This is a genomic window from Halomonas sp. G15 (assembly GCF_021282295.1).
Lineage (GTDB): Bacteria > Pseudomonadota > Gammaproteobacteria > Pseudomonadales > Halomonadaceae > Halomonas > Halomonas alimentaria.
Window position 1 is genome coordinate 1 of sequence record NZ_JAJSPA010000026.1, and the last position, 49,000, is coordinate 49,000.

The 49,000-nt window shown below is 60.3% G+C and carries 43 protein-coding genes; 15 read left to right on the top strand and 28 right to left on the bottom strand.

All coding sequences use genetic code 11. The annotated features are described in order from the left end of the window. Positions 1-243: 243 nt before the first annotated feature. The 5 genes from LWH48_RS12370 (at position 244) to LWH48_RS12390 (ending at position 6,881) form a co-directional block, all read left to right on the top strand. Positions 244-834, top strand: a complete 591-nt coding sequence (locus LWH48_RS12370) for a TetR/AcrR family transcriptional regulator (RefSeq protein WP_110069145.1) — start codon at positions 244-246, stop codon at positions 832-834. A 34-nt stretch (positions 835-868) separates the two neighbouring features. After that, the gene (locus LWH48_RS12375; RefSeq protein ID WP_165565851.1) at positions 869-1,999 is read left to right on the top strand and encodes an efflux RND transporter periplasmic adaptor subunit; all 1,131 of its coding nucleotides are present in this window, start codon (positions 869-871) and stop codon (positions 1,997-1,999) included. Continuing rightward, the gene (locus LWH48_RS12380; RefSeq protein WP_232912816.1) at positions 1,999-5,040 is read left to right on the top strand and encodes an efflux RND transporter permease subunit; all 3,042 of its coding nucleotides are present in this window, start codon (positions 1,999-2,001) and stop codon (positions 5,038-5,040) included. The genes LWH48_RS12375 and LWH48_RS12380 overlap by 1 nt, the downstream gene beginning before the upstream one ends. Next, a complete protein-coding gene (locus LWH48_RS12385) occupies positions 5,041-5,517 on the top strand; it encodes a small multi-drug export protein (protein WP_165565849.1) in 477 nt (158 codons plus the stop codon). Positions 5,518-5,747: 230 nt separating this feature from the next. Then, positions 5,748-6,881, top strand: a complete 1,134-nt coding sequence (locus LWH48_RS12390; RefSeq protein ID WP_232912817.1) for a GGDEF domain-containing protein — start codon at positions 5,748-5,750, stop codon at positions 6,879-6,881. Positions 6,882-7,040: 159 nt separating this feature from the next. On the opposite strand, the gene LWH48_RS12395 is transcribed toward LWH48_RS12390, so the two are convergent. The 28 genes from LWH48_RS12395 to argC form a co-directional block, all read right to left on the bottom strand. Next, complete coding sequence (locus LWH48_RS12395) at positions 7,041-8,636, bottom strand: Tn7-like element transposition protein TnsE (protein WP_232912818.1); 1,596 nt, start codon at positions 8,634-8,636, stop codon at positions 7,041-7,043. Beyond that, positions 8,611-10,158: a TnsD family Tn7-like transposition protein gene (locus LWH48_RS12400; RefSeq protein WP_136374463.1), complete on the bottom strand. Its 1,548-nt coding sequence runs from the start codon at positions 10,156-10,158 to the stop codon at positions 8,611-8,613. The genes LWH48_RS12395 and LWH48_RS12400 overlap by 26 nt, the downstream gene beginning before the upstream one ends. After that, positions 10,158-11,813 carry an AAA family ATPase gene (locus tag LWH48_RS12405; RefSeq protein ID WP_165565848.1) on the bottom strand — a complete coding sequence of 552 codons (1,656 nt, stop codon included), beginning with the start codon at positions 11,811-11,813 and terminating at the stop codon, positions 10,158-10,160. Before LWH48_RS12405 ends, LWH48_RS12400 begins: the two co-directional genes overlap by 1 nt. Then, the gene (locus LWH48_RS12410) at positions 11,810-13,885 is read right to left on the bottom strand and encodes a DDE-type integrase/transposase/recombinase (RefSeq protein WP_165565847.1); all 2,076 of its coding nucleotides are present in this window, start codon (positions 13,883-13,885) and stop codon (positions 11,810-11,812) included. The genes LWH48_RS12405 and LWH48_RS12410 overlap by 4 nt, the downstream gene beginning before the upstream one ends. Continuing rightward, positions 13,869-14,687 carry a TnsA endonuclease N-terminal domain-containing protein gene (locus tag LWH48_RS12415; protein ID WP_219983232.1) on the bottom strand — a complete coding sequence of 273 codons (819 nt, stop codon included), beginning with the start codon at positions 14,685-14,687 and terminating at the stop codon, positions 13,869-13,871. Before LWH48_RS12415 ends, LWH48_RS12410 begins: the two co-directional genes overlap by 17 nt. Before the next feature lie 132 nt (positions 14,688-14,819). After that, the gene (gene glmS, locus LWH48_RS12420) at positions 14,820-16,655 is read right to left on the bottom strand and encodes a glutamine--fructose-6-phosphate transaminase (isomerizing) (protein ID WP_232912820.1); all 1,836 of its coding nucleotides are present in this window, start codon (positions 16,653-16,655) and stop codon (positions 14,820-14,822) included. Positions 16,656-16,667: 12 nt separating this feature from the next. Continuing rightward, positions 16,668-18,032, bottom strand: coding sequence for a bifunctional UDP-N-acetylglucosamine diphosphorylase/glucosamine-1-phosphate N-acetyltransferase GlmU (gene glmU / locus LWH48_RS12425; RefSeq protein WP_232912821.1), 1,365 nt, complete (start codon positions 18,030-18,032; stop codon positions 16,668-16,670). Between the two features lie 3 nt (positions 18,033-18,035). After that, positions 18,036-19,097, bottom strand: coding sequence for an FAD:protein FMN transferase (locus tag LWH48_RS12430; RefSeq protein WP_232912837.1), 1,062 nt, complete (start codon positions 19,095-19,097; stop codon positions 18,036-18,038). Between the two features lie 87 nt (positions 19,098-19,184). Continuing rightward, the gene (locus LWH48_RS12435) at positions 19,185-19,982 is read right to left on the bottom strand and encodes an undecaprenyl-diphosphate phosphatase (protein ID WP_232912822.1); all 798 of its coding nucleotides are present in this window, start codon (positions 19,980-19,982) and stop codon (positions 19,185-19,187) included. A 92-nt stretch (positions 19,983-20,074) separates the two neighbouring features. Further along, a complete protein-coding gene (gene mgtE, locus LWH48_RS12440; RefSeq protein WP_232912823.1) occupies positions 20,075-21,448 on the bottom strand; it encodes a magnesium transporter in 1,374 nt (457 codons plus the stop codon). Between the two features lie 113 nt (positions 21,449-21,561). Continuing rightward, positions 21,562-21,987, bottom strand: a complete 426-nt coding sequence (locus LWH48_RS12445) for a F0F1 ATP synthase subunit epsilon (protein ID WP_161431907.1) — start codon at positions 21,985-21,987, stop codon at positions 21,562-21,564. A gap of 25 nt (positions 21,988-22,012) precedes the next feature. After that, a complete protein-coding gene (gene atpD / locus LWH48_RS12450) occupies positions 22,013-23,389 on the bottom strand; it encodes a F0F1 ATP synthase subunit beta (RefSeq protein WP_161431908.1) in 1,377 nt (458 codons plus the stop codon). A 66-nt stretch (positions 23,390-23,455) separates the two neighbouring features. Then, positions 23,456-24,337 carry a F0F1 ATP synthase subunit gamma gene (atpG, locus tag LWH48_RS12455; protein ID WP_232912824.1) on the bottom strand — a complete coding sequence of 294 codons (882 nt, stop codon included), beginning with the start codon at positions 24,335-24,337 and terminating at the stop codon, positions 23,456-23,458. A gap of 71 nt (positions 24,338-24,408) precedes the next feature. Then, positions 24,409-25,953, bottom strand: coding sequence for a F0F1 ATP synthase subunit alpha (atpA, locus tag LWH48_RS12460; protein WP_161431910.1), 1,545 nt, complete (start codon positions 25,951-25,953; stop codon positions 24,409-24,411). 16 nt (positions 25,954-25,969) lie between these two features. After that, positions 25,970-26,506 carry a F0F1 ATP synthase subunit delta gene (locus LWH48_RS12465; RefSeq protein WP_161431911.1) on the bottom strand — a complete coding sequence of 179 codons (537 nt, stop codon included), beginning with the start codon at positions 26,504-26,506 and terminating at the stop codon, positions 25,970-25,972. Between the two features lie 11 nt (positions 26,507-26,517). Continuing rightward, positions 26,518-26,988, bottom strand: coding sequence for a F0F1 ATP synthase subunit B (locus LWH48_RS12470; protein WP_161431912.1), 471 nt, complete (start codon positions 26,986-26,988; stop codon positions 26,518-26,520). A gap of 76 nt (positions 26,989-27,064) precedes the next feature. Next, positions 27,065-27,292 carry a F0F1 ATP synthase subunit C gene (atpE, locus tag LWH48_RS12475; protein WP_023006402.1) on the bottom strand — a complete coding sequence of 76 codons (228 nt, stop codon included), beginning with the start codon at positions 27,290-27,292 and terminating at the stop codon, positions 27,065-27,067. Between the two features lie 77 nt (positions 27,293-27,369). Then, positions 27,370-28,197 (bottom strand): F0F1 ATP synthase subunit A, encoded by an 828-nt coding sequence (atpB, locus tag LWH48_RS12480; RefSeq protein ID WP_161431913.1) that lies wholly within the window; start codon positions 28,195-28,197, stop codon positions 27,370-27,372. A gap of 7 nt (positions 28,198-28,204) precedes the next feature. Further along, on the bottom strand, positions 28,205-28,606 hold the full coding sequence (locus LWH48_RS12485) for an ATP synthase subunit I (protein ID WP_232912825.1): 402 nt from the start codon (positions 28,604-28,606) through the stop codon (positions 28,205-28,207). Between the two features lie 176 nt (positions 28,607-28,782). Further along, positions 28,783-29,703, bottom strand: coding sequence for a ParB/RepB/Spo0J family partition protein (locus LWH48_RS12490; RefSeq protein ID WP_232912826.1), 921 nt, complete (start codon positions 29,701-29,703; stop codon positions 28,783-28,785). A gap of 36 nt (positions 29,704-29,739) precedes the next feature. Then, positions 29,740-30,510 (bottom strand): ParA family protein, encoded by a 771-nt coding sequence (locus LWH48_RS12495; RefSeq protein WP_161431915.1) that lies wholly within the window; start codon positions 30,508-30,510, stop codon positions 29,740-29,742. A gap of 31 nt (positions 30,511-30,541) precedes the next feature. Next, a complete protein-coding gene (gene rsmG, locus LWH48_RS12500; RefSeq protein ID WP_232912827.1) occupies positions 30,542-31,192 on the bottom strand; it encodes a 16S rRNA (guanine(527)-N(7))-methyltransferase RsmG in 651 nt (216 codons plus the stop codon). Further along, complete coding sequence (mnmG, locus tag LWH48_RS12505) at positions 31,189-33,093, bottom strand: tRNA uridine-5-carboxymethylaminomethyl(34) synthesis enzyme MnmG (protein ID WP_232912828.1); 1,905 nt, start codon at positions 33,091-33,093, stop codon at positions 31,189-31,191. Before mnmG ends, rsmG begins: the two co-directional genes overlap by 4 nt. Positions 33,094-33,636: 543 nt before the next feature. Further along, complete coding sequence (locus LWH48_RS12510; protein WP_269816198.1) at positions 33,637-34,404, bottom strand: amino acid ABC transporter ATP-binding protein; 768 nt, start codon at positions 34,402-34,404, stop codon at positions 33,637-33,639. 34 nt (positions 34,405-34,438) lie between these two features. Then, positions 34,439-35,110, bottom strand: a complete 672-nt coding sequence (locus LWH48_RS12515; protein WP_161431919.1) for an amino acid ABC transporter permease — start codon at positions 35,108-35,110, stop codon at positions 34,439-34,441. A 109-nt stretch (positions 35,111-35,219) separates the two neighbouring features. After that, positions 35,220-36,008 carry a transporter substrate-binding domain-containing protein gene (locus LWH48_RS12520; RefSeq protein ID WP_161431920.1) on the bottom strand — a complete coding sequence of 263 codons (789 nt, stop codon included), beginning with the start codon at positions 36,006-36,008 and terminating at the stop codon, positions 35,220-35,222. A 116-nt stretch (positions 36,009-36,124) separates the two neighbouring features. Further along, the gene (erpA, locus tag LWH48_RS12525; protein WP_161431921.1) at positions 36,125-36,478 is read right to left on the bottom strand and encodes an iron-sulfur cluster insertion protein ErpA; all 354 of its coding nucleotides are present in this window, start codon (positions 36,476-36,478) and stop codon (positions 36,125-36,127) included. A gap of 213 nt (positions 36,479-36,691) precedes the next feature. Next, positions 36,692-37,726 carry an N-acetyl-gamma-glutamyl-phosphate reductase gene (gene argC / locus LWH48_RS12530; RefSeq protein ID WP_232912829.1) on the bottom strand — a complete coding sequence of 345 codons (1,035 nt, stop codon included), beginning with the start codon at positions 37,724-37,726 and terminating at the stop codon, positions 36,692-36,694. Between the two features lie 129 nt (positions 37,727-37,855). On the opposite strand from argC, the gene LWH48_RS12535 reads away from it, so the two are divergent. The 10 genes from LWH48_RS12535 to istA all read left to right on the top strand — a co-directional run bounded on the left by LWH48_RS12535 (position 37,856) and on the right by istA (position 48,939). After that, the gene (locus tag LWH48_RS12535; protein ID WP_232912830.1) at positions 37,856-39,754 is read left to right on the top strand and encodes a chloride channel protein; all 1,899 of its coding nucleotides are present in this window, start codon (positions 37,856-37,858) and stop codon (positions 39,752-39,754) included. A gap of 38 nt (positions 39,755-39,792) precedes the next feature. Beyond that, positions 39,793-40,224 (top strand): protoporphyrinogen oxidase HemJ, encoded by a 432-nt coding sequence (gene hemJ, locus LWH48_RS12540; RefSeq protein ID WP_161431923.1) that lies wholly within the window; start codon positions 39,793-39,795, stop codon positions 40,222-40,224. Then, complete coding sequence (gene thiD / locus LWH48_RS12545) at positions 40,224-41,060, top strand: bifunctional hydroxymethylpyrimidine kinase/phosphomethylpyrimidine kinase (protein WP_232912831.1); 837 nt, start codon at positions 40,224-40,226, stop codon at positions 41,058-41,060. Before hemJ ends, thiD begins: the two co-directional genes overlap by 1 nt. A 155-nt stretch (positions 41,061-41,215) precedes the next feature. Further along, complete coding sequence (gene hemL, locus LWH48_RS12550) at positions 41,216-42,508, top strand: glutamate-1-semialdehyde 2,1-aminomutase (protein WP_161431925.1); 1,293 nt, start codon at positions 41,216-41,218, stop codon at positions 42,506-42,508. A gap of 48 nt (positions 42,509-42,556) precedes the next feature. Then, positions 42,557-43,816 carry an AAA family ATPase gene (locus tag LWH48_RS12555; protein WP_232912832.1) on the top strand — a complete coding sequence of 420 codons (1,260 nt, stop codon included), beginning with the start codon at positions 42,557-42,559 and terminating at the stop codon, positions 43,814-43,816. Positions 43,817-43,826: 10 nt separating this feature from the next. Next, a complete protein-coding gene (gene rdgB / locus LWH48_RS12560) occupies positions 43,827-44,441 on the top strand; it encodes an RdgB/HAM1 family non-canonical purine NTP pyrophosphatase (RefSeq protein WP_232912833.1) in 615 nt (204 codons plus the stop codon). Beyond that, a complete protein-coding gene (gene hemW, locus LWH48_RS12565) occupies positions 44,441-45,622 on the top strand; it encodes a radical SAM family heme chaperone HemW (RefSeq protein WP_232912834.1) in 1,182 nt (393 codons plus the stop codon). Before rdgB ends, hemW begins: the two co-directional genes overlap by 1 nt. A gap of 100 nt (positions 45,623-45,722) precedes the next feature. Beyond that, a complete protein-coding gene (locus LWH48_RS12570) occupies positions 45,723-46,400 on the top strand; it encodes an OmpA family protein (protein WP_161431929.1) in 678 nt (225 codons plus the stop codon). 104 nt (positions 46,401-46,504) lie between these two features. Next, positions 46,505-47,236, top strand: a complete 732-nt coding sequence (rlmJ, locus tag LWH48_RS12575) for a 23S rRNA (adenine(2030)-N(6))-methyltransferase RlmJ (RefSeq protein ID WP_232912835.1) — start codon at positions 46,505-46,507, stop codon at positions 47,234-47,236. A gap of 164 nt (positions 47,237-47,400) precedes the next feature. Continuing rightward, the gene (gene istA, locus LWH48_RS12580; RefSeq protein WP_232912836.1) at positions 47,401-48,939 is read left to right on the top strand and encodes an IS21 family transposase; all 1,539 of its coding nucleotides are present in this window, start codon (positions 47,401-47,403) and stop codon (positions 48,937-48,939) included. The last annotated feature ends 61 nt before the right edge of the window (positions 48,940-49,000 follow it).

Below are 49,000 nucleotides of genomic sequence, written 5' to 3' on the forward strand. Positions count from 1 at the left end.
GGGCCTCGTCGACGTTGATATCGCTGATGGTCATATCACCGCATAGGTGTGCCGAATGATGCTGTGCACTATGCCAGAAAAATCAGCTGGTTGGCGATACCCCATCCGCAGCCACCTGAATAGTTACAAAATAATAAAGATAGTAACATTCAGAAAAATCCACTTCTACGTCACCCGATATCAGTTGACAAGAATCACCGCCATTTATATGATTGACCACTCACTAAAGTAAGTGGTGCTTTTATGTCTAATTTAGGTCGTCCAGTTAATTATGCAGCTCGAGAGGCTAAAATCGAGGCCATTCTTGATGGTGCCGTGCAATGCTTTGTTAAAAAAGGCTTTCATGGCGCTGGCATGGCGGAGATTTCTCGTGTTGCAAAAGTCAGCCAGGCAAGCCTCTATCAATACTTTTCCTCAAAAAATGAACTCATTCTGGAAATCGCCAAACGCTATTCTTCAAGAGATCTCGATGCCTTGAGAAGAATTGAAAGCGCTAGTGATTTTATGGATGCTTTGGAGCAAGAGGCCTATCTCACAGGCGATAAAACAGGAACTATTATGTATCTGGAGATCCTCGCAGAGTCATCCAGAAACCCAGAAATTAAGAAAGCGGTACAGGATTCAGGTCAAGAGCTCTTTGACACCTGTTGTGCCATGATCAAGAAATTACAGGATAAAGATGAGGCAAGTTATTTGCTCACACCCGAGCAGATAACCCACTATATCTTTGCCTACATTGATGGTTTGTCCTGCCAGATAGCGACTGCGGATATCGAGTATTCGCGGGAGCTTTTACGTCAGCTTGTTCAGACCCTTCTTACACCAAAAAAGTAATTAATATTTAAGCCATACCTCAAGAGGGTTTGATATGAATTCGCCACTTTATATACTCGAACGATCAGTTATATTATTAAAGAAATTCAGCAAGTATGCATTGGTTAGCCTGCTTGTCCTATTCCAGGGTTGCAGCAGTGAAAGTATACCTGAGCCCACTGAGCAGAACATTCGAGTGGTTACGCTCAATGAAGTAGGTGCAAACGCGCATTACCAAGAATCTCGCTTTTCTGGAATAACACAAACAGAGAGCAGAGCGCAGCTCTCATTTGGCGTTCCTGGCAAAGTGCAAAAGGTGCTGGTAGATATTGGTAGCCGGTTAAAAGCGGGCGATATCATGGCGACACTGGATCTTGAGCCTTATCAACTCGCGGTCGATAACGCCCGTTCTGAAGCCTCAAAAGCGCAGATCGCGCTTGAAGAGCACCAAGCAAACTTTGAACGGCTTAATCGCCTCAAATCAAATAATGCAGTTTCACAGCAAGATCTAGACGCTGCTAGAACGCTTTTTTTAACCGCTCAAGCCTCTGTGCGTGAAGCACAAAGTAGAGTCAGACTCACAGAAAGAGAACTCTCTCAAGCAGTAATAAAAGCCCCTTATGATGGTGTTGTCTCTACCAGGCAAGTTGAACCCTTTGAAGAGGTCGCTCAGAATCAGGTCATTTTTACTTTCGACAGTTCAGCCCAACTTATTGTTGAATCATCAATCCCTGTATCTTTGGCAAATGCTCTACGTTCTACAAATGAACAGGTCATCAGTATTAGTCATCAAGGGAAGTCTTTTGAGGCTGAGGTGTCCCACATCGCAGAGCGAGCAAGTAATGGTTTAAGCTTGCCGGTTAAACTGCGTATACAAGTGCCAGAGGGCAATTTTTTACCGCCAGGTATCGTGGTCGCAGTGAACTATCGACTGAAGAATAGCGAAAACGTTCTCTTGGTTCCTCACGGCGCAGTTTATGTTGAAGCAACAAGTAACAGTGCTTTCTTATACTCTTTTAACGGTGAGTCCAATACCGTTAGTAAAAAACCTGTACAAATTATCGATATTCAACCTACAGGCTACATTATTAATGCTGAGTTGAAACTCGGAGAGAGATACGTAGCAGCCGGAGCGGCCTTTATCAGTGACGGGCAACAGGTTCGTGTTTTAGGGGAGACGCGTTAATGTCCATTACAGGCTTCTCACTTGCTAACAGCCGTTTAGTGCTCTTTCTGTTTTTTATGCTTACGAGCATAGGGTTGGCGTTATACCCGAGTTACCCATCTCAGGAAGAGCCCACACTACCGATAAATGTCACTGTGATTACCGCCTATCACCCTGGCTTAGATATTTATCAAACGGAATCGCTATTGGCGCGCCCGGTTGAACGTGCTTTGCGTGAACTGGAAGAAACTAAAAATATCACGACGTCTATTCGTGCCGGAGAGATCCATATCTCTTTGGAGATTAAGGACGGAACACCAGATTACGCGCAATCATGGCTCAGAGCCAGAGCGAAAATGCAGGATGTGCAAAACTCACTTCCCGATGGTGTGTCTGGGCCTTTTGTTAACGATAGTTATGACGCCGTTGCCGTGATGACTGTTGCAATTAGTGCCCCCAATCACACGTTTGAGCAACTTAGAAATAAAGCCAGTGAGCTGCGGGATTTTCTTTACGATATTCCTGGTATGGATAAAGTCACCTTGCATGGTGTCACCGAGGAGCAAGTGACTATCAATCTAAAGCCTTTTGCTGCGTCCAAATTTTCGATCAAGCCAAATGATATCTACCTGCAATTGCATAAAAACAATTCGCTTGATGATATTGCCAGAGTGAATTTTAGCGACCAGGAGAGTCGTATTTATGTCAGAGGCGGCTATAACTCTATCGAGGATATTAAAGCGATCCCTATTGTGCTGCAAGACGGCAGCCAGTTACCACTTGACACGCTAGCTGATGTAATAAGGTCAACGGCACAACCGCTTAATACCGCCGCCTATCTAAATGGGGGGCAGGCTATTGTTGTTGCAGGTTATATGACACCAGGCGTTAACATGGTCGATTTCAATGATCGCCTTCGCACACAAATAGCGCAGTGGGAATACGATTTACCCGCTGGCTTTCAATTGAAAATCATTACCGACCAGGGTGAAGTCGTAAGCCGAGTGATATCATCAATGATATCAACGCTGTTACAAACCATTTTGGTGGTTACAGCCGTAACAGCCATTGCGCTAGGAATACGTGCGGGTTCACTGGTGGGACTTGCTGTCCCCATTACAGGCATTATGACGTTAGTCGTTTTACGTGTGCTTGGTGTTGAGCTTAATGAGGTTAGTATCGCCTCGTTTATCATTGCACTTGGGATCTTGGTTGATAACCCGATGGTGATTGTTGAGGATATCTCAAAACGTATTAATCAAGGTGAGTCTGGGAAATCAGCAGCCTTACACGCCGGAAAGACACTGGGTACGCCAATGCTGATTGCTAGCCTAACGGTTATCCTGGCATTCGCCCCACCTATGTTCACCGATAATATCACTGCGATTTATATGCAGACGCTAACCATCGTCATTGGCGTAATGCTGATCATTTCCTGGTTTGTTGCCATTATGCTGGTGCCGATTTTGGCGCAGTGGTCTATCAGGAAAGGGAAAAACACATCTGAGCAAAGTAAGCTCTCGCGCTTAATGTTGATCATGTCTCGCTTTTGGGACAAAGTCATCAGCTGGCCAAAAGCATTTTTAGCAGGTGCGACAGCAAGCCTTATCCTATCGTTATTTTTATCTGCGACTATTCCTGAGGCATTCTTTCCACCGTCTGAGCGCTCACAAATGCAAATATCCCTTGAGCTCCCAGCGGGCACGCCTGCAAACCGCACAGCTGAAGTTGCACAAGAAATGACGCGATGGCTTGCAGAGGAACAACGTTTTCCGCAGATTACAGGCGCTACTGCGTATGTTAGTGAAGGAGGACCACGCTTTATCCTGGGCCTGAATCCGCCAGATCCGGCTCCGCATACCGCTTACTTTGTTGTCAATCTTAGTAAAGAAACCAATGTTGCGGCCTTTGTAAGCCAACTTAGGGCTGAGATGCCCCCCGTTTTCCCCTATGCCAAGCTCGGGATCAACCCGTTTTTCATGGGCTCCACGCCTCCAGGCGAAGCAGCCGTTAGAATCATCGGCAACAACCATAGTGATTTATTACAGGCTGCTGCAACGATTCAAGAGGCGCTTAGCAACGTACATGGGACGATTAACATCAAACAGGACTGGGAACAACCTATCCCCAGCTTAGTGGTAAATGTAGACCAAGCCGCAGCAAGCTATGCCGGAGTCACACGAGAAGACATTTTTTCCGCTCTTAGGAAAAATACTCTCGGAGAGAGTACATCTGAGCTTCGGGAAGGAGAATTCTTTCTGCCTATTATGCTGGCAATGCCAACAGATAACGCGACACTGTCGCAATTAAATAATATTCAGATTTTTTCCCAATCATCTGACAAAACAGTGTATTTATCAGAAATAGCTCGCGTTGATACTGAGTTTCATCCGTCGATTGTGAAGAAAAGAAACTTACGGCCAACCCTGACAGTGACAGCGCTTAATCCGGCGATGACCTCTAAAGAGTTGGTTTCCAACATCGCAGAAACGTTGGAGCAAGTTCGCAATACTGGCAAAGTGCAAATCGAGTTTGGCGGAGAGATTGAAGAGAGTGAGGTAACCGCAGAAGCTATTTTTGCTTTCCTGCCACTTTGTGTGCTTATGATGATCATTTTGTTCATCCACAAGTACAACTCGTTTCGTAAAGTGGCAATTATCGTGCTAAGCATCCCATTCTGTGCCATTGGATTACTTCTAGCACTGATCATTTTCAGGCTGCCTTTCGATTTTATGGCAAATTTAGCGATATTCGCCCTAATAGGCATTATTGTGTCGAATGCTATGCTAATTATCGAACAAATTGATATCGAGAAAGACGCAGGAAAATCTGAGCTTGAATCACTCAAATCGGCTTTAATGCAACGGTTTCGCCCTATTATGTTGACACAAATAACCACTATATTAGGGCTGCTTCCTTTGCTTATCGCCAATGATCCGCTATGGCGCTCGTTTAACGTTGTGATAATGGGCGGCCTTATTTCAGGCACCATTGCATCCTTTATCGTTGTGCCAAGCTTATATGTTTTGTTCTTCACAAAAAAAGCAGCAAGGGCGATCTAAATGAATGATTTATTACTCTATATCAGTGTCTTTGTGGGGGCGGCGATTCCGGTGCTCGAAGTTTGGATTGCCGTCCCATTGGGTGTTATTGCTGGGTTACCATGGTTTCCGGCTGCACTTGCAGGCTTTTTCGGAAATTTGCTTTCGCTGTTACCCATAATTTATGCCAGTGAAAAAGTTAAGTTATTTATGAAGCGCTGGCGAAATAAGCCCGAAACTGAGCAAGTTGCCCACGACATAACGGATCGTAAACATGTAATTATGGAAAAATTTGGTGTTCCAGGCTTGGCTTTTCTGGGACCATTTTTGATTGGTATCCATGCCGCTGGTGCATTTTCAATTGCCATGGGGGCTAACAGAAAGGTTGTTATGTTTTGGTTTACCTTGTCACTGCTGGTCTGTTCGTTACTATTTGGATTTTTGGCGTCATTGGGGATCACTCAAATAGGAGAAGAAAAACAGCTTCCCTTTATGTAATGGCACAAAACAAAAGCTTTTCTGGTAGCCAGCTCCAAGGCTGGCTACCGTTACTTAAAAGTTACCAAAGCTCATAATGGGTAACTTCACTCCTCGCCAAATTAAGGCACATCCCCATACCTATCTCAACTATATCGGCTACACTGTTAGCACAGGCTAGTAAAAGCTGTTAAATCAAAATGAACACACATATCACGAACGCCCCCCTCACTGAAGTATGGATATAAATGATGTTCCATAAAAATGAGAGTGCTTTGACCGCCATAATACAGTTGAGCAAGCTTGAACTTAGTAGTGATTATTTAAACAAAAAATTTAACGATCATCGGTTATATACAGCTGCGATTTTACTGATACTCATTCCTTTGGGGCTTGCCGAAGGTATTTTTGACTACAAATCACATCCTGAAATAAAAAGTGAGTTATTTCAGCTGAGACTTTACTTTCTTCTATTAGTTATACCTGCCTGGATTATTTTAAAATCGAGCTGTTTGAAATTAGCTACGGCAACAATTTTAATAACGCTGGTTTTTTCTGCGTATCTCGGTATAAGAATAATAGAGCATACTGGCGAAGACTTAGTGACAACAGTGAGTAATTTTGCACTCTATCCATTTTTTATCTTTTTTGTTCTCATCGGCTTCTCAATCTACATTCAGATTTTTTTTCTTACTGTTGCTTTTTCCTTTGTTGTTCTATCCGAAAACCATGGCGTGCTAGATGAGCTGATACAAAACGTTTATTTCCAGATCTCAGTGCAATCGAGCGTTTCAGCTTTATTCATTATGCTCGTCTTTTCATGGAGTTATTATCATCGTTACAACCTTCTACTCGCCTTAGAGAAATCCTCTCAAACAGATCCGTTAACGGGTGTCGCAAACCGGCGTTACTTTGATAGTAAACTAAAATCAGAAGCAAGCCGAAGTGCTCGCTCAAGCAGTGATTGCGCCCTTATCTTACTTGATATAGACCATTTTAAACGCATCAATGATACTTTCGGCCATCCTACAGGAGATCGCGTTATTTGTGCGCTCGCGGACTTATGCGTAAACCAATCAAGAGAAATTGACCTAGTTGCCAGGCTTGGTGGAGAAGAATTCGCCGTTATTTTACCGGACACCAACATAACTGATGCGAAAAATCTTGCAGAGCGGATTCGAAAGCACGTCGAGGATATATCTGTGACTGGTGATGCCGGAGAAATTGTAAAGTGGACTATCAGCTTGGGTGTATCATCCTTGCCAGAAAGTAGAAGCAGTAGGTATACAACTGAAATTGTTATGGAGATGTTTATCAAGAAAGCAGATAACGCACTTTATGAGGCAAAGAAAAAAGGGCGGAATCAAACTGTATTGTCGCAATAAAATGTGTTTTAAAAATTTCCTTTTTATTCAATTAAATGCCAAGCCAAACAGAACAACGGATGGGATTTCGCTCAGCTCAAGTAAAGAGCTTTGCCTTGAGTAGCTATCATAGTCCAGGATAATAAGCTTCTCGATTGCTATATTGTTAAAACAGTTATGTTACGATAATCTAATCTCCTTATAAACTCGCTCAGCCCAATGTTTAATTGACTCATTTTCAAGGAATACTTTATTTTCAGATGATGATTTTGGATGAGGCACACGCTTATATCTATCACTAAAGAGCTTTTTGATTAGTGTTGTAGGCCATGCCAGTGATTTTTTTAATAACCTGATTTCCAACTCTCGAAGAGTGCGTTCCCAATCAAATTGGACATGCGGCTTCAACAGGAGTGTCGATAGTCTGTTCTTATTATCGGAAGTATCCACTTCTATCAATGCGTACTCTTGACCATCCTTTTCAATTCGATGAAAAGCCAGACAACGTGGGTTACCATCTGCAAGCAAGTGTTTGGAGTAACCATCAATAGTGGGAAGCTTTCGGATTTCCCTGTGGATGTGGCGGTAACCCGACATGCCAACCAATTGCAGCACCATAGCGTTAAAAGCTTCAAATTTATCCGCATAGAGATGTGCGTCGTCGCTCTTGTCTTCCATGCCATCATAATCTGCTGAAGGTAATGTACCGTGAGTACTGGCCTCATCCGTACTTACTTCAAAGCCAGTATTTTCTGGAGAGTCTGACGAGTCGCCCTCCTGGCCCAAACAGACAGTCTGTCCTTTTCTCTTACCTATGCGAGTTGTCCGAATAGGATTAGCAAACTCAAATGCGACGGCTGGCGTTTCAATCCGGATTTCTGTTTGATCAGTATCTGGCTCTTGTTCGTCATCAATTTCCAATTCTGGGCCGGATTGCGGGCCCGGTCGAACAGCATACCCCTGGCCTGCTCGCCTCTCAGCGAATCGGGGATCGACAAAATCGACATAGGCGGGACAATCACAGGTTAGATTAGAAACACCATAAATCTCATACACAAAAAACGCTTTTCGTTCCTGATCGTAATGACCACGAAGTGTCAGCTCAACACCTGCGAGCGGTGGTGGTTCAAATTGAAAACGCCACAGACGGTACTTGTCTGTGTCATAACCGTTTTGAAGTTGGTAGCGGGCAACACTTTCAAAAGACAGCTTAGCTTCCTCATCCAGCAATATCCAGGCTAACAACCGTCTTAATGCATAGTCACCTCTGACGTACAGCGGCAGAGTGCAGGTTGGCAGAATATTGACGAGCGCCTTGCTCAACTTATCTAAGCGCTGGACATCAAACTCCTGAGAGAGTCCGTTGGGGATCAAAGCTAAACGCGTTATATAGGCGTGGTGGAAGAACAGCACTCGCGCTAATTCGAGCTGAGGAAGATAATACTGCGTTCCACCAAATTCAAAATTAAAGCACCATTGCTGTCCATCATCCTGCCGATTTACCACCGGAATTGGACAGGCTTCGATAGGTTCAGTACGCCAATGACGAGTATTTTCTATCACAATACGGGACTGGAATCCGGCAGGGCGTGGTTGTTCGCTTGCATTGACCACCCTGCGTCTTGCTAAGACCGGAATTTGAGAGACACCAAAATATTGTTTCTTTTGGCCTGGTGCCAGTTTGACATTAATGTGCCAATCAGGGCCATCATGGCGGCGAAATAAAGAGCCAATCTCCCGGATAACACTGTTATTTTCTACACCTTTGAACTTCATGTTCCGTATCCACTAAATTTTCCAAATACTGCCTGGCAGGCTCCATCATTCGTTCTTCACTCAATCCGGCGTTTCGCAACAATCGCCACCTTGGCGGCGAGTCAAAGAGAACCCGTAAATCGTCATAGGCATTTTGCAAGCGTCGGATCTGGTACTGGGGAACGCTTTCCGAATTAGCCACCAAAAATGCCGATGTACATGGCATTTGATGGAGGTTTTTCTCAAGGGTTGAGAGATTGCCAAGCAACTTAAGGTAGTAGGTTCTTGAGCGCCTGGGCCCTTGTTTATTTGCATTCAAAAACGTAACCAGTTGTCGAAGTGCTTGCAGATATTCCCGATCCCGTTTGTCCCAATCAATACGTGGTACGTTATGGTTTGCCTTGTCTTGTGCATAACGATGGTTAACGTCCAACAGCCAGTCGCGATGATTCCGATAGAGCCTAGCATACAAGTCTGGTGATTTTTTTCTGGCTTGAAGGGGTTGACAAGATGACAACAATTCGAGCCAAGCTTCCTGATCTGGCGTTTGACTGCTCGACTGTTGCATCACAACCTTAACTTGTTGTGGCGTTTTACGTGTTGGTTTCCGGCTAACTTCATCAAGCACATCGTCTATCTGCCATTGGTTATCCAGCAATGCCTGATGAACAACAATATGCTGAAGATAATTGAAACTTTTTCGATGCTTGCGGAAGATTGCTTTCAGCCAGTCTGAGTCATCAATATCGGAACTGGGAGGCATCAGACGGTTTCGGATTAACCAAGCGGCAGGCCACACCTTTAATACCTTATTTTTTATCACCGAGTGGTCAACTTGGGCTTTTCCCCGATAAAAACCCAGTCGATAAGCAAGGCTGCGATAATACCCTGTCCATTGCTCAAAACTGGGGGACGCTTGCGCCGGCCGAACTAACAACCGTCGCACCTGAGTGGTTATCCAATCAGATACTCCCATTCCCTTTTGCTGTTTAGTCACATGACAGTGTTCAGGTGCAGCAGCGATAAAGCGATGACGTTCAATCAGGGGGCGAGCAATCCGCGTATCCATCAACACACCGTGTTCGGGGCACGATTCCACTCCGGCAACCTGCCATTCTCGTCGCCAAAAATACTCACCAAATTGTTCACGTTGAGCGGCTATGCAACCGGGGCAGTACCTGACAAAACGCGGGGATTTAATGCGAGAGGCGGAAACTCCTAATGCCAGATGAGCGGCACCCTGAGTACCCTGGTACAACCAATTCATGCACTGAAGCCGTCGAGCCTCTGGAACAAAAGGTGCGTAAAGCGGAAATAAAGTATGGCTGTAGATCAATCTTTCGGGTGTGAACTCCTCTGGAAGCCAGCGAGAGAGCGTTGCAATATGGTTAGGTAAGTCTATCGTTGCGATAATACTGCGAGATTCGAAGACCTCATCCAACAGTTGCTTTGGGCTGGTCAGCCCTTGCCGGACACCCGCTCTTGCCACGGCGCTATACATCAACTCCTCTGTGTAAGGTATAGGAAAATTCAACACGGCCATCACCCAAAGGAATTAACCCAGTCTTGGGCATCAAAAAGCAAGCCGTTGCAGCCAAGTGATTCCTGGAAGGTTTCCTCATTGGCGGACTGAGAGAATAGAAAGCGCAAGTCTTCTGAATCCAGGGTATGCCAGTCAGCTTTCTTCATCGCCTTAAGTTTGGGGGTGGATGACGCTGGCTTTTCTATCTCTGCACTCTGATACCAAGAGAGGATCAGCGGCATAAGATCCTTCATCACAAGGCCTGGATGATCCTCAAAAGCTCTGTTGATCAGAGGTTCAAGCAGCTCAGAGGCATACCCCATATCAACCAGCATATTATGCAAACGAACAGCTTGTTCATTACCCCCATACTTGACTACGGTATCAATGCTTTCCTGGTTGGAACGCAGCAGGTGGCTCAGTTCCAGTATTTTTCTATCCACGTCGGGGATAGTCAGATCTGAGTAACGCGCAATTTTTGTCACATCACCCGACCGTAACGCATCAATCATGGGGTGGATAGGTTTTAGCTCATCCTGGTAGACCTTTCGCATCAAGGCGGGGGTAATGCGCTCAATGCCGGTGACAACAGCCCGGATCTGTGACAAAACAAACAACTTGATGACGACATCCATAATGCCTTGTGAAAGCTCGTACCAAGTATATCTAATCTCATCGGTCACTTCAGGGGATGCTTTAGTCAGCCATTGATACTTCCACAAACGGCCAGTGAAGGCTCCCCACTCGGTACGGGATACCTCCTGCTCGCCTGATGGTTTGCTTAAAGGCTCCCATAGTATTGAACCAAAACCTGCACCACGACGAGCGGACCGCAGATCCAGTTCAAAGACAGATCTGGCCTTTGGTGTCCCCACCATGACAACCGGGACCGAAATTTCATTAACCAGTGTGACAAAGAAATTGAGCATGCGCTCGGCACCACCTGAATTCTTAACACTCAGATGCTGGATTTCATCAATCACTAACAGTCCAATTGCGTGGGTGTTGGCAATGTGTGCCATTACCGCAATCAAGGTTTCTACGCTATGTCGTTTTTCCACGTAGCGACGTACGTAATTCGTGGCGAGTACCGCGTCAATTTCCCGAAAGAAGTTATGACACAGGCTTTTCAACGAACCGTCATGCGGGCAGTCAATTTTAAGGAAAACGATCTGTGTGAAGTTGTAGGCTTCGTGATATATCAACTGGGGATAGGTTGCCAGAATACGGTTCAATGAGCTTGTCTTGCCTGAACCAGAACAACCGATGAAAGCCAGACTCTTAGCGGTGGATTCCACATGCTCGAACCGGAAAACAGCCAAATCCCCCTGCATGACACGCTCATAACCATTCTGGATGTGGGCATTCAGTTCGCCTGTCGCCAGATTTCTGCCAACATACCCTTGTCGAAGCATGACTGATAATTTTGACTCCAGTTCAATGTGACGGGATAGCGGCTGGAAAAAATTATCAAGTAATTGAGATATGACATGAATACGGGTCTGGCCATCAAGATAAACGTCGGTTGGGCGAAACGTAATTTGACCCGATAACCCGTCCTTTAGCTGACGCCGGTCCAGAATCGGCGGCAAAGCTTCAATGAGCGGGTTTCCTTGGTACTGACTTATCCCGGTATCATTATAAATTGCCTGCACCATGCCTTTGGGTAGCGTCATTCATCATCTCCAAACAGGTCATCCAGAAAATCTGGGAAAGCCCCATCTTCGGGCTGATCAGTCAAATACCTGACATCTGCTTTGGGTTTCGGCTCAGTAGCCTTGTTATCCGCTCGACGTTTCTGGCGTTCCTGCTCACGGGCTTCCCGTCGGTTTTGATTGATGCCAACCAAAGTTTCTGTTTTTGATTCACCAAAGTAGGAAGGACGTAGCTTTTCCGCGTTTTGGATGGTTTCCTGAATCACATTTTCCAGCGATCTTTTGCTTTCCCTCTCTTTCAATTTAGCTGCTGCTGTTGATTTTCGTTGTTGCTGCTGGCTGTCCCATAACTCCCACATCGACCGGCCCCTAAATTCCCTTGAGCGGTCTGTTAGCGAGCACTCCCAATAATCTGATTTTGTTGCATCTGGGAAGACATAAATGATGTCGGTTACCGCGGGGTCATACGCCGCCATAAAGGGGCCAGGTCGCTGTTGCCCGGTTCTATGGAGCCAGCCAGACGCCAGCAGCTCCCTACAGGTATAAAAGGCACCGAAGCATTGAATACCGTAATCGGAAAGCGTTACTTTTTGACGAGGCAACAATGCCAGCTTCAGCGCCGACTCCGATGTGTTACGTAGCCGTCCGCTACGATTTTGAATACCCCATTGCCAGATATTAATTGGTACAGGTGCGAGTGTATCCGGCATATCCGGATCGCGGTCATACTTGACCAATACCGAACTCTGGTTGCGATGCAGGATAGAGCCGATAATTATTTTAGTGAATTCGTCCAATGTAAGTGTTGCATCCAACCGATAATCTTTCCCGCCGCGCTTTTTGATGGTGGTTCCAGCAACCACTCCTGGTGCAAACGGCTTGAAGTCTGCTTGAATAGTGCGAAAATGCCGCTCAACGATACCCTTCGCATCCCCACGATAAGGTGGTGTATTTTCAATCCGAACACCAAAGGCCTGCTCCAGATATTCAATTTGATGGCCCAGCAACTCACCGCGATCAGCCAAAATGGCGTCCGGCAGTCCAATCGACGGCCAATCCTCTGGCTCGATGTCATAACCGAAAGACTGGCATATCTGAGATTTATCGATCATGGCGTTGACCAGTGCCAACATAGCCGTCACATAGGAGGGGTTTTCAAATCCCACATAGAAACCAGCAATCAATCTGCTATAGACATCGACAACCACGTACAAAGTTGGTCGGCCAATAATCTTTTGTCTGTCAGCGGAAAGCAGATAGATATCGGCAATAGTCGCGTCGATCTCGTACCGTGCACCAGGACCGTGAACCCCAGTTGTGGCTGTTCCTTGTAACGGTCTGATGTCCTTTTGATATTCAATTTTATTGGCTCTCAGCCGGATACGTTCAGGCCGGACATATTCCCGCTCGTAGAAATAACGTAGTTGAGCAACTGTCGGGAAGTTCTCTTTCGGTACATCGGGATGAGCCGTTTCAAACATGTCCTCGAAGCGTCGATGAGCATAGGGTAGAGAATGATTCTTCTCCGTCAGATAGTGGCGATCAAGCACAATACGAAACATGCGTTCAACGCCAGTATCTACAATGGCGCCGGTACCCGGTGCTATACTTCTCGGACGCCCTAATTTTTTTCCTGAAGCTGTGCGTTTTTTTCCTCGCCCGCCTGATTTATCGTAGTCCGGCAAAAGCGCGTTCGGCATGCAACCTCGCTGCCAATATTGGCGAAGATAAGCATATAGTGTTTTTTTAGCTGTTCCAGATTCATTCACAACCTGCTGAACCAGTGCGCCTCGACTACTGCGATAATAGATATCCGGTTGGTGTATTAAAGGCTCAATAACGGCCATACGCTTGTCCCGAATTTGCTGTGCTACTGAGCCGTGTTCCGGGAGCTGAGCGGCAAGATGGGAATAGGGGTCATCAATTTTTTTTAACGTCTCAGAAAGAATGAAGTCTTCCACTTCTGCCAGGGAAACCCGTTCAGGGAAAGCTTTGTCGGAATCAACATTAATCCATGTATATCGAATGTCTGAGACATCAAGAATTCGATACCGAGCCTCTTCGAATGCCACAACATCATTGATTCGCAACATAATAATTCCTCAATGAATCAATGTCTGAAGATGCTTGTAATTCCCCTACAGCCAGCGTTGACCAAGGCTTTCTGATATCGAATAAGAAAACCCTCAAGGCTAACAGCGAACGTATCTTTTGCAGGGACTCGCCTGGAGAGAGTGAATAGGCTTGATCGAGCATCATCGAAACTTGAGAAATCAGTAAAGTCGGATGATTTATAAAGAAGCCCAAGTAAAGGGAAGCCATATTCAGAGTATCTTCGATCCCATCCAGAACTAATTGCGCAGGATACAGCCAGGCAATATTTTTGGTGACGGTCTTGGGAATTTGTTTTTCTGTCAGCAAATACCATGGAACTTCCTTTAACGCCCAATAACGCCGTTCAAGCTCCAGCTTTTCGATGGTTCTAGAATTAGAAAGATCTGAAGAGGTTTTTACCTGAATAGCCATTCTGGGAAGCTCAGGCTTATTAGTGTCCACTAGAAAATCCGTGGACATGACTTGAATTTGTCCTCGTACTTCGGGATGACGGATACGCGCTTGCGCTGCAAGCTCAATGGTATCCTCTAATCGGAGAGGGTATTGCTCCCGGATATCAGTGACAGATGGATTCCAATCAAACAGAAAGAACGCCGCCAGCTCTAGGTCTGACAACAGATGGTGGGTTCGTTGAGTCTGGAATCCCCAGATGCGGTGAGATCGTCCAGCAGAAGGCAGGTCTCTGACGGTCAACCAGGGTTGGTAGTCTTTTCCTGACCCCTTTCCGCGACCTTGTTTAACCCATTTAAGTGAACGAGAGTCAAGGGATAAGCTGGTCAAGCTCCGTACCTCCGACATTGCACATAAAGTATACGGAGCTAAGTTACCAGCTTTATTTGCAAGTTACCAACTATATTTAAAAGTAACCTACTTTATTTAAATCCCACACGGTGGCACTATGGGGAATGAGGGCTACTCCACGGTCACCGACTTGGCCAGGTTGCGCGGCTGGTCCACATCGGTGCCCTTGAGCACCGCCACGTGGTAGCTGAGCAGCTGCAGCGGCACGGTATAGAGGATCGGCGCCAGCGCCTCGTGGACCCGGGGAAGATGCAGCACATGGATGCCATCGGCCGCCTCGAGACCGACCCCCTCGTCGGCGAACACGAACAGCTCGCCGCCGCGGGCCCGCACCTCCTGGAGGTTGGACTTGAGCTTGTCGAGCAGCTCGTCGTTGGGCGCCACGGAGATCACCGGCATGTCGCTGTCCACCAGCGCCAGGGGCCCATGCTTGAGCTCACCCGCCGGGTAGGCCTCGGCGTGGATGTAGGAGATCTCCTTGAGCTTGAGCGCCCCCTCCAGGGCGATGGGGAAGTGGGCACCGCGGCCCAGGAAGAGGGCATGGTGCTTCTCGGCGAAGGCCATGGAGAGCGCCTCGATGGCCGGATCCAGCGCCAGCACCCGCTCCACCAGCCGCGGCAGGCCGCGCAGCGCCGTCACCACCTCGGCCTGAACGGCCTCGTCGAGCCCCTTGACACGACCCAGTGCCAGGGTCAGCAGCATCAGGGCGGTGAGCTGGGTGGTGAAGGCCTTGGTGGAGGCCACGCCGATCTCGGGACCGGCCTGGGTCATCAGCGAGAGGTCGGACTCGCGCACCAGGGAGCTGCCCGGCACATTGCAGATCGCCAGGCTGGCCAGGTAGCCGCCCGTCCTGGCGAAGCGCAGCGCCGCCAGGGTATCGGCGGTCTCGCCGGACTGGGAGAGGGTCACGAACAGGGTCCCTTCGGGCACCACCACCTGGCGATAGCGATACTCCGAGGCGACTTCGACCTGCACCGGGATCCCGGCATAGCGCTCCAGCCAGTAGCGCGCCACCATGCCGGCATGGTAGCTGGTCCCACAGGCGACGATATGGATCTGCCTGGCCTGGCGGAAGAGCGCCTCGGCCTCGGGACCGAAGCTCTCCACCAGCGCCGAGCGATCCCCCAGCCGCCCCTCCAGGGCGGCGGCGATCACCGCCGGCTGCTCATGGATCTCCTTGAGCATGAAGTGACGGTAGTCACCCTTGCTGGCGGCGCCGTCGCCGTGCTCGAAGGTCTGCACCTCGCGCTCCACCGCCGCCCCCTCGGCGTCGAACACCTCGATGCGCCCGCCGGCGGATAGGCGTACCGCATCCCCCTCCTCCAGGTAGATGAAGCGGTCGGTGACCTGCAGCAGCGCCAGCGGGTCGGAGCCCAGGAAGGCCTCGCCGATGCCCACGCCCACCACCAGAGGGCTGCCCTTGCGGGCACCGATCACGACATCGGGCTCCTCGGCGTGGATCACCCCCAGCGCATAGGCGCCGTCCAGCCGGGCCAGCACCCGCTGCACCGCGGTAAGCAGGTCACCGGCCTGGCGGCTCTCGCGCTCCAGCAGGTGGGCCACCACCTCGGTGTCGGTCTCGGAGGTAAACGCATAGCCCTCGGCCTCGAGCTCGCGACGCAGAGCCTCATGGTTCTCGATGATGCCGTTGTGCACCACCGCCAGGCGCTCACCGGACTGATGGGGATGGGCATTCACCTCGCTGGGCCGACCGTGGGTCGCCCAGCGGGTGTGGGCGATCCCGCTGTGCCCCGGCAACGGCTCGGCGACCAGGCGCTCCTCGAGGGCCGCCACCTTGCCCATCGCGCGGCAGCGCTGCAGGCTGCCGTCGACGGCGAGCACCGCCATGCCGGCGGAGTCATAGCCGCGATACTCCAGGCGCTTGAGACCCTCCAGCAGGATCCCTTCCACGTTGCGCTGGGCAACGGCTCCGACGATTCCACACATCGCTGTCTCTCCTCAGTCGTCCTGTTTGCGGGGCCGCGGCCAGTCGGCCTTGCTGACCTGACGCGCCCGGGTCACCGCCAGGGCGTTATCGGGCACGTCCTTGGCCACGGTGGAGCCGGCCCCCACCGTGGCTCCCCGGCCGATGCTCACCGGCGCCACCAGGGCGCTATTGGAGCCGATGAAGGCGTCGTCGCCGATCTCGGTACGGTGCTTGTTGGCGCCGTCGTAGTTGCAGGTGATGGTGCCGGCACCGACGTTGACGCCACGCCCCAGGCGAGCGTCGCCCACGTAGCTCAGGTGATTGATCTTGCTGCCCTCGCCCACCTCGACGTTCTTGGTCTCGACGAAGTTGCCCACCTTGGCCCCTACCGCCAGGCGCGAACCGGGACGCAGGCGGGCGAAGGGTCCGATGGTGGCGCGTCCGGCAATCACCGCACCGTCGATGACGCTGTGGGAGTCGATCACGCTCTCGGCGCCGATATGGCTGTCGCGGATCACGCAGTGGGGGCCGATACGCACCCCTTCGCCGAGTTCCACCTCGCCCTCGAAGACGCAGCCCACGTCGATCTCCACGTCGTGACCGCAGTGCAGTGAGCCACGCACGTCGAGCCGCGACGGGTCGGCCAGCGCCACGCCCTCGGTCATCAGGCGCTCGGCGATGGCCTGCTGATGGGCACGCTCCAGGCGCGCCATCTGCAGCCGGTTGTTGACGCCCTCCACCTCGACCGGGTCGGCCGGCTGGGCGGTGACCACCCTGACCCCCTCGGCGGCGGCCATGGCGATGATATCGGTGAGGTAGTACTCGCCCTGGGCATTGTCGGCGGAGAGCCGCGGCAGCCAGCGGCGCAGCTGGTTGGCGGTCATCGCCATGATGCCGGTATTGCACTCGCGTACCGCCCGCTCGCTCTCGCTGGCGTCCTTGTGTTCGACGATGGCCACCGCCTCTCCCTCGGCGTTGCGCAGGATGCGTCCATAGCCGCCGGGATCGTCGAGGGTCACGGTGAGCAGCCCCAGGTGGTCGTCATCGACACCCTCCAGCAGCCGCTCGAGGGTCGCCCGATGGATCAGCGGCACGTCGCCGTAGAGCACCAGCACCCGGCCGTTGCCGAGCCCGTCCAGGGCCTGGGCCACGGCATGGCCGGTACCCTTCTGCTCGGCCTGCAGGGCGAAGTGCACGCGACAGTCAGCCAGCGCCTCGCGCACCTTCTCGGCGCCATGGCCCACCACCACGTGGGTACGCTCGGCGTGCAGCCCCGCGGCGGTGTCGATCACATGGCGCACCATGGGCTTGCCGGCCAGACGGTGCAGTACCTTGGGCAGGGTCGAGCGCATCCGGGTGCCCTGCCCGGCGGCCAGTATCACTACGTCAAGTGTCATCCATCACTCCTGATCCTGTTGTTCCTGTTGCCGCGGGCGACCGCCGGGCACAGCCTCCAGCTCGAGCTCCTCCACCCGCGCGGCGCCGAACTGCTCGACGAAGGCGGGGGTGACCCGGGTGGTCCAACCGTCATCCTCGCGTATGATCATCAGCGCACTCAGTTGGCGCTCCCGGGCCAGTGCCATGCCCGCCTCCTCGCCCAGTACCATCAGCGCCGTGGCCCAGGCATCTGCCCAGGCGTTGGAGGCGTGGAAGACGCTCACCGAGGCCAGCCGATGGGTGATCGGCCGCCCGGTGCGGGGGTCCAGGGTGTGGGAGTAGCGCCGCCCGTCCTCCTCGAAGTAGTTGCGATAGTCGCCGGAGGTGGCCACCGATACAGCGTGCAGCGGCAGCACGTGCCGGGCCTCCTGGCGGTCCTCCAGCGGCGCCTCGATACCGATGCGCCAGGGCTCCGCATCGCCGTCTCGGTAGCCGCTGGCGAGCAGGTCACCGCCGAGGTTCACCAGGTAGTGCTCGATGCCCTCGCGGTCCAGAAAGGCGGCCACCCGGTCGGTAGCGTGCCCCTTGGCCACCCCACCCAGATCGACGGTCACCTCCCGCATTCGCCTGGCCTCGCGGCGCTGCTCATCGAGCTCCAGGGCATCCGTGCCGATCTGCGCCAGTCGCTCGGCCAGCTCAGCGTCGGAGGGGATCTCCCTGGGACGCGCCTCGGCGCCGAAGCTCCACAGGTTGACCAACCCACCGATGGTCATGTCGAAGGCCCCGTCGCTGGCCTCGGCCACCGAGCGGCCGATGGCCAGCACCTCGACCAGGGCGTCGGAGAGCGGCTGCCACTCCCCCGTCGGGGCCCGGTTGAAGGCCGAGAGCTCGGAGTCATCACGGTAGATCGACATGCTCGCATCCACCGCCTCGAGCTCGGCGAGGATGCCCTCCTCCAGCTCATTGGCTTCACCCTGGGTCAGGGAGTCGACGATGGTCACCTGGTAGAAACTGCCGAAGATGCTGCCCTCGAGGCGCACCGGCGAATCGAGCGGCCGGTCGCGCTCGGAGCAGGCCGCCAGCATCAGCACCGTGGATAACAGTAACCAGGGCAACAACGGCAAGGGGCGTCGAATCACGCGATGGCTCCTACGGGGGTCAGCAGAACAGAGTTACCAGAATAGCCACAGCAGCCAGGCACCGAGAAGCAGCCGATAGATCACGAAGGGCTGCATGCCGACCCGCTTGATGAAGGCCAGGAAGAAATGGATGCAGAGATAGGCGCTGATGCCCGAGAGCAGTGCCCCCACCGTCAGGGTGAACCAGTCTACCTGGGTCGCATCGCGGATCAGCCCGAGGATCTCCATGCCGCCGGCCAGCACGATCACTGGGATCGACATCAGGAACGAGAAGCGCGCCGCGCCTTCGCGGTTCATGCCCAGCAGCAACGCCGCGGTGATGGTGATGCCCGAACGCGAGGTACCGGGGATCAGCGCCAGCGCCTGGGCCAGGCCGATCAGCAGGGCATCGCGCAGGGTCAGCTGATACTCGTCACGGCTGCCACGATGGCGGAGGTCCGCGTAGGCCAGCAGCAACCCGAAGGCGATCAGGCCGAAGGCGATGATCAGTGGCGAACGCATGCCCTCTGCGATGGCGTCATGGAAGGCCAGGCCCACCAGGCACACCGGGATCGTCGCCAGCACCACCCACCAGGCCAGGCGGGCATCGGGGTCTACCCCGCGCCCCGCCAGGGATCCCCCCCAGCTCACCGCCATGCGCACCAGCTCCTGGCGAAAGTAGAGCACCACCGCCGAGAGGCTGCCGATATGCAGCGCCACGTCGAAGGCCAGGCCCTGGTCGCCCCAGTCGGTCAGCGCCGGCACCAGGATCAGGTGGGCGGAACTGGAGATCGGCAGGAACTCGGTGAGTCCCTGGACGATGGAGAGTACGACGACCTGAAGCCAATCCATGGAGATGTCCTGTCAGCAGTGGCCAACGCCCGCGGGCGACATGCCGCGCAGAGGATACACGCCCGCCGCCGCGCTGTCCGCCCCGCCGCGTCTCATGTGCCGGTGAGAACCGCCGTGGCGATGCCGAAGTAGATCAGCACCCCAGAGGCATCGATCAGGGTCGTCACCAGCGGCGCCGAGGCGGTGGCCGGATCCCAGCCCAGGCGGTCGAGCAGGAAGGGCAGGCACATGCCCAGCAGGCTGCCGAACAGCACGATGGTGACCATGCTCATGGCCACCACCAGGGCCAGCGCCTCGCCGCCGCGCATGATCCCGATGGGGGCCACCGCCAGGGCCATGGTCAGCCCCAGCGAGCCGGCCACCAGCAACTCGCGCCCCAGCAGCTTGCCCCAGTCCTTGATGCCCACGTCCCCGGTGGCCATGCCACGTACCGTCAGGGTGGCGGCCTGGGCACCGGCATTGCCGCCGCTGCCGATCAGCAGCGGCAGGAAGAACACCAGCGCCACCTGGGCGGCGATGGTCTCCTCGAAGTAGGCGATGCCCGCGCCGGAGAAGAGGTTGGCGAACACCAGCAGCACCAGCCAGATGACCCGCTTGCGATACAGGCTCCACAGCGGCACCCGGCTGACCCCGTCCTCCAGCGCGCCAATCGACATCCCCTTGTGGATATCCTCGGTGGCCTCGGACTCGACCACATCCATGGCATCGTCATGGGTGACGATGCCCACCAGCCGCCTGTCGGCGTCGACCACCGGCAGGGCCAGCAGGTCGTAGCGGGCGACGATGCGCGCCACCGCCTCCTGGGCCTCGTCGACCGGGACGTGAATCACATCCCGGATCATCAGCGCGTCGATGGCTTCACCCGGGGGCGCCACCATCAGCTGGCGCAGCGACAGGGTCCCCGCCAGACGCCCCTGGCCGTCGACGATATAGAGCTGATAGACCGTCTCGGCATCGGGGGCCGTCTGACGCACCCGCATCATCGCCTGGGAGACCGTCATGCCGCTGGGGATGGCCACATAGTCCGCGGTCATGATCGCCCCGGCGGTGCCCTCCTCGTAGCTGGCCAGGCGCTTGAGCTCCTCGCGCTCGCGGCGCGCCATGCGTCGCAGCAACCGCTGGCGGCGCCCCTCATCGAGCAGGTTGAAGAGATCGGCACGCTCGTCGGAACCCATCTCCTCGAGGATCGTCAGCAGGCGCTCGTCGCTGAGCGCCTCGGCAAGCACCAGCTGAGCATCACCGGGCAGATGCCCGAGCACGCTGGCGCGACGCTCCAGTGGCAGGCGTCCCAGCAGGGCAAGGGCCCGGGGCGGGTCGGCCTGCTCCTCGAGAATCGCCTCGAGAATCTCGGCAATATCCGCCGAACGCAACTCGGGCAGCAGGGCATCGAGCCGCTCGCCATCCTCCTCGTCGAGGGCCTGGCAGAGTGCAAGCCGGTGCATGTTCAGGCTCTCGCTGAGTGACATGGCATCCTCCACGGCGCCCCAGGGCCAGGCCACCGGGATGACAGAGACAAGAACGCCCCCGTACGCGTCGTTGCCGACGCGCAGAGGGCGCGAGACTCACGCAGGGGCGATGATCAGCCCTTGCCGGCCTTCTTGCGCAGTTGCTGGATCGTGCGCAGCTGGGCCACGGCCTCGGCCAGCTCGGCCGATGCACGGGTGTAGTCCAGCTCGGCGGACTTGTCGTTGAGGTTCTTCAGCGCATGCTGACGAGCCTCTTCGGCCGCCGCCTCATCGAGGTCATGGGCACGAGTCGCCGCGTCGGCCAGGATGGTCACCACGTCCGGCTGGACTTCCAGGAAGCCTCCCGAGACATAGTAGTGCTCCTCCTCGCCATCGTGGATCACACGCACCGGGCCCGGCTTGAGCTCGGTGAGCAGCGGGGCGTGGCCGGGGAGGATCCCCAGCTCGCCCATGCGCCCGGTGGCGATGACCCGCTCGATCTGGCCAGAGAAGATCCCCTCCTCGGCGCTGACGATCTCGCATTTGAAGCTTTTCGTCATGACGACGTCTCCCAGGTAGACGGGATTACTTCATCTGGTTGGCTTTCTCGACGGCCTCGTCGATGGTGCCGACCATGTAGAAGGCCTGCTCCGGCAGCTCGTCGTACTCGCCGTCGAGGATGCCCTGGAAGCCGCGGATGGTGTCCTTGAGGGACACGTACTTGCCGGGCGACCCGGTGAACACCTCGGCCACGAAGAACGGCTGCGACAGGAAGCGCTGGATCTTGCGCGCCCGCGACACGGCCAGCTTGTCCTCGTCGGACAGCTCGTCCATGCCCAGGATCGCGATGATGTCCTTGAGCTCCTTGTAGCGCTGCAGCACGTTCTGAACACCGCGGGCGGTGTTGTAGTGCTCCTCGCCGACGACCAGCGGGTCGAGCTGACGCGAGGTGGAGTCCAGCGGATCGATGGCCGGATAGATACCCAGCTCGGCGATGGAGCGCGCCAGTACCACGGTGGCGTCCAAGTGCGAGAAGGTGGTCGCCGGCGACGGGTCGGTCAGGTCATCCGCGGGCACGTAGACGGCCTGCACGGAGGTGATCGAGCCGGTCTTGGTGGAGGTGATGCGCTCCTGGAGCACACCCATCTCCTCGGCCAGGGTCGGCTGGTAACCCACCGCGGAGGGCATCCGGCCCAGCAGGGCGGAGACCTCGGTACCGGCCAGGGTATAACGGTAGATGTTGTCGACGAACAGCAGCACGTCGCGGCCTTCATCGCGGAACTTCTCGGCGATGGTCAGGCCGGTCAGGGCCACACGCAGGCGGTTGCCGGGCGGCTCGTTCATCTGGCCGTAGACCAGCGACACCTTGTCGATGACGTTGGACTCGGTCATCTCGTGGTAGAAGTCGTTACCCTCACGGGTACGCTCACCCACGCCCGCAAACACCGAGTAGCCGCTGTGCTCGGTGGCGATATTGCGGATCAGCTCCATCATGTTGACGGTCTTGCCGACACCGGCGCCGCCGAACAGGCCGACCTTGCCGCCCTTGGCGAACGGGCAGACCAGGTCGATGACCTTGATGCCGGTCTCGAGCAGCTCGTTGGAGGCCGCCTGGTCGGCGTAGCCCGGTGCCTTGCGGTGGATCGGCATGCGCTCTTCTTCGCCGATCTCGCCCGCCTCGTCGATGGGCTCGCCAAGCACGTTCATGATGCGGCCCAGCGTCGCCTTGCCCACCGGCACGGAGATGGCCGCGCCGGTGTTGGTGACGTCCATGCCACGCTTGAGGCCCTCGGTGGAGCCCATGGCGATGGTGCGCACCACGCCATCACCCAGCTGCTGCTGGGTCTCGAGCACGGTCTCGACATTCGAGACCTTCAGCGCGTCGTAGACCTTGGGAACATTGTCCCGCGGAAACTCTACGTCAATCACCGCGCCGATGATTTGTACGATACGTCCGCTCATCTTGGTTCCTCTCAAATACCTGAAAATGAAACCTGCATGCCGGGAGGGCCATGGCCTCCCTGGCGCTTATACGGCGGCGGCACCACCGACGATCTCGGAGATTTCCTGGGTAATGGCCGCCTGACGGGCCTTGTTGTACACCAGCTCCAGGTCGTCGATCAGATTGCCGGCGTTGTCGGTGGCACTCTTCATGGCGATCATCCGCGCGGCCTGCTCGCAGGCCCCGTTCTCGACCACCGCCTGGTACACCTGCGATTCGACGAATCGCACCAGCAGGCTGTCCAGCAGCGCCTTGGCATCCGGCTCATACAGGTAGTCCCAGCTACCGGGACGCTTGTCTTCTTCGTCGTTCGCTTGCGAGCCCATATCGGGGGACAGGGGCAACAGCTGACGGACCACCGGCTTCTGGGTCATGGTGTTGACGAACTCGTTGTACACCACGCACAGGCGGTCCAGCTTGCCCTCGTCGTAGGCATCCAGCATCACCTTCACGCTGCCGATCAGGTCCTCGACCTCGGGCGCCTCGCCCAGGCCACTCTTCGCGGCGACGAGGTTGCCCCCGTAGCTGCGGAAGAAGGTAGCGGCCTTGCTGCCCAGGGCACAGAAGTCGAGCTCGGCCCCCTGGTCACGCCACGCCTTGGCGTCCTTGACCACGGACTTGAACAGGTTGACGTTCAGGCCGCCACACAGGCCGCGGTCGGTGGAGACCACGATGTAACCGACGCGCTCGACCTCGCGCTCGACCATCCACGGGTGACGGTACTCCGGATTGGCATCGGCGACATGCGCGACCACGTTGCGGATCTGACGCGCATAGGGCTGGCTGGCCTTCATCAGGTCCTGGGCCTTGCGCATCTTCGACGCCGCGACCATTTCCATGGCGCTGGTGATCTTCTGCGTGTTCTTGATGCTCCCGATCTGGGTGCGTATCTCTTTTGCAGCTGCCATAGCGATCTACTCCGTTCGTGGCACTCAGTAAGCTCCAGGGCCCGCCCCGCGGGCGGGGCAGGCCAACGGCATTACCAGCTCTGAGTGGCCTTGAACTTCTCGAGACCCTCTTTCAGTGCATCCTGGATCTCGCTGCTGTAGTCGCCGGTCTGGTTGATCTTGTCGAGCAGCTCGGCGTATTCGGCCTTCATGAAGTCACGCAGGGCACGCTCGAAGTCCAGAATCTTGTTGACCTCGACCTCCTCCAGGTAGCCCTCGTTGGCGGCATACAGGGAGAGGGCCATCTCGGCCACGGACATCGGCGAGTACTGGTTCTGCTTCATCAGCTCAGTGACGCGCTGACCGTGCTCCAGCTGCTTGCGGGTAGCCTCGTCCAGGTCGGAAGCGAACTGGGCGAAGGCCGCCAGCTCGCGGTACTGGGCCAGGGCCAGACGCACACTGCCGCCGAGCTTCTTGATGATCTTGGTCTGGGCCGAACCACCCACACGGGAGACCGAGAGACCGGCGTTGATCGCCGGACGGATACCCGAGTTGAACAGGTCGGTCTCGAGGAAGATCTGACCGTCGGTGATCGAGATCACGTTGGTCGGCACGAAGGCCGAGACGTCACCACCCTGGGTCTCGATGATCGGCAGGGCCGTCAGCGACCCGGTCTTGCCCTTCACCTCGCCGTTGGTGAACTTCTCGACGTAGTCGACGTTCACGCGCGCAGCACGCTCGAGCAGGCGGGAGTGGAGGTAGAAGACGTCACCCGGGAAGGCTTCACGGCCCGGCGGACGGCGCAGCAGGAGGGAGACCTGACGATAGGCCACGGCCTGCTTGGAGAGATCATCGTAGACGATCAGCGCGTCTTCACCGCGGTCGCGGAAGTACTCGCCCATGGTGCAGCCGGAGTAGGCCGCCAGGAACTGCATCGGGGCCGGGTCAGCGGCGCCGGCGGCGACCACGATGGTGTGCTCCAGCGCGCCGTGCTCCTCGAGCTTGCGCACCACGTTGGCAATGGTCGACTGCTTCTGACCGATGGCCACGTAGACACAGGTTACCCCGGTGCCTTTCTGGTTGATGATGGCGTCGATGGCGATGGCCGACTTGCCGATCTGACGGTCGCCGATGATCAGCTCACGCTGGCCGCGACCGATCGGCACCATGGCGTCGATGGACTTGAAGCCGGTCTGGATCGGCTCGTCAACGGATTGACGAGTGATGACGCCGGGGGCGACCTTTTCTACCGCATCGGTCAGCTTGGCGTTGATATCGCCCTTGCCATCGATGGGGTTGCCCAGCGCATCGACCACGCGACCGCGCAGCTCGGGGCCCACCGGCACCTCGAGGATACGACCGGTACACTGGGCGGTCATGCCCTCTTCGAGCTGCAGGTAGTCGCCCAGCACCACGGCGCCCACGGAGTCGCGCTCGAGGTTGAGCACCATGCCGAAGATGCTGCCCGGGAACTCGATCATTTCACCGAACATCGCGTCCTCGAGGCCGTGAACTTTCACGATGCCGTCGGAAACGCTGACGATGGTGCCCTGGTTGCGGGCTTCGGATGCGACGTCAAGCTTCTCGATACGCTGCTTGATGATGTCGCTGATCTCGGAAGGATTCAGTTGCTGCATGCCATGTCCCTCAGACTCAGGCGGAAAGGGCTTCGGAAAGGCGGTTCAATCGACCACGCACCGACCCGTCGATGACGGTGTCGCCGGCACGCAGGATGACACCACCGAGAAGCTCGGGATCCACCTGAGTGGTAATGGAGATTTCGCGATTCAGGCGCTTCTTGAGCGCGCCGGAGAGCTTGTCCTGCTGTGCCTTGGTGAGCTTGTAGGCCGAGACCACGGTAACGTCGACGCGCTTCTCGTGGTCGGCGAGCAGCGTCTCGAACTGTTCGCGGATCGCTGCCAGCGCCGGCAGACGCCCCTTCTCGCCCAGGGTGGCGAGGAAACGGGCGGCAGCCTCATCGAGGTCGACCTCCGCCAGCTCGACCACCATGGCCACCTTGCGCTCGGTGTCGAGCTTGGGGCTGGAGAGAAGCTTGAGCGCCTCACGGTTGGTTACCACCATGGCCAGCTTGCTCAGCCAGTCGGACCAGGTATCCAGCGTCTGGTGATCGCGTGCGTACTCGAACGCCGCCTTGGCATAGGGCCTGGCAACGGTAGACAGTTCCGCCATGGATCACCTCCTCACAGTTCGGCGGCAAGCTCGTCGAGCAGCTTGCGATGGGCCTTTTCGTCGATGGAGGCTTCCAGGACACGCTCGGCACCGGTGACCGCCAGGCGGGACACCTGGGCACGCAGCTCGTCCTTGGCACGATTGACTTCCTGCTCGATCTCGGCGCGGGCGGAGGCGACGATGCGCTCGCCTTCGACACGGGCCTGCTCGCGAGCCTCCTCGACCATCTGGGAGGAACGCTTGTTGGCCTGCTCGAGAATCTGTGAAGCCTGTTCCTTGCTCTCGCGCAGCGTCTGCTCGGCGCGCTCCTGGGCTAGCTCCAGGTCACGCGAGGCACGGCTGGCCGCATCCAGGCCGTCAGCAATCTTCTTCTGGCGCTCGTGAAGCGCGTTGCTGATCGGCGGCCACACGTACTTTATGCAGAACCAGACAAAGATCGCGAAGGCGATCGTCTGCCCGATCAGCGTCATGTTGATATTCACGGGGCGGTACCTCTGACAGGTTCGTGTTGACCGGAAACAAGCAAACCGAGCGCATGGCGCTCGGTGCTGTCATGTATTAGCCGGCAACGACGAAGATCAGGTACATCGCGATACCAACGCCGATCATCGGCACGGCGTCGAGCAGGCCGGCCATCAGGAAGGTCTTGGTCTGCAGCTGGTCGCCCAGCTCCGGCTGGCGAGCGGTAGACTCAAGCAGCTTGCCGCCCAGGATGGCGAAGCCGATGCCGGTACCCAGAGCGCCCAGGCCGATCATGAGGGAGGCAGCGATATAGACGAGTTCCATGGTAGTGCTCCTGATTGAGAGTAGTTTCGGGTTAAGGGTTTAGGGTTGAGGTTAAGGGTGTTGCAAGGGTATCGACTTCAGTGATGCTCGTGGGCCTGGCTCAGGTAGACCACCGACAGCACGGTAAAGATAAAGGCCTGCAGGGTGATGACCAGGATGTGGAAGATGGCCCAGGGCACGTTCAGGGTCCACATCACCCAGAAGGGCAGCAGGGCGATCAGGATGAAGATCACCTCGCCGGCGAACATGTTGCCGAACAGACGCAGGCCGAGGCTGAGCGGCTTGACCAGCAGCCCGATGATCTCCATCACCAGGTTGAAGGGAATCAGCGACCAGTGGTTGAAGGGGGTCAGCGAGAGCTCCTTGGCGAAGCCGCCCACGCCCTTGACCTTGAGGCTGTAGTAGATGATCAGGCCGAACACGCCGATGGCCATGCCGAGGGTGGCATTGGGATCGGTGGTCGGTACCAGCTTCATGTACTCGATGCCCAGGCGGGCGAACAGCTCGGGGGCATAGTCCACCGGCACCAGCTTGAGCAGGTTCATCAGGAAGATCCAGACGAACAGCGTCAGCGCCAGGGGCGCGATCACCGGGTTACGGCCATGGAAGGCACCGCGCACGGTGAGCTCGACGAACTCGATGATCATCTCGACGACGTTCTGCAGCGGCCCGGGCACACCGGTGGTCGCCATCTTGCCGGCCTTGCGGAACAACCAGATGAACAGCAGCCCCATGGCGATGGACCAGCCCATGGTGTCCAGGTGGATCGCCCAGAAGCCCATCTCGCGAGCTTCCTCGGCACCATGTGCCAACGACCAGCCATTCTCGGGGTGGTGGCCGAAAGTCAGATTCTGGAGGTGGTGCTGTATGTAGTTAGCCGCCGTGTTATCACTGCCTGCTGCCATGCGAAGATCACCTCGGTTGAGGGGTCGACCGCTCGCGCCTGAGCCAGGGTGCCAGCCAGGGCATGAGATGGGTCGCCACGTATGCGCTGAAGAAAGAAATCGGGTTTGAGGGGGGCACGGCCACGAAGACCATTGCCAGCAGTGCCACCGTCAAACCGAACTTGCCTGCTTCCGCACGATAAAGGTTCATCACGAACCGCTGCGCCTGTCGGCCGCCACGTGCCTGACCGCTTCTCCAGACGAAGAATGCCTGGGGAATCAGCCCGACCAGTGCACCCGAGACGGCGGATTTCCCCGCTTCGACGCCGCCGATCAGGGTCGCCATCACGATCACGACGCAGACGCCCAGCACTTCCAGTCGCAGCAGGCGCCAGCCCATGGTACGCCGGCGGGTGGCGGGATGTCTCATCGTCTTCTCGCCGCTCCCTTGCTCGGGCCAGGCGCAAGGCCAAAACCACCGCGGATTATAGGGAAGCCCCCCCGGCGCTTCAACTGAGGCGCCACGCTTTCGACGTGATTTCCGATCACTTTTCGACCAAAGGTGCAGAAATTGTCGACAGCTTGACGCGCATCATGCCAGATCACCTAACGGATATGTTCCAGAATGCCATCCAGTTCATCGAGGCTGGCATAGCGGATGGTCACGCGTCCCTTGCCACCGCGGCCATGCTGGATCTTGACCGGTGCACCGAGGACTTCGCCCAGGCGGGTCTCGAGTCGCGCGACGTCAGGGCTCGGGGGTGCCGGCTCTGACTTGCGGGGCGCCCCCTCGGCGAGGCGCTTCACCAGCGCCTCGGTCGCACGCACGGTGAGGTCCTGATTGACCACCTCATGAGCGGCCTGGCGCTGCTTGGCGGCGGAAAGCACGAGCAGGGCACGCGCGTGGCCCATGTCCAGGTCGCCACGCTCCAGCAGGGTCTGCACCTCGGGGTCCAGGGCCAGCAGGCGCAGCAGGTTGGTGACCTGGGTCCGGGACTTGCCCACCGCATCGGCCACCTGCTGCTGGGTCAGCTCGAACTCCTCCAGCAGGCGCTTGAGGGCCATCGCCTCCTCGACGGGGTTGAGGTTCTCGCGCTGGATGTTCTCGATCAGCGCCAGGGCCAGGGCCACCTCGTCGCTGACCTCGCGGATCACCGCGGGAATGACGTCGAGCTCGGCCAGCTGGGCGGCCCGCCAGCGCCGCTCGCCGGCGATGATCTCGTAGCGGTCCTCGGCCACCGGGCGAACCACGATGGGTTGCATCACCCCCTGGGCACGAATCGAGTCGGCCAGCTCCTCCAGCGCCTCGGGCTGGATGTCGCGGCGCGGCTGGTACTTGCCGCGGCTGAGCTGGCCCAGCGGCAGGCGTTCGAGGCGCTCGGCCGGTTCCGGTTCGCTGGCGGGGTTGCTGGTCGCCGCCTCACCGTCGGCGAGCTCCACCTCGGGCAGGTCGAGGCTCTCGCGGCGGCGGGCATTGCCTCCGATCAGGGCATCCAGGCCTCGTCCCAGGGCGCGTTTACGCGTCATCGACATTCCCTCATCACTGATGTTGCACAACAGGGATTACAGCGACAGGCGCCGAATCAGTTCCTTGGCCAGCACCCGGTGAGCCTGGCTGCCCCGCGAGAAGCGCGCGTACTTGGTCACCGGCAGGCCGTGGCTGGGCGCCTCGGCGACCCGCACGTTGCGCGGGATGGTGGCCTTGAGCAGGGTCTCGCCGAAATAGTCACGCAGCTGTTTGGTGACGTCGCGGGTCAGGCTGTTGCGGGCATCGAACATGGTGCGCAGGATGCCGTACACCTCGATCCGGGGATTCACGCTGTCCTTGATCTGCTCCACGGTGTCGAGCAGCGCCGAGAGCCCCTCCAGGGCGTAGAACTCGCACTGCAGTGGAATCAGCACGCCGTGGGCGGCGGTCAGGCCGTTGACGGTCAGCATGTTGAGCGAGGGCGGGCAGTCGATCAGCACCACGTCGTATTCGTCCGCGACACCGGCCAGGGCATTCTCCAGGCAGCGCTCACGCCCCGCCTCGCGATCCAGCAGGGCCACCTCAGCGGCGGTGAGGTCACCGTTGCCCGGGAGCAGGGCATAGCCGGCCTCGGGGCAGTCGAGGATCACCCCGGCGGCATCGCGCTCGCCCAGCAGCACCTCCAGCACACTGCCATCCAGTTCATGCTTGTCGATGCCGCTGCCCATGGTCGCATGGCCCTGGGGATCGAGGTCGACCAGCAGCACGCGACGGTCCAGCGCCGCCAGGCTGGCGGCGAGGTTGACCGCGGTGGTGGTCTTGCCGACGCCACCCTTCTGATTGGTCAAGGCGATGATCTTGGTCACGGGCAACTCCGTTGCGGGGAAACGCGGGTTGTCAGGGAGCCGGGGCTTGCGTCCGGCGCTCGAGCACCACCAGCAGGCGGGTACCGACCTCGAAGGGTACCTCGAGGAGATGGCGCGCCACCGGCGTGACTTCCGCCGGCAGCCCGGCAAGCTCCTCGTCCACGGCGGGACCCTTCATGGCCAGCCACTGGCCACCGGGGACCACCCGCTCGCGGGTCAGCGCGACGAAGTCGCCGAGGCTGGCGAAGGCTCGCGAGATGACCTGGTCGTAGCGCTCCTCGAAGGCCTCGATCCGCGCCTGCACCGGGGTCACGTTGTCGAGGCCCAGCTCCAGTGCCGCCTGGCGCTGGAAGCGAACCTTCTTGCCGTTGCTGTCGAGCAGGGTCACCTCGAGCCCGGGCTTGAGGATCGCCAGCACCAGCCCCGGGAAGCCCGGTCCTGCGCCCACGTCGAGCAGCGTGCGACCGTTCAGAAAGGGCAGCACCGCGGCGCTGTCCAGCAGGTGGCGCGAGACCATCTCCTCGGCTGAGCGTATCGCGGTGAGGTTATAGGCGCGGTTCCACTTGTGCAACAACCCGACCAGGGCGAGCAGTCGACGGCGCTGCTCGGGGTCCACGGCGATGCCAAGCTGCGCGAGTCCCTGGTCGAGGCGCGTGGCCACGGGGTCTGCGATGGCCGTCATGCGCTGGCTACCTGATGGTCGTCGAGGAGTCGGCGCTTCTTGAGGTGAATCAGCAGGATCGACACCGCCGCCGGGGTCACCCCGGAGATGCGCGAGGCCTGGGCCAGGGTCTCGGGGCGTGCCTCGGCGAGCTTCTGGCGGATCTCGTGGGAGAGCCCGTCGACCCGGGTGTAGTCGAGATCGACGGGCAGCGGCGTGGCCTCATGCCGCTTCAGCTTGGCGATCTCGTCACGCTGGCGATCGATATAGCCCTGATACTTGGCCTGGATCTGCACCTGCTCGGCCACCGACTCGTCGTCCACGGGATCGCCCGGGATGCCCGGCAGCCCCGCCACGTCGGCATAGCCCAGCTCCGGACGCTTGAGCAGGTCCATCAGGCTGTACTCCCGCGCCGGCGCCTTGCCGGTCTTCTCGGCGATGCAGGCGGCCGCCTGGCTGTCGGGCTGCACCCAGCTGGCCCTGAGTCGAGCGCTCTCGCGCTCGATGGCCTCACGCTTCTCGCTGAAGGCCGCCCAGCGGGCGTCGTCGACCAGCCCCAGCTCGCGGCCAGCCTCGGTGAGGCGCAGGTCGGCGTTGTCCTCACGCAGCAGCAGGCGGTACTCGGCCCGCGAGGTGAACATGCGGTAGGGCTCCTTCGTCCCCAGGGTGATCAGGTCGTCCACCAGCACGCCGAGATAGGCCTCGTCGCGACCCGGGCACCAGGAGTCGAGCCCCTGTGCCCGGCGGGCGGCGTTGAGACCCGCCAGCAGCCCCTGGGCGCCTGCCTCCTCGTAGCCGGTGGTGCCGTTGATCTGACCGGCGAAGAAGAGGTTGGCGATGAACTTCGTCTCCAGCGAGTGCCGCAGGTCCCGCGGATCGAAGAAGTCGTACTCGATGGCGTAGCCGGGACGGGTGATATGGGCATTCTCCAGTCCGCGCATGGAGCGCACTACCTGCAACTGCACATCGAAGGGCAGCGAGGTCGAGATGCCGTTGGGATAGAGCTCGTGGGTGTCGAGCCCCTCGGGCTCGATGAAGACCTGGTGGCTCGTCTTGTCGGCGAAGCGGTGCACCTTGTCCTCGATGGAAGGGCAGTAGCGCGGCCCCACCCCCTCGATCATCCCGGAGTACATCGGCGAGCGGTCGAGATTGGCGTGGATGATCTCGTGGGTACGCTCGTTGGTGTGGGCGATGTGACAGCTCACCTGGCGGGGATGCTGAGCGCGATTGCCCATGAACGACATCACCGGGGTGGGGGTATCTCCCGGCTGCTCCTCCAGCTGCGAGAAGTCCAGGCTCCTGGCATCGAGGCGAGGCGGAGTACCGGTCTTGAGGCGATCGACACGGAACGGCAGGGCGCGCAGGCGTTCTGCCAGGCGGTTCGAGGGCGGGTCGCCGGCGCGCCCGCCGCGGGTGCTGTCGAGCCCGATATGGATCACCCCACCGAGGAAGGTTCCGGTACACAGCACCACGGTCTCGCCGAGGAAGCGGATGCCGGTCTCGGTAACCACGCCCCGTACCTCGTCGTTGTCGACGATCAGGTCGCCGGCGGCCTGCTGGAACAGCGTCAGGTTGGGCTGGTTCTCCAGCAGGCCGCGGATCGCGGCCTTGTAGCGAACCCGGTCGGCCTGGGCGCGGGTGGCCCTAACCGCGGGCCCCTTGCGGGCATTGAGAACACGGAACTGGATCCCGCCGAGATCGGTGGCCAGGCCCATGGCACCACCCAGGGCATCGATCTCCTTCACGAGGTGGCTCTTGCCGATGCCGCCGATGGCCGGATTGCAGGACATCTGGCCGAGGGTCTCGATGTTGTGGGTCAGAAGCAGGGTACGTGAGCCCATGCGAGCGGCGGCCAGGGCGGCTTCGGTTCCCGCATGGCCGCCGCCGATGACGATGACGTCGAAGCGGTCGGGGTAATCCAAGGTGCACCTCGTTGGCGCCGCGGCGCCTGTCTTTCTGTCAGAGGGTGAAATCAGCCCGGCAGTATAAACCTCCTGTGGGTAATCGTCAGGGTTTTCCACACGCGTTTCCAACCAGGCTCGTTCCCTCCTGACCTATCAATTAATATCAGTATATAAATAAAGAAGTTCTGTTGTGGTTGTAACTACTGGTGTGGACAAAAACCGTGGATAAGTCATTTCCTGCCATTTTCTTCAGTAGCTTACGTTGTTGACCAAGCACAGGAGAAAGGGACGACAGCCTGCGGACTAGCGGTCGCGAACCTGTGGATGGAATGCCACCTTGTCCACAGCGCCGGCGCTGCACCGCTTGTCCACCGATGGGTACCAGGCTTGTGCCCGCGGCTGTGAACAACTGGGGTATTTATCCACGAGCCCCTCCAGCATGGGCCCCGTAGCCAGAATCCGGGGTATCGAAAAAAATTCTGTCCACAGACGAAAAAAGGGCCCTGCCGCAACGCGACAGGGCCCTTTTTCATCCTGATGGAGTCGATCCTGGTGGTTGAGCTAGTGCTTGAGTACGCGAGAGAGGAAGCTTCGGGTGCGTTCATCATTCGGGCTATCGAAGATCGTCTCCGGCGGGGCCTCCTCGGCGATCTCGCCCTGATGGACATAGATGACGCGATCGGCCACTTCGCGGGCGAAGCCCATCTCGTGGGTGACGATGATCATGGTCATGCCTTCCCGGGCCAGCTCGCGCATGGCGTCGAGCACTTCGCCGATCATCTCCGGATCCAGCGCGGAGGTAGGCTCGTCGAACAGCATCAGCCGCGGCTCCATGGCCAGGGCGCGGGCCAGGGCGACGCGCTGCTGCTGGCCACCGGAGAGCTGGGTCGGGTACTTGTCGGCCTGGTCGGAAATGCCGACGCGCTCCAGCAGGCGTTCGGCGGTCTCCATTGCATCCTCCTGGCTCCAGCCACGCACCTTCATGGGGGCCAGGGTGACGTTGTCGCGCACGCTCAGGTGGGGGAAGAGGTTGAACTGCTGGAACACCATGCCCACCTCGGTGCGGATCTTCTGCAGGGCGCGGCCGCTCTTGCCGTGGGGGGTGAGTTCGTTGCCGTCCACCTCGATGTGTCCGGACTGGAACTCCTCCAGGCCGTTGATGCAGCGGATCAGGGTCGACTTGCCCGAGCCGCTGGCGCCGATGACCACCACCACCTCGCCGGGCATTACCTCGAGGTCGATATCCTTGAGTACGTGCAGCTTGCCGAAGTGCTTGTTGACCTTCTCCATGCGGACGATGGCCGTGGTCGGGTTCTCTTTCTGTGTCATGTGCTTGGCCTCCCTCGCTCTTTTTTTAACCCCATCACTGGCCGACCAAACCACGCCGCTCGAGCTGGCGCAGCAGGATCGACAGGGTCCAGGTGATGGCCAGGTAGAGCAGTGCCACCATCAGGTAGACTTCCATGGCGGTGAAGGTGGTGGCGATATAGATCTGCCCCTGGCGCACCAGCTCGCCCACACCGATCACCGAGAACAGCGAGGTGTCCTTGATACTGATGATGGCCTGGTTACCCAGTGGCGGGATCATGCGGCGCAGGGCCTGGGGCCAGATCACGTAGCGGAAGGCCTGGGTACGAGACAGGCCCAGGGAGAGCGAGGCCTCGCGCTGGCCGCGTTCGATGGACTGCACACCGCCGCGGACCACCTCGGAGATATAGGCGCCCGAGTTGACGGCGATGGCGGCGATCCCTGCGGTCAGTGCGTTGATCGGCTCGCCGAGGATCTGTGGCAGGCCGTAGAAGATGAACAGCACCTGCACCAGGATGGGGGTGCCGCGAAATACCTCGATATAGAAGATGGCGGGCAGGCGCAGCCAGAAGAGCGGGCTGATGCGCATGAGGCCGAAGATGATGCCGATCACGAAGCCGATGGCGAGGCCACCGAAGGAGATCAGCAGCGTCCAGGGAATCCCCGGCAACAGGTGGGGTATCGAGCTGAAGGCGGCCGCCCAGTCGAATTGGAAGGTCACGTCCACGAGGAGGTCTCCGGGAGCGTTGAACGACGCGGGGCCGGGTGGTCACACCGCCCGGCCCCGCGGACTCTCGCGTCGCCCTCAGGGCGACGATATCGGGAGGGGAGTCGCCTCAGTCGTCACTGGGCGCCTCGCCGAACCACTTGGCGTAGATCTCATCATAGGTGCCGTCCTCCTTCATCTCGGCCAGCGCCTGGTTGACCGGCTCTACCCACTCGCTGCCCTGATGGAAGACGATGCCGTACTGCTGGCCCTCATAGAGCGGCCCGACCACCTTGGTGCGGCCTTCGCCGCGGGTCTGGGCGAAGTAGCCGACGTTGGGGGCATCGTAGAAGGCGGCGTCGACGTTGCGGCCGAGCAGCGCCATGTACATGTCGGAGGTGCCCGGGTAGGGAGTGATCTCGGCGCTGTCGCCCAGGTTCTCCTGGAGGAAGTCGTAGCTGGTGGAGCCGATCTTGGTGGCCACGCTCAGACCTTCGAGGTCCTCGAGGGTCTCCACCTCGTCGTTATCGGCACGCACCATGATGCGCAGGCCGGAGTCGTAGTAGGGATCGGAGAAGTCGACGATCTCCGCGCGCTCTTCGGTGATGGTGACACCGGCGATGGCGATCTCCTGGCTGCCGGTCTGGATGGCCGGGATGATGCCGTTGAACTCCATGGTGGTCAGGTTGACCTCGAAGCCGGCGCGCTCGGCCACCTCATGGATGATATCCATGTCGAAGCCGACCATCTCGCCGGTTTCGGTATCGAGCATCTCGAAGGGCACGAAGCTGGGGTCGGTGACCACGTTGACGGTGGTGTCCTGGGCCAGGGCGGAGCCGGCCAGGCCGGTGCCCAGCGCCAGGGCACTGGCCAACAGGGTGTGCTTCAGGAAGGGTGTTGCCGCAGTAGATTGTTTCATGAGATTCCCCGTTCTTGGGACTTTTCTGATGGGACTCGCCATTTCAACCTTGGCGAGATTCCCGCAGAGCGTCAAGTCGGGGGATCTCACGCTTCCCCGCGGCCGGGGAGGCGCTGCTATACCATGAAGGAGGCGCCACAGCCGCAGGTGGTGGTGGCGTTGGGGTTCTGGATCAGGAAGCGGGCGCCGGCCAGCCCCTCCTCGTAGTCAACGGTGGAACCCACCAGATACTGGTAGGAGAGCGGGTCGATCACCAGCGCCACGTCGCCGAACGGGATGACGGTGTCATCATCGGCCGCCTCGTCGGCAAAATCGAAACCGTACTGGAAGCCCGAGCAGCCGCCGCCGGTGACATAGACCCGCAGCTTCAGCTCGCTGTTACCCTCCTCTTCGATCAGCGCACGCAGCCGGGCCCTTGCGCTGTCGGACAGCATCAGGGGCGTAGGGACGAAGGATTCGGCTTCGCTCATGGAGGACTCCAGGGGAAGGAAGTGTGACCGGTCATTATCCGCAATCCCCAGCAAAATGGTCAACTTTCCGATAGGTTATTCGGGCTATCCCAAGGGGAGGTCTACGAGGAGGCGCTGTGAATACCTCCCTGTAAGCTACCGACGCCATCCCTGGCGTAGGACCTCCTCTGCGACCTCCCCTTGGCGCCCTCAATGTTTTGTGGGAGGGCCGGATCAGGGCATCATCGCGGGGGCGGCGAGCCCGGCGTTCTCGTCGAAGCCGAACATCAGGTTGAGGTTGTGGATCGCCTGGCCCGAAGCCCCCTTGACCAGGTTATCGATCACCGAGAGCACCACCACGGTATCGCCGTCGCCGGGCCGGTGCACGGCGAGCCGGCAGAGGTTGGCACCCTTGACGCTGCGGGTCTCGGGGTGACTGCCCGGGGGCATGACGTCGACGAAGGGCTCGCCGGCGAAGCGTGTCTCGAACAGCGCCTGAAGATCGCCCGGCTCACCGGTGAGCCGGCCATAGAGGGTGGCGTGGATGCCGCGGATCATCGGCGTCAGGTGAGGCACGAAGGTCAGACCGACGGAACGGCTGGCGGCATCGCCCAGGCCCTGGCGAATCTCCGGCAGGTGGCGGTGGCCGCTGGCGCCGTAGGCCTTCATGGACTCGCTGGCCTCGGCCAGCAGCGAGGGCACCTTGGCGCCGCGGCCGGCACCGGTGACCCCGGACTTGCAGTCGGCGATGACATGGTCCGCGTCGATCAGGCCGGCCTCGAGCAGCGGCAGCAGGCCGAGCTGCACCGCAGTGGGGTAGCAGCCCGGGACGGCGATCAGGCGGGCGCTGCGGATACGTTCGCGGTTGACCTCCGGCAGGCCATAGACCGCCTCGTCGAGCAGCTCGGGAGCCCCGTGGGGTTGGCCGTACCATTCGGCCCACTCCGCGGCGTCACGCAGCCGGAAGTCGGCGGAGAGGTCGATGACCCGGGTGCCGCGCTCGAGCAGTTCGCCGGCGAGGGCGTGGGCCACGCCATGGGGGGTGGCGAAGAATACCGCATCGCAGGCACCCAGGCGGTCGGCGTCGGGCTCGCTGAAGGTCAGGCCATCGTAGTGCCCGCGCAGGTTGGGATAGAGTTCGGCGACACCCAGGCCGGCCTCGGAACGCGAGGTGATGGCCTCGACCTCCACCTCCGGGTGCTGGGCCAGCAGCCTGAGCAGTTCGACGCCGGTGTACCCGGTGCCGCCGACGATTCCGACCTTGATCACGTGAGACTCCTTGATTGACGAAAAAGGGCCGACGCCCTGAAAGCGGCGGGCTGTCATCGCCCTGCGGGAATATGATACACAGGTGAAGGACCGGAAGGGTCGTCACTCAGTCGTAAAGGAAACCGCGACGTGCCGCGTTTGCCTCGCCTCGATGCCGGTCAAGGACTGGAGCGCTTTCGACAACAGCTTGCCAATGTGGATGCCCTGCCGCAACTCTGCGTGCTGGGCGTCGTGGCAGGGGTGCTGACCGGTGTGCTGATGGTGGGGTTTCGCAGCCTGCTGGAGCTGGGCGGGCTGTGGCTGTTTCCTACCGGTAGCCCCGAGGCATTCGAAGCCATGCCGCCGGCGCTGCGCAGCCTGTTGCCGCTGGCCGCGGTGCTGCTGATCGGTCTGTGGATGTGGTTTACCCCCCAGGTCGGCCGCCAGGTCGGCGTCGTACATGTGATCGATCGCCTGGCCTATCATCAGGGGCGCTTCCCGCTGCGCAACTGGCTGACCCAGTGGGTGGTGGGTCTGATCTCGGTGCTGGGGGGGCTCTCGGCTGGCCGCGAGGGGCCGGCCATTCATCTGGGGGCCGCCGCCTCCAGCGGCCTGGGCCAGCGCCTGCGCCTGCCCCATAACAGCCTTCGGGTACTGGTCGCCTGCGGTACCGCGGCGGGCATCGCGGCCTCCTTCAACACGCCGATCGCCGGCGTCATCTTCGCCATGGAAGTGGTGATGATGGAGTACACCATCATCGGCTTCATGCCGGTCATCCTGGCCTCCACCATGGGCGCGGTGGTAGCCCAGCTGGTCTATGGTCCCGACCCGGCGATCGGCGTGCCCGACCTGCACCTCAACTCCCTGCTCGACCTGCCGTGGATCATCGTCAGCGCCCTGGTGATTGGCCTGCTGGCCGGCCTGTTCGTGCGGGTCTCGCGGCTGGGGCCGCGCCTGGAGCGACTGCCCATGGCGCTGCGCTTCCTGATGGCGGGAGGGGTGGTTGGCGCCGTGGCCTGGTGGTATCCCCAGGTACAGGGCATGGGTTATGACACCCTGCAGGCAACCCTCAGCGGTTCGGTGGCGATGGATGTGCTGCTCGCCGTGGCCATCGGCAAGCTGCTGCTCACCGCCGGCACCGTGGCCTGCGGGATTCCGGTAAGCATCATCGGCCCGGTACTGGTAATCGGCGGTGCGGCCGGTGCGCTGTGCGGCATGACCGGCCAGTGGCTGTTGCCCATCGAGGCTTCGGATCCGGCGCTCTACGCCATGCTGGGCATGGCGGCGATGATGGGCGCGGTGCTGCAGGCGCCCCTGGCGGCGCTGATGGCGCTGCTCGAGCTGACCCACAACCCGAATATCATCCTGCCCGGCATGCTGGCGGTGGTGGTCTCCTGCCTGACCGCGCGTCAGCTGTGCCGCTGCGGCGGTTTCTTCATCAGCGTCACGCGCCAGGGACTGCATCCCCTGCAGCAGCCGCTGATGCAGGCGCTCTCCCGGGTCTCGGTGCCGGCGGTGATGGAGCGCCGGCTGGTGCGCACCCAGCGCATGGTCTCCCGGGAGCGTGCCCGAACGCTGCTGGAATCGGAGCCGGTGTGGATACTGATCGAGCGTTCCAGCGACGACAAGCCGGTGCTGGCGCTCAAGGCCGCCGACCTGGCCCGCTGGCTCACCGAGCAGGCGGCGGCAGAAGAGAAGAGTGCCGCCGAGGAAGCCGAGGCGGAAGAGCCTGCCGAGAAGGTGGAGCTCGCCAAGGAGATGCCGGAGGGCGACGGCGAAGAGAAGGCGGCGAAGAAACGCAAGAAGGGCAAGGAGAAGGCCAGGGAGAAGGAGGAGCCACCAGAGGTGGATCTGCTGGAGATTCCCGGCGTGCGCCTGGAGCTTGCCCCCATCGGGCTGCAGGCCACCCTCTCCGAGGCCTTCAACAAGCTCAATGACTCGATGCTCGATGCCCTCTACGTGGAGCACGGCCATCGGCCGAAGCAGAAGCGGATTTCCGGTATCATCACCCGCGGCGCCATCGAGCGCTTCTACCGCGTCGAGAACTGACGCCTCCTCCCTTTCTCCACCACCCGCAAGGAGCTCCCATGTACCTGTGGTTCAAGGCCCTGCACCTGATCGCCATGGTCACCTGGTTCGCCGCCCTCTTCTACCTGCCGCGGCTCTACGTCTATCACGCCATGGCGCGCGACCGCGGCGAGCAGCAGGCGATCGACCACTTCCTGGTCATGGAGCGCAAGCTCTATCGCGGCATCATGACCCCCTCCATGATCGCCGTGCTGCTGTTCGGCGGCATCATGCTGGTGCTCAATCCCGGCTGGCTGGCCCAGGGCTGGATCCATGCCAAGCTGCTGCTGGTGGCGCTGCTGGTGGGCTACCACCATGTCTGCCTGATCTACCTGAAGCAGTTCGCCGAGGCGCGCTGCAAGCGTGGCCACGTGTTCTTCCGCTGGTTCAATGAGCTGCCGGTGATTGCCCTGTTGATCATCATCTTCCTCGCCGTGCTCAAGCCGTTCTGATGGCAGCCATCACGCCCCACCTGCCGGTCGTGCTCGTGCTCTCCGGCCACGACCCTACCGGCGGCGCCGGCCTGGTGGCCGATGCCGAGGCGGTTGCCGCCGGCGGCGGCTGGGCGCTGACCGTGCCAACCGCCCTGACCGTGCAGTCCTGCAGCGATGTCTCGCGAGTGATCCCCGCCGACCCCGAGGTCATGCGCGCCAGCGTTGCCGCCCTCGACGAGTTCGCGGTGGCGGCGATCAAGATCGGCCTGGTGGCCGACCTGGCGACCCTGGATGCGATCACCGACATCCTCCGGCGCTTTCCCGGGGTGCCGGTGGTGGCCGACCCGGTGCTGTCTGCCGGCGGCGGCAGGGAGTTATCCACAACCGAGCTCGTCGATGCCTACTGCGAGCGGCTGCTGCCGCGTGTGGATATCCTCACCCCCAACCGGGGGGAGCTGGCGCGGCTCTCCCCAAGCCTGCTGCAGGATACCGAGCGGGCCGTGGCGCTGATGCGCCTGGGCTGTCAGGCGGTGCTGGTGACCGGCACCGATGACCCGGCGCCGGGGGTACCGGCGGACCGCGTGGCGCATACGCTGCATGCCCCGGACCAGAGTCGCCAGTGGAGCTGGCCGCGGCTTGCGGGGCGTTATCACGGCTCAGGCTGCACCATGGCGGCCTTCCTGGCGTCGCGTCTGGCCGTCGGGGAGTCACTGGTGATGGCCTGCGAGCAGGCACAGGCATTCACCTGGGAGGCATTGGCCCACGGCTGGCGGCCCGGCGAGGGCCAGGCGCTGCCTCGTCGCCTCTGGCGACTGCCGACGGTGGCGAGCGTCGCATCACCCGCTTCTCCCTGAGGGAGGGTCTGGCCTTTGGCGGCCGGAGCATCGAGAATGGGGGCAATGTTCAGGCATGCCGCCGCGGCGCTCGATCGGCGGAAATTGCCGCCACTTCACTTCCTGTGAATAGCTTATCCAGAGAATTATCCACAGCCTCGAGGACACGACACGACATGACGACCTCCGCCCAGCTCTTCGCCCAGGCCTGCCGGCATATCCCCGGTGGGGTCAACTCCCCGGTACGCGCCTTCAAGGGGCTGCAGCGTCCGCCGATATTCATGGAACGCGCCCAGGGCGCCTACCTGTTCGATGTGGAAGGCCAGCGCTACGTGGACTACGTGGGCTCCTGGGGGCCGATGATTACCGGTCATGCCGATCCGGACGTGCTGGGGGCGGTGCGTGGGCGCCTCGACAACGGCCTCTCCTTCGGCACCCCCACCGCCATCGAGACCACCATGGCGGACCTAATCTGCGAGATGATCCCCTCCATCGAGATGGTGCGCATGGTCAACTCCGGCACCGAGGCCACCATGTCGGCGATCCGCCTGGCGCGTGGCGTCACCGGCCGCGACAAGATCGTCAAGTTCGAGGGCAACTACCATGGCCACTCCGACTCGCTGCTGGTCAAGGCGGGCTCCGGGGCGCTGACCCACGGCGAGCCGAGCTCTCCCGGCGTGCCGGCGTCCCTGGCCGAGCACACCATCACCCTGTCCTACAACGATATCGATGCCGTGGAGCAGTGTTTCGAGGAGATCGGTGATCAGGTGGCCTGCATCATCGTCGAGCCGGTGGCCGGCAACATGAACTGCATCCCGCCCCAGCCCGGCTTCCTGGAGAGCCTGCGTCGGGTCTGCAATGCCCACGACAGCGTGCTGATCTTCGACGAGGTGATGACCGGCTTCCGGGTGGCCATGGGCGGTGCCCAGGCCCACTACGGCGTGCGCCCCGACCTCACCTGCCTGGGCAAGATCGTCGGCGGCGGCATGCCGGTGGGTGCCTTCGGCGGCAGCGAGACCATCATGTCCAATATCTCGCCGCTGGGCCCCATCTATCAGGCGGGCACCCTCTCCGGCAACCCGCTGGCCATGGCGGCAGGCATCGCCTTGCTGACCAAGCTGCGCGAGCCGGGTTTCCATGATGCCCTGGCCCAGCGCGTCGAGACCCTCTGCCACGGTCTCCAGGAGCGCGCCGATGCGGCCGGCGTGGAGATGATCACCCAGCGTGCCGGTGGCATGTTCGGCCTCTTCTTCACCGGCCAGAGCCGGGTCGACAACTTCGCCCAGGCCACCGCCTGTGACGCCGACGCCTTCCGTCGCTTCTTCTCTGCGATGCTCGACGAGGGGGTCTACCTGGCGCCTTCCGCCTACGAGGCGGGCTTCATGTCCAGCGCCCACACGCCGGAGGATATCCAGTTCACCCTGGATGCCGCCGAGAAGGCCTTCGCGGCCATGCAACGTCAAGACTGAGCAGCGTCAGGACTGACGCCTCATCGAATCACCACCGGGAGAACTGCCATGCGTCATACCCTGGATGCCGACAAGGCCGGTAGTGGCGAAAGTCTGGAGCTGGAGGCGCTCATCGATGCCCTGGTGGCCTATCACCGTGGGGCGGCTTCCCATGATGCCGAAGCCCAGGCCGCCGGACATCCATTGACGCTGGCCATGGGGGCCGAACTGGCGGCCATCCGCGAGGCCCTGCTGGATGAGGAGGAGCGCGAGCGACTCGATCAGCTGGGCGACTGGCTGGAGCAGGACCTGGTGCGCCTGACACCCATCCTCGAGGCCCGCGCCGCACGCCGGGTGCCGAGCTGGGCGCTGCGTCACCCCGCCAGCCGGCTGTGCCACGCCGGTCGACCGCTGCTGGTGAATGCCATCGGGCGCGACCTGGAGGTGCCGGGTGCCGAGCTTGCCGACGATCCGGCCAGCGACCTCGCGGCGCTGCTGGTCGGCCTGGAGGGGCGCGAGACCCCGGAACTGACGCGGCTGGCGCTGGATCGCTATCTGCGCCACTCGGGCGACTACGAGCTCTCCCGACTGCTGTCGCTATTCGGCACCTGCCATGCGCTGACCGCCGCCAGGCGCGCCCTGCGTCGCCGCCCCGCCCGGGGGCTCGATCCGGAACACCCCGCCCTGCAGGCCGAGAGCATGGCCGAGTGTCGTCGCTACCTGGCACTGGCCGAACGCATCGCCGAATTCCGTTTCCCGCCGCTGGTCATCGCCGTGGGCGTCTCGGGCAGCGGCAAGAGTCGCTTTACCCGGGGGCTGGTCACCGGGCTGGGGGCGATCCGGGTCAGCTCCGAGGCGGAACGCCAGCGTCTCGCCCAGGCCGATGACGCCTCGATCCATCCACAGGGCGATGATGGCTCCGCGGCTGTGGATATCTTCGGCGAGGCGGCTACGGAGGCGACCTATCGGCGCCTCGCCGCCTGTGCCGGCTATCTGCTGGATGCCGGCATCCCCGCCTGCGTGGATGCCACCTGCCTGACCCGTGCCCAGCGTGACCAGCTGCGTCAGCAGGCCGAGGCCCGCGGCCTGCCCTGCCTGCTGGTCAGCTTCGAGGCCGACGACGCCACCTTGCGCCGGCGTATCGAGAAGCGTGCCTCACGCCAGGGCGTAGCCGTCGAGGAGAGCCTGGCGGTGCTGGCGCAGCAGCAGCAACGTTTCGAGCCGTTCGCCGACGAGGAGCGCCTGCACCTGGTCCATCTCGACACCACTGCGGACAATGCCGCCGAGTCCCTGCTGAGCCTTATCGAGGAGCATGTGAAGCTTGCCTGAGAGGAATCCCATGACCCCCATTGCTAGCCTGGTGCTGGCCAGTGGCAATCCCGGCAAGCTGCGCGAGTTCGCCCAGCTGCTGGCGCCGCTGGGCATGCAGGTGCGCCCCCAGTCAGACTTCGCCGTACCCGAGGTGGAGGAAACCGGCCTGACCTTCGTCGAGAACGCCCTGCTCAAGGCGCGCGAGGCCAGCCGCGTCAGTGGCCTGCCGGCCCTGGCCGATGATTCCGGCCTGGAGGTCGATGCCCTCCACGGGGCCCCCGGCATCTATTCCGCCCGCTATGCCGGCGAGCCGAAGAGCGACGAGCGCAACAACGCGCGCCTGCTCGAGGCGCTGGCCGAGGTGCCCGAGGGAGCTCGCAGCGCGCGCTACTGGTGCGTGCTGGTGCATCTGCGTCATCCCGAGGATCCGGTGCCGAGGATCGTTCAGTGCAGCTGGGAGGGCGAGATCCTGGCCCATCCGCGCGGCGAGGGAGGCTTCGGCTACGACCCGTTGTTCTGGCTGCCCGACCAGGGCATGAGCGTGGCCGAGCTGCCGGCGGCGGAGAAGAACCGGCTGAGCCATCGCGGCCGGGCCCTGCAGGCCCTGGTCGAGCAGTTCCGCCAGGACCACGGGAGCCACTGATGGCGCTGCCCCCACTGGCGCTCCCCCCGCTGGCCCTCTATGTGCACGTGCCCTGGTGCGTGCGCAAGTGCCCCTACTGCGACTTCAACTCCCACGCTGTCGGCCGCTCCGCAGGCCTGCCCGAGGAGACGTATCTCGCCGCCCTGCTCTCCGACCTCGATGCCGACCTGCCGCTGGCCGCGGAGCGGGAGCTGGTCAGCCTGTTTATCGGGGGCGGCACGCCGAGCCTGCTCTCTGCCGACTTCTATCGGCGCCTGCTGGCAGGCGTGGCCGAGCGCCTGCCCCTGGCCCACGATATCGAGATCACCCTCGAGGCCAATCCCGGTACCCTGGAGCGCGGTCGCTTCGCCGGCTACCGTGAGGCGGGCATCAATCGCCTGTCGCTGGGCGTGCAGAGTTTCCAGGCGCCACAGCTCGCGGCACTGGGGCGAATCCACAGCGGTGATGATGCCGAGGCGGCCTTTTCCGAAGCGCGCCAGGCGGGCTTCGACAACCTCAACGTCGACCTCATGCATGGGCTTCCCGGGCAGACGCCGGAACTGGCGTTGAAGGACCTTCAGCATGCCCTGGCGCTGGAGCCGGAACACCTCTCCTGGTACCAGCTCACCCTGGAGCCCAATACAGAGTTCTACCGCTACCCGCCGGCCCTGCCCGAGGAGGAGGCGTTGTGGGAGATCCAGGATCAAGGCCATGAGTGCCTCGAGGCGGCGGGATTCCAGCGCTACGAGATCTCGGCCTATGCCCGGGAGGGGCGCCGCTCACGCCACAACCTCAACTACTGGCGGTTCGGCGACTACCTGGGCATCGGTGCCGGCGCCCACGGCAAACTGAGCGCCCCGGGCGAGGATGGCCGCTTGCGCATCGAGCGACGCTGGAAGAGCCGCCAGCCCGAGGCCTATCTGCGGCGTCGTCATGATCCGCGAGGGTTCGTGGCCGATGCGCATCCCGTCGACGAGGCCGACCTGCCGCTAGAGTTCGCCATGAACGCGTTGCGGCTGCCCGAGGGCGTGCCACTGACGCTATGGAGCGAGACCACCGGCCTGCCGGAAGCGGTGCTGGTCGAGCGTCTCGCCAACGCACGCAAAAAAGGACTTCTGGTGGAAGATAGCCAAAGGGTTCAAGCTTCCCCCCGAGGTCTACTATTCTTGAACGAACTGCTGGCGTCCATCGACGAGTCCTGATGGTGCCTGTGCTACGCTCATCGCAATCGCTGCCATTGACGGCCCCAGGGATGAACGAACGGGCCAATGACCAATGACCCAAACCAAGGAGAACGCCAAGATGACCAAGCCACTTCGTTTCATGGCCCCGCTGGCCGCTGCCGTGCTGCTGGCCGGCTGTGCCACCACTGACCCCTACAGCGGCCAGACCGACCGCAACCAGACCGGCACCGGTGCCGCCATCGGTGCCGTGGTCGGCGCCGCCGCCGGCGCACTGAGCGGCGACGGCAGCACCAGTCGCCGCGACCGTGCGCTGGTGGGGGCTGCCGTGGGTGCCGCAGCGGGTGCCGGTGTTGGCGCCTACATGGACCGCCAGGAGGAGCAGCTTCGCCAGAGCACCCAGGGCACCGGCATCGGCGTCGACCGGCGCGGTGACGATATCGTGCTCAACATGCCCAGTGAGGTCACCTTCGGCTTCGACTCCAGCGAGCTGACCTCCAACGCGCGCAATGCCCTCAACGAGGTGGCCAGGGTACTGACCCAGTACGACGATACCCGCGTCAATATCGGTGGCCACACCGACAGCACCGGTGATGCCGCCTACAACCAGCGGCTCTCCGAGCGCCGCGCCCAGGCGGTGGGCAACTACCTGGCCCAGGCTGGTGTCGCCGGCAGCCGCCTCAACATGACCGGCTATGGCGAGAACCAGCCGGTGGCCAGCAACAACACCGAGCAGGGGCGTGCCCAGAACCGTCGCGTCGAGATTACCCTGACGCCGATCGAGAGCCGCTTCGAGTAAGCGCTACCTCGAACCCCAGCGGTAACCCATCGGGCTCGCCACTCCTGTGGTGGGCCCTTTCTCTGACCTTTTCTCTCTCGTTGCCGATACGCGGGTCCGCACCCATGCTCTCCTACCAGCACGCCTACCATGCCGGTAATTTTGCCGACGTTCACAAGCACCTGACCCTGCACGGGGTCATCAACCACCTGTTACGTAAAGAATCTCCAGTTACGTTCATAGATACCCATGCCGGTCGCGGCCTCTATCCCCTGGCCGCGGAGGAGACATCCCGGCTGCATGAGTATCGCCAGGGCGTCCTGCCCCTGTGGGAGGAGCGCGAGTCACTCATGGATGAGGCGCTGCTGGGCGACTGGCTGGCGGCACTGGTCGAGGCGCAGCCGGAGCCCCGCCGCCTGAGCCACTATCCGGGCTCGCCCTGGTGGATGGGGCGGCGACTGCGCTCCGGTGACCGCCAGCTGCTCTTCGAGCTGCATCCCGGGGAGCATGCCCATCTGGCGGGCCAGCCGCTGGAGGGGGATATCCGCACGATTCATGGCGACGGACTGAAGGGACTCGTCGACCGGCTGCCGGTGAAGACGCCGCGCCTGTGTGTGCTGATCGATCCGAGCTACGAGCGCAAGCAGGAGTATGTCGAGGTGGCCCAGGCGCTGCTGGCGACACTGCACAAGGCGCGGCATGCCGTGGTGCTGGTGTGGTACCCGTTGCTGCCGGCAGGCCGGCACCACGAGCTGCTCGATGCCGTGAAGGCCGGTGGCGTACGCAAGGTGCGTATTCCGGGGCATCGTGACCGCCCGTTCCGATCTATCGTGACCGACCATTCCGGGCCAACGTGACCGGCCATTCCATTTCATCGTGACCGATTTCGGCCTCTTTCCCGGAATCCGCGGTCACGATGTCGGAATCATCGGTCACGTTCCCGGAATCTCACCTAACTCGCTGGAATGATTCGGACTTTTACGGCATACCCTTCCTTTTGCCTGCGCTCCAGGAGAGGGACATGCCAGCACCGAGGATTCCCATGCGAACCATCACCGAGGTGTTGCGCCTCAAGTACGACGCCGGCCTCAGCCACGAGAAGATTGCCCGGGCCTGCGGCCTCTCCAAGGGCGTGGTCAGCAAGTACGTCAGCCTGGCCCAGGTGGCCGGCATCCGCTGGCCGTTGCCCGACGGCACCGACGAGGCGGCGCTGGAGGCGCGGCTGTTCCCGGCCAAATCGCCGCCGGTGCGCTTCTCAGCGCCGGACTACTTCCAGGTCCACCAGGCACTCAAGCGCAAGGGCGTCACCCTGCAGCTGCTGTGGGCGGAGTACGTCGAGGTCCATGGCGACAAGGCCTACCGCTACAGTCGATTCTGCGACCATTACCGCGCCTGGCGGGAACGCCAGCGGCGCAGCATGCGCCAGGTCCACCGTGCCGGCGAGAAGCTGTTCATCGACTACTGCGGCCCGACCGTGCCGATCATCAACCAGGCCACCGGCGAGGAGCGACGGGCCCAGGTGTTTGTTGCCGTGCTGGGCGCCTCCAGCTACACCTATGCCGAGGCCACCTGGAGCCAGGCGCTGCCCGACTGGATCGCTTCTCACCAGCGCACCTTCCAGCTTCTGGGCGGTGTCCCCGAGCTACTGGTGCCCGACAACCTGAAGAGCGCCGTGACGCGGGCATGTCGCTACGAGAGCCAGCTCAACGCGACCTACGCCGAGATGGCCCAGCACTACCAGGTCGCGGTGCTGCCGGCGCGGCCTTACAAGCCCAAGGACAAGGCCAAGGCGGAAGCCGCGGTGTTGTTGGTGGAGCGCTGGATCCTGGCCCGCCTGCGCCACCACACCTTCTTCACGCTGGCCTCGCTGAATCAGGCCATCCGCGAGCTGCTGGAGGACCTCAACCGCCGCCCCTTCCAGGGCCGCGAGGAGAGCCGGCGCGACCTGTTCGTGGCCATCGACCGGCCAGTGCTGCGCCCGCTGCCGGAGACGCCCTACGAGTACGCCGAGTGGCGCAAGGCCAGGCCCGGCATCGACTACCACCTCGATCTCGACAAACGCTTCTACAGCGTCCCGCACAGCCTGGTCGGCCAGGTGCTGGAAGTACGGCTGACCCACGCCATGGTGGAGGTGTTCCACAAGGGGCACCGAGTGGCGGCGCACCCGCGCCACGCGCCGGGGCGTTTCTCGACCCTGGCCGAGCACATGCCCAAGCGCCACCAGGCGCACCGCGACTGGTCGCCAAGCCGCTTCCTGGCGTGGGCCAAGGGCATCGGCGTCGCCACGCTGGAGATGACCCAGCGGCAGCTGCAGGACCGTCCCCATCCCGAGCATGGCTACCGTGCCTGCCTGGGGCTGCTGCAGCTCAGCCGGCGCTACGGCAAGGACCGCCTGGAGCAGGCCTGCGCGCATGCCTTGGCGATCCCCACCACCCGCTACGCCAGCATCGCCTCGATCCTCAAGCAGGGGCTGGATCAGCAGCCGATGCTGACGCTCCCCGAGGCGCTTGACGACCTGCCGCCCCACACCAACGTGCGCGGTGCCGAGTACTACCACTGACCCGAGGAGACGACCGATGATGACCCAGCCCCTGCTCGACACCCTGCGCCACCTCAAGCTG

Bases quoted from the DNA above. Each gene is read 5' to 3' on its own strand.
- LWH48_RS12370 (WP_110069145.1), top strand. From the start codon at position 244: ATGTCTAATTTAGGTCGTCCAGTTAATTATGCAGCTCGAGAGGCTAAA.
- LWH48_RS12375 (WP_165565851.1), top strand. From the start codon at position 869: ATGAATTCGCCACTTTATATACTCGAACGATCAGTTATATTATTAAAG.
- LWH48_RS12380 (WP_232912816.1), top strand. From the start codon at position 1,999: ATGTCCATTACAGGCTTCTCACTTGCTAACAGCCGTTTAGTGCTCTTT.
- LWH48_RS12385 (WP_165565849.1), top strand. From the start codon at position 5,041: ATGAATGATTTATTACTCTATATCAGTGTCTTTGTGGGGGCGGCGATT.
- LWH48_RS12390 (WP_232912817.1), top strand. From the start codon at position 5,748: ATGTTCCATAAAAATGAGAGTGCTTTGACCGCCATAATACAGTTGAGC.
- LWH48_RS12395 (WP_232912818.1), bottom strand. From the start codon at position 8,636: ATGAAGTTCAAAGGTGTAGAAAATAACAGTGTTATCCGGGAGATTGGC.
- LWH48_RS12400 (WP_136374463.1), bottom strand. From the start codon at position 10,158: ATGGCCGTGTTGAATTTTCCTATACCTTACACAGAGGAGTTGATGTAT.
- LWH48_RS12405 (WP_165565848.1), bottom strand. From the start codon at position 11,813: ATGACGCTACCCAAAGGCATGGTGCAGGCAATTTATAATGATACCGGG.
- LWH48_RS12410 (WP_165565847.1), bottom strand. From the start codon at position 13,885: ATGTTGCGAATCAATGATGTTGTGGCATTCGAAGAGGCTCGGTATCGA.
- glmS (WP_232912820.1), bottom strand. From the start codon at position 16,655: ATGTGTGGAATCGTCGGAGCCGTTGCCCAGCGCAACGTGGAAGGGATC.
- glmU (WP_232912821.1), bottom strand. From the start codon at position 18,032: ATGACACTTGACGTAGTGATACTGGCCGCCGGGCAGGGCACCCGGATG.
- LWH48_RS12430 (WP_232912837.1), bottom strand. From the start codon at position 19,097: ATGCTGGCGGCCTGCTCCGAGCGCGACCGGCCGCTCGATTCGCCGGTG.
- LWH48_RS12435 (WP_232912822.1), bottom strand. From the start codon at position 19,982: ATGGATTGGCTTCAGGTCGTCGTACTCTCCATCGTCCAGGGACTCACC.
- mgtE (WP_232912823.1), bottom strand. From the start codon at position 21,448: ATGTCACTCAGCGAGAGCCTGAACATGCACCGGCTTGCACTCTGCCAG.
- LWH48_RS12445 (WP_161431907.1), bottom strand. From the start codon at position 21,987: ATGACGAAAAGCTTCAAATGCGAGATCGTCAGCGCCGAGGAGGGGATC.
- atpD (WP_161431908.1), bottom strand. From the start codon at position 23,389: ATGAGCGGACGTATCGTACAAATCATCGGCGCGGTGATTGACGTAGAG.
- atpG (WP_232912824.1), bottom strand. From the start codon at position 24,337: ATGGCAGCTGCAAAAGAGATACGCACCCAGATCGGGAGCATCAAGAAC.
- atpA (WP_161431910.1), bottom strand. From the start codon at position 25,953: ATGCAGCAACTGAATCCTTCCGAGATCAGCGACATCATCAAGCAGCGT.
- LWH48_RS12465 (WP_161431911.1), bottom strand. From the start codon at position 26,506: ATGGCGGAACTGTCTACCGTTGCCAGGCCCTATGCCAAGGCGGCGTTC.
- atpE (WP_023006402.1), bottom strand. From the start codon at position 27,292: ATGGAACTCGTCTATATCGCTGCCTCCCTCATGATCGGCCTGGGCGCT.
- atpB (WP_161431913.1), bottom strand. From the start codon at position 28,197: ATGGCAGCAGGCAGTGATAACACGGCGGCTAACTACATACAGCACCAC.
- LWH48_RS12485 (WP_232912825.1), bottom strand. From the start codon at position 28,606: ATGAGACATCCCGCCACCCGCCGGCGTACCATGGGCTGGCGCCTGCTG.
- LWH48_RS12490 (WP_232912826.1), bottom strand. From the start codon at position 29,703: ATGACGCGTAAACGCGCCCTGGGACGAGGCCTGGATGCCCTGATCGGA.
- rsmG (WP_232912827.1), bottom strand. From the start codon at position 31,192: ATGACGGCCATCGCAGACCCCGTGGCCACGCGCCTCGACCAGGGACTC.
- LWH48_RS12510 (WP_269816198.1), bottom strand. From the start codon at position 34,404: ATGACACAGAAAGAGAACCCGACCACGGCCATCGTCCGCATGGAGAAG.
- LWH48_RS12520 (WP_161431920.1), bottom strand. From the start codon at position 36,008: ATGAAACAATCTACTGCGGCAACACCCTTCCTGAAGCACACCCTGTTG.
- erpA (WP_161431921.1), bottom strand. From the start codon at position 36,478: ATGAGCGAAGCCGAATCCTTCGTCCCTACGCCCCTGATGCTGTCCGAC.
- hemJ (WP_161431923.1), top strand. From the start codon at position 39,793: ATGTACCTGTGGTTCAAGGCCCTGCACCTGATCGCCATGGTCACCTGG.
- thiD (WP_232912831.1), top strand. From the start codon at position 40,224: ATGGCAGCCATCACGCCCCACCTGCCGGTCGTGCTCGTGCTCTCCGGC.
- hemL (WP_161431925.1), top strand. From the start codon at position 41,216: ATGACGACCTCCGCCCAGCTCTTCGCCCAGGCCTGCCGGCATATCCCC.
- LWH48_RS12555 (WP_232912832.1), top strand. From the start codon at position 42,557: ATGCGTCATACCCTGGATGCCGACAAGGCCGGTAGTGGCGAAAGTCTG.
- rdgB (WP_232912833.1), top strand. From the start codon at position 43,827: ATGACCCCCATTGCTAGCCTGGTGCTGGCCAGTGGCAATCCCGGCAAG.
- hemW (WP_232912834.1), top strand. From the start codon at position 44,441: ATGGCGCTGCCCCCACTGGCGCTCCCCCCGCTGGCCCTCTATGTGCAC.
- LWH48_RS12570 (WP_161431929.1), top strand. From the start codon at position 45,723: ATGACCAAGCCACTTCGTTTCATGGCCCCGCTGGCCGCTGCCGTGCTG.
- rlmJ (WP_232912835.1), top strand. From the start codon at position 46,505: ATGCTCTCCTACCAGCACGCCTACCATGCCGGTAATTTTGCCGACGTT.
- istA (WP_232912836.1), top strand. From the start codon at position 47,401: ATGCCAGCACCGAGGATTCCCATGCGAACCATCACCGAGGTGTTGCGC.